Source organism: Streptomyces sp. CB01580, assembly GCF_001905795.1.
Classification (GTDB): Bacteria; Actinomycetota; Actinomycetes; order Streptomycetales; family Streptomycetaceae; genus Streptomyces.
The window spans coordinates 229,623-286,313 of sequence record NZ_LIXJ01000016.1 but is presented as its reverse complement, the minus strand read 5'-3'; the positions used below and the strand labels follow the sequence as shown (position 1 = coordinate 286,313).

Sequence of the window (56,691 nt, the reverse complement as noted above, 5' to 3'; positions counted from 1 at the left end):
TCCCCCGGGCGGGATACACGAGTGTCCTCGCGGGGGGTTAGGGTTAGCCTGCCCGGGCCGGGTGCCCTCGTACGGGTGGGGAGTGACATGGAACAGATATCGGTCCGCAGCAGGCCACGTGTGCCTGCCATCACATGCGGGAGCAGTGCGACCAGTTCGCGCCTCGACCGCCATCTCGCGGTGCTCGGCGGTCCTGCCGTGCCCCGGCGGGAGGTCGCCGAGGCCACGCTGCTGATGCGCGAGCTGACTTCGCGCGAGGTCGGACACAGCCGTCGGAGCAGGAGCGCGCGGGTCTCGCTCTTCGCACCGCTGAGCCGGCTGCGCCGCTCGCTTTTCGGCAGCCGCCACTGACCCGACGGCCCGTCACCACCGCTCATCGGCCGTGCCCGGGCCGGTCGGGCGATCGTTCGTACCGGCCGTGCGCCGCCGCCGACCCTCCCGTCATCCCCGGGGTCCGCGGCGGCGCTTCGGCGTACTCACCAGCCGTCGGTCCCGACGGCGCGGTGCGCGGGTGTCATTCGCCGCCGCGCGCGTGGCGTCGTACGGTCAGCGGCACGAAGACCACGAGGAGCGCCAGCGACCAGGCGAGCGTCCCCGCCACCGGGTGGGCGACCGGCCAGGCGGCATCGGCGGCCGGTGACGCGTTGCCGAACAGATCACGGGCGGCGGCGGCCAGGGCGCTGATCGGATTCCACTCCGCGACCGTGCGCAGCCACCCCGGCAGGTTGTCGGTCGGGATGTACGCGCTCGACAGCAGCGGCAGGACGAACGTGGCGCTGCCCAGTTGACCGGCCGCCTCCTCGTTGCGGATCAGCAGGCCCAGCCAGCAGCCCAGCCAGGACGTGGCGAACCGGAGGAGCAGCAGCAGCCCGAAGGCCCCCAGGGCGCCGAACGGGCCGTCCTCGATCCGCCAGCCGACCGCCAGCCCGACCAGGATCAGCGGGACCATGCCGACGGCCGTGGTCAGCAGGTCGGCCGCGGTCTGTCCGAACGGTACGGCGAACCGGCTCATCGGCAGCGTGCGGAACCGGTCCATCACCCCGCGGTGGCAGTCCTGCGAGGCCTGGAACATCCCGGTCATGACGCCGTTCGCGGCCGTCGCGGCGAGCAGGCCCGGCACCAGGAACGCGCGGTACTCCTGCCCGGGCACGGCCAGGGCGCTGCCGAAGACGTATCCGAAGAACAGCAGCATCGTGATCGGCATGGTCTGCGTCAGGATCACGACGCCGGGGGCGGCCTTGATCTTCTGGAGGTGGCGGACCAGAACGGCCAGGGCGTCGGCCGCCAGGGCGAAAGAGGCGGCCGGAAGGTCGTGGTCGCGGACGGGTGCGGTGGTGCCGCTCATGCTGCCGTCTCCTTCGGTGGCGGGGCGGTGCGGACGTCGCCGCGGGAGGTCAGGCGGAGGAAGACCTCGTCGAGCGTCGGCGGGCGCAGACTCGCGTCGATCACGGGTACGCCCGCGGCGTCGAGTTCGCGTACGACGCGGGGGAGGGTGAGCGTGCTGTCGGTCGCGACGGCACCGGCGGTGCGGCGCTCGCGGTCGATCACCGGTTCGGCGCCGGTGAGCTGGTCGAGGACGCCCGCGGCCGGGGCCAGCGCCGACTCATGGGCGACGACCACCTCGGCGTAGCTGCCGATGAGCGACTTCAGTTCGGCGGGGGTGCCGCGGTGGGCGGTCCGGCCCCGGTCGATCAGCACGATGTCGTCGGCCAGCTGATCGGCCTCCTCCAGGTACTGCGTGGTGAGCAGGACGGTGGTTCCCCGTCCGGTGAGTTCCCGGACCGCGGCCCAGATCCGGTTGCGGCTGTGCGGGTCGAGGCCGGTGGTCGGCTCGTCCAGGAAGAGCACCCGGGGGCGGATCAGCAGACTGGCCGCGAGGTCCAGCCGGCGGCGCATGCCGCCCGAGTAGGTGCGGGCCGGGCGGTCCGCGGCCTCCGTCAGCCCGAAACGCTCCAGCAGTTCGTCGGCGCGGGCGCGGGCGGCCCCGCCCCGGAACCGGAGCAGCTTCGCGAACAGCCGCAGATTCTGCCGCCCCGACAGTTCGCCGTCGACCGAGGCGTTCTGACCGGTGACACCGATCGCCGCGCGCACCGCGTGCGCCTCGCGCAGCACGTCGTGGCCCGCGACCCGGGCGCTGCCGCCGTCCGGGACCGTCAGCGTGGTGAGGACCCGGACGGCGGTGGTCTTGCCCGCGCCGTTCGGCCCCAGCACCCCGCAGACGGTGCCCTCGGCGACGGCCAGATCGAGCCCGCGCAGGGCGTGGACCTCGCCGTAGCGTTTCTCCAGACCTTCACTAAGTACAGCGTACGTAGTTGTCATGCGGCCCACCGTACCGCACTACGTACGCTGTACGTAACTAGGATGGTGGGGCGAGGTGATGATCGATGGTGGGGCGTCCCGCTGTACCCGAAGTGATCTGGGCGCGCCCCGAGCGCGCGGGCCGCGGCCCCAAGCCGGCGTTCTGTCGTGCCGACATCGCGGCGGCGGCGGTCCGCGTCGCCGACGCGGAGGGCTTCGACGCGGTGTCCATGCGGAAGGTGGCGGCGGAGCTCGGCTGCGGCACGATGTCGCTCTACAACTACGTGCCGCGCAAGGAGGACCTGCACGAGCTGATGCTCGACGCGGTCAGCGGCGACTACGAGTACCCGGGGCCGTCCGGCGACTGGCGCGCCGATCTGACGGCGCTGGCCCATCAGGCGCGCGCGATGATGCACCGCCACACCTGGGTGCCCCGGCTGATGTCGCCCGTCTACGGCTTCAGCCCGAACGCCCTGCGGTACCTGGAGTACGCGCTCAGCTGCCTGGACGGGGTCGACGCGCGGTTCGGCGAGAAGATGGAGCTCCTCGCCATGGTCAACGGCGTCGTCACCACCTACGTGGCCAACGAGATCGCCACGGCGGAGCGCAGCCGGTCGTTGCCCTGGTCCGAGGAGCGGGAGCACGCCGTGCGCACCGAGTACCTGATCAGCCAGATAGCGACCGGGAAGTACCCGCGGATGGCGGCCGGGTTCGCCGAGGACCCCGGTCCGATCGACATGGACGGGGTCTTCGACCGGGCGCTCGGGCGGGTGCTGGACTCCTTCGGCCGATAGCTCCGCCCGGTGGTCCGGTCCGATCCGGCGGTGACGCCTCGTGCCCCTCTTCGGCGGGGCCGTCCTTTCGCTCGCCGGTCACAGCAGCGCGAACTGCCCGTCCGGGCCCTCCTCGCGGTGGTCGAGCACGGAGGCGGGGCGGCGGGCCGCGTCCGGGACGGGCAGCACGCCCGCGGCCCGGAGGTCCTCCGCCGTGAGGTGCGGGCCCTCGACCGGCTCCTCCCGCCGGGGGCGGAGTTCGGCGAGCAGAGCGAGCACCGTGACCAGTTCCAGCAGTTCCGAGGTCCACTCCTGGGGCCAGGCGCGCGGCCGGATCGCCTCCAGGCCGTCCGCGTCCGGCGAGCCCTCCGCGCTCGCACCTCCGGCCCCGTTCGCCCCGGTCGCCGCGCGACGACCGAACCAGAGCTCCAGCATGCGGACCTGGCCCACCCGGAACTCCCACGCCCCCGCGGGTACGGGCGAGACGCGGCCCGTGCCCAGCAGGAGCGCCTCGTCGACCGGGTCGTACTCCAGGGCCGTCGGTGCGGGCGGCATCGATGCCCGCACATAGGGCCGCCGTCCGCCCGGCAGCCTGGGGCATTCCCCGCCCCGGGCGCCGCGCAGATGCAGCCGCAGCAACTCCTGTCCCAGCTCCACCCCCGCCGACCAGCGCGCCGTGTCGGCGGGCAGCGGCACCACGCATCCGGCGGGGGAGTGGCGCGCCGCCGCGAGGATCCAGGCCAGCACGGACCGGGCGGTGACCCCGTCCCCGTGGCGGTCCTTCAGCAGGGCGAGCAGCCCGGGGGCCAGATTGGGTTCGAGGCCGCCGGGGCGCCGGTACAGCGGCCGGATCCGGCCCGGCCGGCCCGCGGGCGAATGGCCGTCCGGCAGCAGCGCCGTCACGGACAGCGCGGGGCCGGTGTCCTGCGGCACGTACCCGTGCTCGACGACGAAGAACTGCTGTCCGTCGGCCACCCGCCACAGCTCGGGGCGGGCGGCGTCGATCAGCCGGTGGTCGGGGATCAGCCACTGTTCGTCGAACGGGCCGTGGGCGATCCGCACCGGCGCGGGGCACGGTCCGTCCTCGCGGTCGAACGGGCCGGTGCCCGTGGCCTGTCCGGGCAGCGCCGCCACCCGGCTTCGGGGATCACGGGAACGGGTGACCCGGAACAATCGCTCGTGCTCGTCCCGCGGGGCCTTCGTCAGCCGGTCCCAGCGGGCTCTGAGCGAGGCGGCGTCGGGGGCGGTCACCCAGGCGCGTCCGGTGCGCAACGGCCTTACGGACCAGGGCATCAGATCGTCGAGGAGCGGGGCGTCGTCGCCCCGGGCGTCATCGGAGCCGCCCGCCGCCCGTGCTGCCACCGTGTCGTCCTCCCCGTCGCCACGTCGCCCGCGTGCCTGCCCCGGCATCGTAACCGCGCCCGCCGGGGTGCGGCCGGTGGCGCTCGCCCGGTGCGCGCGACGCGGCACGGGCGCACCCCGGCGGGCGCGTACCAGGCACGGGCGCGTCCGGCGCGGGCGGCGGCCCCGTCGTGCCGGTGCGTCAGTGCGCCTCCACGGTGACCGAGAAGGAGAACCGGTCGCCCCGGTAGCGGATCCGTGCCACGTCCACCACCCGGCCGCCCTCCTCGTACGTCACCCCCGTGTAGAACAGGATCGGACTGAGCAGCGGCACCCGGAGGAGTTCGGCGGTGACCGGGTCGGCGAGGCGCGCCTCGACGGTGTCGGTGATGCGCGCGATCCGGACGCCGACGCGATCGCGCAGCACCTTGGTCATCGGCCAGCGTTCGAGATCGGCGACGTCGAGCCGTGCCGCCACCTCGGGATGCACCGCGTTCTCCGCCCAGTTGGTGGGCTCGTCGCTGTCCTCGTCCCGGCGCAGCCTGCGATAGCTGACCACCTCGGAGCAGCCGGGGAAGTGTTCGCCGAGCTCGCACGGCACGGCCACCGGGCCGTGGTCCAGGACCGAGGTCCGTTCGCCCGACTGCTGGGCCACGATCGCGTCGATCGAGCCCAGCAGCCGGACCGGGGAGACCCGGCGGGCGCGCGGTTCGATGAACGTGCCGCGCCGCCGGTGCCTGCTGATCAGTCCCTCCGCCTCCAGCTCCTTGAGCGCCTGCCGCATCGTCAGCACGCTGACGCCGTAGTGCGCGGCGAGCTGTTCCTCCGTCGGCAGCCGCTGCGAGGCGTCCGCCGCGCGCCCCAGTATCGAGGCGCGCAGCGACTGCGAGACCTGGTACCACAGCGGCAGTTTGCGGTTCAGGACCAGCGAATCGGGGGCGAAGGCCGGCACCGGGGGCGTCTTGGGCATCTGGGGCACCTGAGTCACCTGGTCTCTCCGTACTGCGACACAGCGGACGCGACGACGCGTGGGCCGCGTGGTGGCGGTCGTCGCCTACGGCCTGAAGTTGCGGCTCAGACCCTGCCACACGTCGTCGTAGCCGTGCTGCAGATGGTCGGAACCGGCCGCCTGCGCGGTCGCCGTCACCGGCCAGCGGGTCTCGAACATGAAGGCCAGGCCGTCGTCGATCTTCTGCGGCCTCAGCTCCGCCGCGCTCGCCCGGTCGAAGGTCTCCCGGTCCGGGCCGTGCGCCGACATCATGTTGTGCAGCGAACCGCCGCCCGGCACGAATCCGCCCTTCCCGGCCGTCTTGGCGTCGTACGCGCCCTCGATCAGGCCCATGTACTCGCTCATCACGTTGCGGTGGAAGTACGGCGGCCGGAACGTGTCCTCGCCGACCAGCCAGCGCGGCGCGAAGACGACGAAGTCGACGCCCGCCAGACCGGGGGTGTCGGACGGCGAGGTCAGCACCGTGAAGATCGACGGGTCGGGGTGGTCGTAGCTGATCGACCCGATGACGTTGAAACGGTGCAGGTCGTAGACGTACGGGGTGTGGTTGCCGTGCCAGGCGACCACGTCGAGCGGCGAGTGGTCGTACGTCGCGGACCAGAGGTTCCCGCAGAACTTGTTGATCACCTCCACCGGGCGGTCGTCCTCCTCGTACGCGGCGACGGGCGCGAGGAAGTCCCGCGCGTTCGCCAGGCCGTTGGCACCGATCGGGCCGAGGTCGGGGAGGACGAACGGACGGCCGTAGTTCTCGCAGACGTAGCCGCGGGCGGTGGCGTCGAGCAGCTCCACCCGGAAGCGGACCCCGCGCGGGATCAGCGCGACATGCCCCGGTTCGGCGCGCAGCAGGCCCAGTTCGGTGCGGAGCAGCAGGCCGCCGCGTTCCGGGACGATCAGCAGCTCGCCGTCCGCGTCGCCGAACACCCGGTCGGTCATGGACGCGTTGGCGTGGTAGAGGTGCACGGCCATACCGGCGCGCTGCGTCGCGTCGCCATTGCCGCCGAGGGTCCACAGGCCGGCCAGGAAGTCCGTCCCGGCCGCGGGCTCGGGCAGCGGGTCCCAGCGCAGCCGGTTGGGATCGGGCACGGTCTCGGTGAACGGGGCGGTGCGGATCGCGCCGTTGTCGACGCGGACGAACGCGGGATGGGCGGCCGAGGGGCGGATCCGGTAGAGCCAGGAACGGCGGTTGTGCGCCCGCGGTTCGGTGAAGGCCGAGCCGCTCAGCTGTTCCGCGTAGAGCCCGAGAGGGGCGCGCTGGGGCGAGTTGCGGCCGTGCGGCAGCGCCCCGGGAACCGCCTCCGAGCTGTGTTCATTGCCGAATCCGGGGGAATACCCGAGCCCCTGTGCCGTCTTCCTCGCCTGCTCGATGCCACTCATGCGCGCTCCCGGTGCCGAAGAAATCCTATGGACAACCGTAGGAATCGGAACGTGGCTCGTCAACGCCATCCGGTGACATACCGGGGTTCCGTGGCGGTGGAGGCGCGAGACGGCGTCGCGCGGTGGCGCAGGCGCGCCGCGCGGGCAGGAATCCGGGCGGCGGAGGGCCACGGCATCATGGAGCCCGTGCCCCCAGCGAACAGCCACCTCCGCCGCGTCCCGGTCCAGCGGCGCAGCGCCGAACGTCTGGCCCGGATACTCGACGCCTGCGCCGAACTCCTCGACGAGACGGGGTACGAGCAGTTGTCCACCCGGGCCGTCGCCCTCCGGGCCGGGGTGCCCATCGGTTCCGTCTACCGGTTCTTCTCCAACAAGCGCGCGTTGACCGACGCACTCGCCCGGCGCAACCTGGACAGTTACGCCGAACGCGTCACCGCCCGGCTGGCCACCGTCCCGACGACCGACTGGCAGAGCGCCATCGACGCCGTGCTGGACGAGTACCTGGCGATGAAGCGCGCCGTGGCCGGTTTCGCCCTCGTGGACTTCGGCGCCCCCGCCCCCGCTCCCGACGAGGACCCGGCCGACGACGCCAACCACCGGGTGGCCGTCCGTCTCACCCCGCTCCTGGCCGGGTATCTCGGCCCGGTGTCCGGTCAGGACCTGCACCGGACGATCCTGGTGTGCGTCGAGGCGGCGGACGCCCTGCTCCGACTCGCCTTCCGCACCGATCCGTCGGGGGACGACGCCGTCGTCGCCGAGACCCGCGTCCTGCTCCGGGCGTATCTCGCGCAGGTCCTGGACCGGCGGACGCCGCACGGATCCCGGGCCGGCGACGGGCGGCGGACGGCCGGGCCTTGACCTCAAGTCCGCTGGAGGTCGTACGTTCCAGCCATGAGCATGGAAACCACCGCGTGGACACAACTCCACAACGTCATGAACGCGCAGGCGGACCGGCGCACCTTCGACCGCGCCACCCTGCGGCGCGTAGCCGCCTTCGCCCGCCCCCACCGCCGCCGGGTCGCCCTCTTTCTGCTCGTCAGCGTGGCGACAGCGCTGCTCGCGGTCGCCACCCCCGTACTCGCCGGCCGTGTCGTCGACGCCATCGTGACCGGCGGGGACACCGGCACCGTCACGCGCCTGTCCCTGCTCATCGCCGCGATCGCCCTCGCCGAGGCGGCACTCGGACTGGTCGGCCGCTGGCTCTCGGCGAACCTCGGCGAGGGGCTGATCCTCGACCTGCGCACCGCCGTCTTCGACCACGTGCAACGCATGCCGGTCGCGTTCTTCACCCGTACCCGCACCGGCGCGCTCGTCAGCCGGCTCAACAACGACGTCATCGGAGCCCAACGCGCCTTCAGCAACACCCTGTCCGGCGTCGTCGGCAATGTCGTGACGCTGCTCCTCACCCTCGGCGTCATGCTCTCCATCTCCTGGCGGATCACCGTCCTGGCACTGGTGCTGCTGCCGGTGTTCGTGCTGCCCGCCCGGCGCATGGGCACCCGGATGGCCAGGCTCCAGCGGGAGGCGGCGGCCCACAACGCCGCGATGGGGACGCGGATGACCGAGCGCTTCTCCGCGCCCGGCGCCACCCTGGTCAAGCTGTTCGGCCGGCCCGCCGACGAGTCCGCCGAATTCGCCGCCAGGGCGGGCCGGGTGCGCGACATCGGGATCCGGACGGCCATGGCCCAGTCCGCGTTCATCACCGCCCTCACCCTCGTGTCGGCGCTGGCGCTCGCCCTGGTCTACGGGCTCGGCGGGTACTACGCGCTGCGCGGGCAGCTGGACGCGGGCGCGGTCGTCGCGCTGGCCCTGCTGCTGACCCGCCTGTACGCGCCGCTCACCGCGCTCGCCGGGGCACGGGTGGAGGTGATGAGCGCCCTCGTCAGCTTCGAGCGGGTCTTCGAGGTTCTCGACCTCGAACCGCTCATCGCGCAGAAGTCCGACGCCCGTGCGGTCCCCGAGGGGCCGGTGTCCGTCGAGTTCGAACGGGTCCGGTTCGGCTACCCGGCCGCCGACAAGGTCTCCCTCGCCTCGCTGGAGGACGTCGCGAGCCTCGACACCCGGGGCGGCGGGGAGGTGCTGCGCGGAGTCTCGTTCCGGGCCGAACCCGGCCGGACGGTGGCGCTCGTCGGCTCCTCCGGCGCGGGCAAGTCCACCATCGCGCAACTGCTGCCGCGCCTGTACGACGTGGACGAGGGCGCGGTGCGCATCGGCGGCGTCGACGTGCGCGACCTCTCCGCCGACAGCCTGCGCGACACCCTCGGCATGGTCACCCAGGACGGCCACCTCTTCCACGAGTCGGTCCGCGCGAACCTGCTGCTCGCCCGGCCCGACGCCACCGAGGACGACCTCTGGGACGCGCTGCGCCGCTCGCGGCTGGACGGACTGGTCGCCTCGCTGCCCGACGGGCTCGACACCGTCGTCGGCGAACGCGGCTACCGGCTCTCCGGAGGCGAACGCCAGCGGCTGACCATCGCCCGGCTGCTGCTGGCCCGCCAGCGCGTCGTGATCCTCGACGAGGCCACCGCCCACCTGGACAACACCTCCGAGGCGGCCGTCCAGGAGGCCCTCACCGAGGCGCTCGCCGGACGCACCGCCGTCGTGATCGCCCACCGCCTGTCCACCGTGCGGTCGGCCGACCTCATCCTGGTGGTCGAGGACGGACGGATCGTGGAACGGGGCACCCACGACGAACTCCTCGCGGCCGGGGGCCGGTACGAGGAGCTGTACCGCACCCAGTTCCAGGATTCCGGGGCCGAGGGCCCGGGGCCCGTGAGTCCGCTGGACCGCGTCTGAATCCGTGAGTCCGTCGGACCGTGCCGGGATCCGTGAGTCCGCAGGACCGCGTCCGGACCCGTGGGTCCGTCGGACCGGCGCCGTGGGACGGGGACATCGGTGGTGCGCGCCGCCGTCGGCCGCGCGGTCATGAGCCGGTGGGCCCCCCGCCCGGGCGGCCCGCTTTCCGCCCGCTCGCGGTGGCGCGGTCCCCCGGGCGCTCTCCCGCCAGGTGGTGAAGGCCAACGCGGTCGGGAAGAGCCCCAGGTAGACCATGTTCAGGGTGGCGGTCAGGGGCGCCTGGGCAGCCTCCGAGACCAGTGAACCGCTGAACGGCGGGCCCGACCGTAGGGGCGCGACGGTTCGGGCCCTACCGAAGGATGGACGGCTCGATGCCCAGGTGCTCGTGCAGTGCCCGTTCCCCGTCGTCCGTCGCCCGCACCGCCCGGCCGGACCCGATCCGTACGCACCACCCCGCGCCCAGCGCGTGCCGGCACAGCGCCGCGCCCGCGAGCCCCGCCAGATGCGGCCTGCGTTCGGTCCAGTCCAGGCAGCTCCGTACGAGCGGACGCCGCGACTCCGACTCCAGGGCGATCCCCAGCGACGCGTACCAGGCGACGCCGTCGGCGGTGAGGGCGAAACCCGTGTCCTGCACCAGCAGTCCGCGCGCGGTCATGGCGTCCGCGATCGCGATGCCGATCCGCCCGGCGAGATGGTCGTAGCAGGTGCGCCCGCGGGCCAGCGCGCTGCCCGCGCCCGCCGCGCTCAGGGCGCGCGGGCGGTCGGCCGCCGCGTCGGGGGCGACCCGGGCCGCCAGGTCCTCGACGAGATGTGCGGCCCGCTCGTCGGCGAGCCGCACATAACGGTGGCGGCCCTGCCGTTCCTCGGCCAGCAGCCCGCCCGCGACGAGCCTGCCGAGATGCTCGCTGGCGGTGGACGGTGCCACCGAGGCGAGCCGGGCCAGTTCGCCCGCCGTCCAGGCGCGGCCGTCGAGCAGGGCCAGGCAGAAGGTCGCCCGGGTCTCGTCGGCGAGGAGCGCGGCCAGGGCGGCGAGCCGGGGCGCGGCCGGATCGGGATGTGCCATGCGTGCCATGTGTTCCAGGATGCGCCGGGGACGTTTCGACGGCTGCCGAAACGTCCCCGCGCGTGACGGATGCGACGCGTGAGCGGATGCCGACCCTCCACCCGAAGGGGCCCTAAGCGCTTGCTCAGGTTCGGGGTATGGTGTTCGTCCTGTTGACGAGAGGGGCAAGTGATCATGAGCACGGCGGAGGAGACCGACGGCGACCGCGCGCCGTGGGCCGAGGTGACGCCCGAGGCGGCCAGACGGCTCCTCGTCGCCGCCGTCGACGCCTTCGCCGAGCGCGGGTACCACGCCACCACCACGCGGGACATCGCGGGCCGGGCGGGAATGAGCCCGGCCGCGCTCTACATCCATTACAAGACGAAGGAAGAACTGCTCCACCGCATCAGCAGGATCGGTCACGACCGCGCCCTCGCCGTCCTGGAAGCCGCCGCAGACGGGGACGGCACCGCCGCCGAGCGGCTGGCCGAGGCCGTACGGTCCTTCGTCCGCTGGCACGCCGAGCAGCACACCACGGCCCGCGTGGTCCAGTACGAACTCGACGCGCTCGGCGAGGAGCACCGCGCCGAGATCGTCGGGCTGCGCCGCAGTACCGAAGCGGTGGTGCGCCGGATCATCGACGAGGGCGTGGAGGCGGGGGAGTTCGACGTCCCCGACGTCCCGGGCACCGCCCTCGCGGTGCTCTCGCTCTGCATCGACGTGGCGCGCTGGTTCAACGCGCGGGGCAGCCGGACGCCCGACGAGGTCGGCGAGTTCTACGCCGGTCTCGTGCTGCGCATGGTGGGCGCCGAGCGGTAGCGGCGGCGGGGCCCCGGCCGGAGCCCGCCCCGCACCCGGCCGGGACGCGACGGTTCCGGCCGCACCGGCCCGTTCGGGTGGTGTCCGGCCGGGCGCGGGGATTCGGGCCGCGACCGGTTCGGGACGCGTCCGGTCAGAAGTAGTAGCGCGACACCGATTCGGCCACGCACACCGGCTTGTCGCCGCCCTCGCGCTCGACCGTGACGAGGGCGGTGACCTGCACGCCGCCCCCGGCCTCCTCGACGTTCTTCAGCACGGCCGTCGCGCGCAGCCGGGAGCCCACGGGCACGATGGACGGGAAGCGGACCTTGTTCGTGCCGTAGTTGATCCCCATCTTCATGCCCTCGACCCGCATGACCTGCGGCACGAGGGCCGGCAGCAGCGAGAGCGTGAGGTAGCCGTGCGCGATCGTCGTGCCGAACGGGCCGGTCGCGGCCCGCTCCGGGTCCACGTGGATCCACTGATGGTCGCCGGTGGCGTCGGCGAAGAGATCGATCCTCTTCTGGTCGATCTCCAGCCACTCGCTGTGCCCGAGCTGCTCGCCCACCGCGTCGCGCAACTCCTGCGCGGACGTGAAGATCCTCGGCTCCGCCATGTCCCTGGTCCTGCCTTCCGCTCGCGGCCGTCCGGCGTCGCGCGCCCGTGGGCCGCGCGCCCGTTGCGGGAAGCCGGGCGAGGGGCGACACCCTTCGCCCCGGGCTGTCCAAGCGCTTGCTCAGCATCGTGGGCGGGTCCGTTCCTGTCAACGACGGACCGGCCCGGGGAGGGGCACGTAGGGTGGGGGAAGTGCCTCAGATTCCACATTCACTCCAGGAACTCACGGTCGGCCAGCTCTCCGCGCGCAGCGGGGCAGCCGTCTCCGCCCTGCACTTCTACGAGGCCAAGGGCCTGATCGAGAGCCGCCGGACCAGCGGTAACCAGCGCCGCTACACCAGGGACGCGCTGCGCAGGGTCGCGTTCGTGCGCGCGGCACAGCGAGTGGGCATCCCGCTGGCCACCATCAGGGACGCTCTGGCCGAACTGCCCGACGAACGCACCCCGAACCGCGACGACTGGGCGCGGCTCTCGGCGGCCTGGCGCACCGAACTGGACGAGCGCATCGCGCAGTTGGCGCGGCTGCGTGACCACCTCACCGACTGCATCGCCTGTGGCTGCCTGTCGTTGGAGACCTGTGTGCTCTCCAACCCGAACGACGTCTCCGGTCAGTGGATCAGCGGCTCGCGCCTGATGCCGGAGCGCCGCGCGGACGACGGCGAGCGGAGGGGCAGGGCCGGGGAGGACGAGGCCCGGACGGACGAGGCCCGGACGGACGAGGCCCGGAAGAACGGGAACCGGCGGGACAGGGCGTAGGAGGGCGGGAGCGGATGGGGGCCTGCGGTGGATCGCTCCGGTGGACCGGCCCGGCGGCAGGGCGCCCGCGACGCCGGGCGGAGGACCGCCCGTCGGCCCGACGGCATCGAGCCCGCGTCAGGTCCTTCGCGTGTCCCGGCCCCGTTCGTGGGCGCGGGTGGGTGTCCGGATGGCGTACCGGTGGCGTGCGGCGCGGTCACGCCGCCGACGCGAGGTCCCGCCGCCGCGCGCCCCTGGCCCTCGCCAGCGCCCCCGGTGTGAGCACCGGACGGGGCACCAGGATCCCGCACCCCGAGCAGACCGGTCCGGTCCACTGCTCGCACACCGGATCCGGCCGCCACTCGATCTCGTCGCACCCGCACACTGGGCAGGCCGTGCCCGGCCTCGTTTCCAGGGCGGCGATCAGCCGGTCGAGGACCTCGGCGAGCGGCGCCGAGGGATGAACGGCCGGATCCGCGCAGCGGGCCACCCCGTACCCGCCCCAGGCGCGTCGGTGCCAGTCGTCGAACACGACGGGTCTGCGCAGCCCGTCGTGCTTCTCGCGTCTGCGGCGCGCGGCGAAGGACGCCTCGTAGCCGAGCCAGGAGGCCCGGGCCGCCTCCAACTCCTCCAGCGCGCCCACCAGTCGCACCGGATCGGGGGAGCGGTCCTCCGGCTCGAACCCGTGCCGTGTGCACAGGTGGTCCCAGGTCGCCCGGTGTCCGTAAGGGGCGAACCGCTCCAGGCACTTGCGCAGCGAATACCGCCGCAGTGCCAGGTCGCTCCCCGGGTCGCGCACCTGTCTCGCAAGACTCCGGAATCCGGCCACTGCGCCATCACCTCCGTCGCTCGTACTTCGGCGTCAAGAGATAGACGAACGGGCACCCGTTTGGGATCCCGCGACGGGCAAGAGTGTCCGGAAAGTGAGATGAGCGTCTGTCACGCGGAGCGGTGGCGGCGGCATGTGACGATTCGGAAAAGGTGATCGTCGCTCACCTTACCGGTCGGTCGTACCGCCGGTAACCTCCGGCCCAACGGCCACCAGGAGGAGTGCGCATGCCCCCACGCACCGTCATGTCCACAGCCGCCGCCACGGCGGCCGTCCTCGCCCTCGGCGTCACCCTGCTGGCCGCGGCGCCGCAGTCCGGCGCCGCGGCGGCGGAGCCCGCACCCGTCACCGACTACTGCCAGGGGCAGTGCGACGACATCCTGCCGCCCGGCCAGAACGGCAACGCCACACTCGTCGAGATCCTCGGCAACAAGGCGTTCGGCACGCACCCCGCCCACAGCGACGACCAGATCGACCGCTACGACGGCCTGGTGGCCGGTCACACCGCGCTCACCGACCAGAAGCTGACGGACTTCTTCAACGACGCCTCGTTCGGCGTCCCGAAGGACCGGGTCGAGTCCGTCGTCTCGCCCCGCGACGACGTCACCATCACCCGTGACAAGGCCACCGGCGTCCCGCACATCAAGGGCACCACCCGCTACGGCACCGAGTTCGGCGCCGGATACGCCGCCGGACAGGACCGGCTCTGGCTCATGGACCTCTTCCGGCACATCGGGCGCGGCCAGTTGACCTCGTTCGCCGGGGGCGCGCTCGCCAACCAGGGCCTGGAGCAGCAGTTCTGGCCGCAGGCCCCGTACACCGAGGCGGACCTGGAGGCCCAGGTCGCGTACATACGGACCCATGAGGGCCCGCGCGGCGAGCAGGCCATGGCGGACGCCCAGGCGTACGTCGACGGCATCAACGCGTACCGCGACAAGTCCAAGAACGGCCGGTACTTCCCCGGCGAGTACGTGCTCACCGGGAAGATCGACGCCATCACCAACGTCGGCGGGATAGAGCCGTTCGAGCTGACCGACCTGATCTCGATCGCCTCCGTGGTCGGCGGCCAGTTCGGCGGCGGTGGCGGCGGCGAGGTGCAGGCGGCGCTCTCGCTGCTCTCCGCCCAGCAGAAGTACGGGGTGGCCGAGGGGACCAAGGTCTGGGAGTCGTTCCGGCAGCGCAACGACCCCGAGGCGGTCCTCACCGTCCACGACGGCACCGCGTTCCCGTACGCGGGCAAGCCCGACAAGGCGCGCGGCACCGCACTGCCCGACGCCGGGTCCGTCACCGCCGAACCGCTCGTCTTCGACCGCACCGGCTCGGCGGGCACCGACCGCAAGGCCCCCGTCAAGGCCCCGGCGAACCTCAGGAAGGCCCAGGGCATCTACGACGACGGCGTCATCCCCGAGGGCTCGCTGCCCGGTTCCGGATCCGGCGCGCAGAAGCGCGGCATGTCCAACGCCCTGCTGGTGTCCGGCAAGCACACCGCGAGCGGGAATCCGATCGCCGTGTTCGGCCCGCAGACCGGCTACTTCGCCCCGCAGCTGATGATGCTCCAGGAGCTCCAGGGGCCGGGCATCAGCGCCCGGGGCGTCTCCTTCGCGGGCGTCGGCATGTACGTCCAGATGGGCCGCGGCCAGGACTACGCCTGGAGCGCCACCTCGGCGGGCCAGGACATCACCGACACCTACGCCGTCGAGCTGTGCGAGCCCGACGGCTCCGCGCCCACCAAGGACTCCACGCACTACCGCTACCGGGGCACCTGCACCGCCATGGAGACGCTGGAGCGCACCAACTCCTGGAAGCCGACCGTCGCCGACTCCACGGCCGAGGGCTCCTACCGCATGCAGGTCCGGCGCACGCACTACGGCGTCGTCACCCACCGGGCCACCGTCGGCGGCAAGCCCGTCGCGTACACCTCACTGCGCAGCACCTACGGCCACGAGGCCGACTCGATCATCGGCTTCCAGATGTTCAACGACCCGGACCTGGTCAAGGACGCCGCCTCGTTCCAGCGCGCGGCGAGCAACATCGACTACGCCTTCAACTGGTTCTACGCGGACTCCCGCACCGCCGCCTACTACAACAGCGGCATGAACCCGGTGCGCGCGGCGGGCGTCGACCCGGCGCTCCCGGTGAAGGCCGAGCGGGCCTATGAGTGGAAGGACTTCGACCCGGCCGCCAACACCGCCGCGTACACCTCGTTCGCCGAGCACCCGAACTCCAGCGGCCAGGACTACTACGTCTCCTGGAACAACAAGCAGGCCGAGGGGTACTCCGCCGCGGGCTTCGGGCTCGGCGCGGTGCACCGGGGCGATCTGCTCGACGACCGGGTGGCGAAGCTGGTCGCGGAGGGCGGCGTGACCCGGGCCTCCCTCACCCGGGTCATGGCCGAGGCCGGGGTCACCGACCTGCGCGGTGAGCAACTGCTGCCCGAGCTGCTGAAGGTGATCCGGTCCCGTCCGGTCACCGATCCCGAACTGAACGGTGTGGTCCAGCAGTTGGAGTCCTGGCGGGCGGCCGGTTCGCAGCGCAGGGAGAACGGCTCCGGCTCGCACGCCTACGCGCACGCCGACGCGGTACGCGTCATGGACGCGTGGTGGCCCCGGCTGGTCGAGGCCGAGTTCCGGCCCGGTCTCGGCGACGACCTCTACCGGGAGCTGACCGCGGCCCTCGCCACCGACGAGTCCCCGGCGGCGAGCCACGGCGCCAGCGGCGCGCACAGCGGCTCGGCGTTCCAGTACGGCTGGTGGGGCTTCGTGGACAAGGACCTGCGCAAGGTCCTGGGGCAGCCGGTCGAGGGCCCGCTGGCCAGGACTTACTGCGGGGGCGGTGACCTCGGCGGCTGCCGCGACGCGCTGCTGGCCTCGCTGAAGGAGGCGGCGGCGCAGCCGGCCACGCAGGTCTACCCGGGCGACGACACGTGCAAGGCCGGGGACCAGTGGTGCGCGGACGCGATCGTGCACCGGGCGCTCGGCGGGATCTCCCAGAAGACCATCCACTGGCAGAACCGTCCCACGTACCAGCAGGTGGCGGAGTTCCCCGCCCATCGGTGAGCACGGAACCGTGCGCCGGGTGAGCACGGAAGTCGTACGCCGGGTGGGCCGGGACCCGCGGGTCCCGGCCCACCCGGCCCGTCCGGTGCCGCCTCAGTGGTACTGGAGGTACTTCTTCCGGACGGCCCGGAACGCGGCGAGATCCGCCGCCCAGGCCCCCACCACCTCGTCCGTATCGGCCCCCGCGTCGATCATCGTGCGGACCCGGGTGTTGCCGGTGAGCTTGTCGATCCAGTTGTCGGAGCGCCACTCGAAACCGCTCCAGGTCCGCTTCGCCGTCACCAGCAGCCCGATGCCCGTGCGGACCGGATCGAAGGCGGCACGGTCGTGGACGTGCACCTGCACCCCGCCGACCGTCTTCCCCTGGAACTTGGAGAACGTCGGCGCGAAGTACGCCTCGCGGAACGCGACCCCCGGCAGGTCCAGCGCGTTCGCCGCGGCCGCCCAGCGGTGGTCGATGCCCTCCGCGCCGAGCAGCTCGAACGGCCGGGTCGTGCCGCGCCCCTCGGAGAGGTTCGTGCCCTCGAACAGGCATGTGCCCGCGTAGACCAGCGCCGTCTCGGGCGTCGGCATGTTGGGGCTCGGCGGCACCCACGGCAGGCCTGTCGTGTCGAAGAAGTCCGAGCGCCGCCACCCGGACATCTTCACGATCCGCAGGTCCACCGGCCGCTCCAGGAACTCCCGGTCGAACAGCAGCGCCAGCTCGGCGACCGTCATGCCGTGCGCCTGGGCGATCTCGCGGCGGCCGACGAACGTCGCGAACGCCGGGTCGAGGACCGGTCCGAGCGCCGCCCGTCCGGTCACCGGGTTCGGCCGGTCCAGCACCACGAACCGCTTGCCCGCGAGGGCCGCCGCCTCCATGCAGTCGTACAGGGTCCAGATGTAGGTGTAGAAGCGGGCGCCCGCGTCCTGGATGTCGAAGACGACCGTGTCCACGCCGGACGCGGTGAAGACGTCCGCGAGCGGCTGCCCGCTCTTGAGGTACGTGTCGTAGACCGGGAGTCCGGTCGCCGGGTCGTCGTACCGTCCTTCCGAACCGCCCGCCTGCGCGGTGCCGCGGAAGCCGTGCTCGGGGCCGAAGACGGCGGTCAGGTCCACCCGGCCGTCCGGGTGCATCACGTCGACGATGTGGCGCACGTCGGAGGTGATCCCGGTCGGGTTGGTGACGACCCCGACCTTCTGGCCCTTCAGCAGCGCGTAGCCGTCCGCCGCCAGCCGGTCGAAACCGGTGCGGACCCGCCCGCGGCCGTTGCCGCCGCCGTGTCCTCGGCCGGCCGCGGGGGCCGCGGTCGCCGCCCCGCCGCTGCCTGCGGCCGTCGCCGCGAGGGCGCCCACCGCGCCGCCGGCGGCCAGCAAACCACGTCTGGACAGGCTCATTCGGCTACCTCCGTGATCGCGACGTCTGTCATGGTCACGCACGCTAGCGCGTGATCAGGCCATACGGAACGAGCCGGACGTGACCAGTGCGACGGGGGTGACGCCGGTGCCTCCCCGGGCGGGGCCGCCTCGGCAGGGGCGGAACGACCCGCGCGACCGGCCGCTCGGGCACCTCCCGCGCGTGGACCTCCCGGCCGGGCGGCGACCTCTTCCGTTCCCGCATACCGACTGGTTAGTCTGCCGGGTGCAGTCGGCGGAGAGAGGCGGTACCGATGAGTGGCACGGTGCGGGGCGCGGGCGTGGTGGTCACCGGGGCCGGAGGCGGCATCGGGGCCGCGCTGGCCCGTCGCTTCGCGGCGGAGGGCGCGCGGGTCGTGGTGAACGACCTGGACGAGGCGCGAATCGGCGGTCTGGCCGAGGAGATCGGTGCCGTCGCGATCGCCGGCGACGCCTCGCGGACCCTGGACGCCGTCCGCGACGCGCTGGACGGCACCGTCGACGTCTACTGCGCCAACGCCGGTCTGGCCTCGCCCGGTGACGTCCTCGCCGAGGAGGAGGTCTGGGCCGCCGCCTGGGACGTCAACGTCATGGCCCATGTCCGGGCGGCCAGGGCGCTGCTGCCCGGCTGGCTGGAGCGCGGCGCCGGCCGGTTCGTCTCGACGGCCTCCGCCGCCGGGCTGCTGACGATGATCGGCGCAGCGCCGTACAGCGTGACCAAGCACGGTGTCGTCGCCTTCGCCGAATGGCTGTCACTGACCTACCGCCACCGCGGCGTCAAGGTGCACGCCATCTGTCCGCAGGGTGTGCGTACCGACATGCTGACCGCCGCCGGATCGGCCGGTGAACTCGTCCTCGCGCCCACCGCCATCGAGCCGGAGGCGGTCGCCGACGCGCTCTTCGACGCCATGGCCGAGGACCGCTTCCTCGTGCTGCCGCACCCCGAGGTCGCCGGGTTCTACCGCGCCCGGGCCGATGACACCGACCACTGGCTCGGCGGCATGAACCACCTTCAGCGGAAGTGGGAGGAGAGCGGCGGCGCCTGACCGGATTCCTCCGCACGGACCCGCAGGGGCCCGATTCGTCCGCACGGACCCGCGGGGCCCGCGCGGACGGGAGTCCCGCCACGAGGCGCGCCGACACATATCACGGGCCCGCGCGGCCGAGACGCCGACCGGACACCCGGGGACCGCGAGTGGGAAGATCCTCGGGCGCCGACCGCGTTCCCCTCGGTGGACCGCATCGCACGCGGCACGCACGGCACACGGCGCGGACCCGCGCACAGGACGGAAGGAAGGAGACGGCCATGACCAAGGTGACGGACGGGGAACCGGAGGAACCGGCCCCCGTACCCCAACGGCTGCTGGCCGCCGCCACCCGGCTCTTCGCCGAGCAGGGCTACGACCGCACGTCCGTCCAGGAGATCGTCGAGGCGGCGGGCGTCACCAAGGGCGCGCTCTACCACTACTTCGGCTCCAAGGAGGACCTGCTCCAGGAGGTGTACGCCCGGGTGCTGCGCCTGCAGCAGGAGCGCCTGGACGCCTTCGCGGGCGCCGATGCCCCGGTGGAGAAGCGTCTTCGCGACGCCGCGGCGGACGTGGTCGTCACCACCATCGAGAACCTCGACGACGCCGCGATCTTCTTCCGCTCCATGCACCATCTGAGCCCGGAGAAGAACAAGCAGGTGCGGGCGGAGCGGCGCCGCTACCACGAGCGCTTCCGGGCCCTGGTCGAAGAGGGGCAGCGCAGCGGCGTGTTCTCCACCGCCACCCCCGCCGATCTGATCGTGGACTACCACTTCGGCTCGGTCCACCACCTGTCCACCTGGTACCGGCCCGACGGTCCGCTCAGTCAGCAGGAGGTCGCCGACCACCTCGCCGACCTGTTGCTGCGAGCCCTGCGCCCGTAGCCACCCGTCGGTCTCCGGCGGCCGGGGCACGCTCCACGCACGCGTACGAGCATGAGCACGGACGCAGCACGGACCCATGGGCACGAGCACGAGCCGCGCCCGGGAAGCCGGAATCCCGTTGACGGCGGCCGGAGCACCGTCGTTAGCATCCGACGGTGAGGCCACCGACCGACGCGCAGACCGACGAACAGTTCCACGGACGGATACGGGAAGAGATCGACGACGCCGTACGCCGGGCCGACGCCGCCCGGTTGTCCGCGCTCCTCGACGCCCGGGACTGCCCGCCCGTCCTGCTCGGACGCCTGATCCGGCACGAGGATCCCGGCCTGTGCGATCTGGGCCTCGTCCTGCTCACCGAGCGCGTCACGCCCGACGGCCCGTCCGACGGGGCGGAGGGGGCCGAACTGGCCGGACTGCTGCCCGGCACGCCCACGGGACGGCCGGAGGCGGACCTCCTCCTCGCCGGACTCCATGAGCGGCTCGCCCCGTATCTGCGGGGCCGTCCCCGCCCGGCGTGGCGCACGGCGGGGCTCCCGGCCCGGGTGCGGATCGCGTGGCTGTGCGCCGACATCCTCGACGAGCCGAGGCTGATCCGCGAGGAGACCCGCGGCGAACTCCTCTACCAGGCGGTACGGGCGCTGGACATGGCCCGCGCGCCCCGGCCGGCCCGGCTGGTGGACGAACTCGCCGGCAGCGGGGACCCGGTGCTCCGCGCCGAGGCGCTGCGGCTCGCCCGGCAGGGCCTGCACGCCGGACTCCTGGCACCCGCACGGGTCCGCACGACCCTGACCGCTCTGATCGCCGCCGACACCGCGTCAGTGGCTCCTTCCGCCGACACCGCCCCGGCTCCCGCTCACACCGCCGACGGTCCGCCGTTCCTCGACGGCGGCGCCCCCGTCGTCGCCGACGCGCTGCGCGAACTCGGGGAGCCCTGGGCCGCCACCGAACCGCTGCCGCCGGGACACCTGTCCCCGTTCCTCACCGCCGCGTCGGCCCGCATCGGGCCGCAGACGCTCGACGCGGCGCTCACCGCCGCCGCCCGCCACGGCCACGGGGCGCTCCTGCGGCGGGCCGTCGCGGATCCAGACCTTCCACCGGGCGCGCGCCGACGGGCGATGGAACTGCTGGGCGGCCGGGCGGACCGCGACGACATCGGCGATCTCCTGGCGGTCGCCGCGGGGGATCCGCTGCTGTTCGGACGGCCCGCGATCGCCTGTCTGCGGGGCCTCCACCGGCGCGGCCACTTCGTGACCGATCCGTACGTACGGGCCGCCGTCGGCCTGGCCCTGGCCGATCACTCGATTCCGCCCGAGGAGGTCGCGACCATCCTGTTCACCTGCCGGGCCGAGACGCTTCGGACCCTGACCGACGCGGACCCGGCCGATCCCGGATGGCCGCGACGGCTCGCCCTGCTGGTGGCTCTGGCCGGACAGGGAACGGACGAGCTGCCGGTCGGGGAGGAGATCACCCGCGTACTCCCGTCGGCTCCCGACCCCGGCCCGTTCCTCCGAGCGATCCGCGAACTGCGCCACCGGCAGGCCGAGGACGCCGTGATCGCGCTGCTGCCCGCGGCGCCCGCCGCCGCTCTCGACACGCTGGAGGCCATCGGCGGGCGGCGGACGGTACGGGCGCTGCGCGACGGCCTGGGCCTGACCGGGGCGCCGCCCGCAACCCACCTGTACGCCGTGCGGCACCGCGCGCTCGAACTGCTGTGGCAGCTGACCCGCGACCCGGAGCAACGGCAGGCCCTGCTGGTACGGCTCGACCCGCTCGATCTTCCGGCACGTGTGGCGGCGGACCTCGGCGGACCCGACGAGCGGGAACTGGCCCTGCTGCGCTCCCGCCCGGACCCGGACGGGCCGGTGGCGGCGCTGCGGCGGACAGCGGCGTACGGCGGCGCGGGCACCCTTGCGGCCATCGCCGACCTGCTGCTGCGCATCGTGTCCGACCTGGCGGCCGGCCGGTCGACCGCTCCCGTCACCGGGCCGTACGACCGGTTCCGGGCGGGCGCCGAACCGGTGGTGCCCCAGGAGGTTCTGGACGCCGTGCACGGTCTGGGCCGTCGGCTGTACGAGCGGGGCGCGATCCGGCCGGTGTGCCTGCTCGACGCGGTGGACGCGCCGGAGGCCGGTCACGCACTTGTCGCGACCACGGCCCTGGACCTGCTGGAACGTCCCGGCCTCGGCGACCGCGAGCGGACGATCCTGCTGGAGCTGCTGGGCAGGGCACCCTGGTCCGGCACCCGGGCCCGGGTCCACCGGCTGCTGCGTCATCGCGACCGGCATGTGCGCAAGCACGTCATCGCCCTGCTCGCCCGCGACACCGGTGGCGGGGACGCGCCCGACGGCAGGGGCACGCCCTCCGGCGCGGACACGTCCGCCGACGGTGACACGGCCGGCGGCGAGGACGCGCGGGCGCTGTCGGCGACCCTGATCGCGCTGACCCGCGCCCCGGACATCCAGACCGTCCGGCAGGCGCTGCTCGCCCTGGGCCGGGCACGCGCCCACTGGGCGTCCGAGGCGATCGCCGCCTGCCTCGACCATCCGAACATGAACATCAGGAAGACTGCCGCCGAGGCGCTGGCCCGCGCGGGCACCCCGGCAGCCGTGCCCCGGCTGCTGCACGGGCTCGGGCACCACGACAACCCCGGGCTGCGTGACGCGCTCGTCGAGGCCCTGCGCACCGTCCTCGGCGACGCGTACGCGGCGACGCTCCTCGCCGCCGCCGAACACAGCGGCGACACGCGGAGCCGGGACCGGCTCCTGGAAGCACTCCACGGCACCCTCACGGCGCGTTCGGTCCTCGCCCTGGACGACCAGGGGTCACCGGTGGCGGCCCCCCTGCTCGCCCTGGTCGCGGCCCGGCGCGTCGGCCTGGCATCCGGGACGGTGCCGGACCTCGCCGCGGCCATGGCCCGGCACGGGGTCGCCGCGCCGGACGAGCCACGGCGACCGCCGACGGACGACGGGACCGACCACGACATCACGATGCTGGTCACCGGGGGCTGGGACCCCGCGGTCGCGCTCCGCCTCGCCGGGCACGCCGACCGCCCCCGCCCCGAACGGGCGGCGGAACTGCGGCCGATGCTCGGCGACCTGCTCCGGCTGGCCTCCGCGCGCCCCGCGGCCCGGAAGGATGTCGTGCGACTGGCGCTGCGGGCCTGCCCCGGGCCCCGGACGGCCGACGAACTGACGGCGTACGCCCGCTCCGTCCCGGTCCTGCTCGACACGCTCACCGAGGTCCGGGACGAGGACCGGCACGACCTGATCGCGGTGCTCGAAGAGGTCGCGCCCGAACTGCCGGCGGCCGGCAGACCGGCCGTCGTCGCCTCGGTACGGGCCCTGCGCCCCGCGCCCGCGACCCCGCACAGGTCCACGCTGACGCTGCTGCGCCGGCTCGACGCGGTGCTGGTCCGGGCCGACCTCGACCGGGCGCTCGACGCGGCCCGGCTCGGCGCCGACCCCTGGAAGACGGTGACCGCCGTACTGCGCGAGGCGTTCGCGGTCCCGGAAGCGGGGTCCGCCCCGGCGGACGGTGGCCGGGCGGAGGACGGCCCGGCCGGTCCGTCCCCGGCGCCCGGCTCGTCGCGGCCCGGGCGAAGCCCCGTCCGCGGAACCCCCGCCCCTGGATCCGTCACCGGCGCGACCTCGCCCGCCGGGCTCGGAACCGACGGGATCCGGGCCGCGGGCGTCGAGGCCGACAGGGCCCGGACCTGGCGGGCGGCGCTGCACGAGGCGACGCGTACCCCGGCCGCGCTGGAGGAGTTCCGTCGACGGGACGACGGCACGGTCGGCTCCCGGGACCGGCTGGCCGCGCTGATCGAGGCCCACCACGGGGCCGACCCGGGGGTCCGGGCCGCCCTGCTCGACTGGATGACGCTGCTCCAGCCGCTCGACGCGCCGCCCTGGACCATCGCCGAGACCGCCCGCACACCGTTCTCCGCACCCCGGCGCGTACGGGGCGACGATCTCGACGGGCCCCGCTCGACCCCGCTGCGCGCACGCCTGCTCGCCATGCTGGAGTCCGCCTCCGCCGACCACAGGGCGACCGCCGCCCGCGCGCTGGTGACATGGCCCGAGCCCGACACCCGGCGGGCCGTGCTGCTCGCGTTCCTCCGGGCGCGCGTGGACCTGCCCGTCGACGACGGCCTCGCCCGTGCGCTGACCGCGCTCGACCCGGCGGACCTGCGCGGCGACGGCATCCTGCGCGACCGGGTGGCCCTCGTGGCCGCGAAGCTCGGCCCGGGGGAACGGGAACCGCTGGTGCCGCTGCTGCTGGAATGGTGGGAGAAGGCCCCGCCGGCCCTGCGACCGGCGCTCGTGGGCGCCCTGCGCGCCCACCCCGCCGACGCGCTCGCCCGCGCCCTCGAAGACCGCCTCGACGCCGGAGCCCGGGGCTTCCTCGACCTGCTCGTCGGTCGTCGACTGCTGCGCACCCCCGCGCTGACGCGCGTTCATGAGCGGCTGCGCGCCGAAGGATGCGATGCGCTCGCGGACCGGCTCGTCCTCGTCGAGGGACCCCTGCGCGACCCGGGTGCGGGACGGCGGGACGCGGCGGCGCGGGCGGAGCTCCGCGCCCGCACACCGGCCGTGCCCGCCGGGGCGCCGCGCCGCCCCTCCCGGCGGGAACTGCTGGAGCTGGCCCGCACCGGCACCCCGGACCAGGCGTGCCGGGCCCTGACGGAACTCGCCGACGCGCACCCCGGACCGGAGCCGGACCAGGACCCCGAACTGCGTGAGCTGCTCGATGAGTTGCTGCTGCGCTCCCGGGGCAGGGTCCGGCTGCGCGCCCACCGCGCCTCACGGGTGATGCTCGATCGCGACACCCATCTGCGCCACACCGAGCTCCTGCTCGACGACCCCCGGAGCGACGTGGTGCGTTCGGCGGTGCGTACGCTCTGCCGCACCCGCTGGCGGCCCGCGATCCCCGCCCTGACGGCCCTGCTCACGCACCCGCGTCCGGCCGTGTGCGAGGCGGCGGCCGACGGTCTCGCCGGGATGGGCGAGGCGGCGGTCCCCGCCCTCCGTCACGCCGCCGACCACGCCCGCCCCGACAGACGCGCCCGCTACACGTCCGTGCTCGACCGGATCAGGGCGGCGCGGCCCACGGGGCGGCGGCCGGGCCCGCTCGACGACTGAGGAGGCGGTGGCCCCCGGCGGGCCCCGGCCGCGCGCCCGCCGGGCGCAGGTACGCCCTGTGGCCCCCGGCCGCGCGCCCGCCGGGTGCAGGTACCCCCTGCGGGCCCGCCGGAGCGCCGCCTGGTGCTGTGGCCGGAAAGGTTTGCCGGGCGTCGCGAGCCGGTGAACCTTTCCGGTCGCAGCACTACAGGTACTTCTTGATCTCCCGCCGCGCCAACGACCGCTGGTGCACCTCGTCCGGCCCGTCCGCCAGTTGCAGGGTCCGCGCCGCCGCCCACAGCTCGGCGAGCGGGAAGTCCTGGCCGACCCCTCCGGCGCCGTGCAGCTGCACCGCCCGGTCGAGGATGTCGACCACCGCGCGCGGGGTGGCGATCTTGATGGCCTGGATCTCCGTGTGCGCGCCCCGGTTGCCCACCGTGTCCATCAGCCAGGCCGTCTTCAGCACCAGCAGCCGCAGCTGCTCCACCGTCACCCGCGCGTCCGCGATCCAGTTCTGCACCACGCCCTGCGCGGCGAGCGGCTTGCCGAAGGCCGTACGGGACACCGCGCGCCGGCACATCAGCTCGATCGCCCGCTCGGCCATGCCGATCAGCCGCATGCAGTGGTGGATGCGGCCCGGACCCAGCCGCGCCTGGGCGATGGCGAAGCCGCCGCCCTCCTCGCCGATCAGGTTCGCCGCGGGCACCCGCACATTCTCGAACACGACCTCGGCGTGCCCGCCGTGGTAGTGGTCCTCGTAGCCGTACACCCGCATGGCGCGTCGTACGTCGACGCCCGGGGTGTCGCGGGGGACCAGGATCATGGACTGCTGGCGACGGATGTCGGCCCCGTCGGGATCGGTCTTGCCCATCACGATGAAGATCGCGCAGTCCGGGTTCATCGCCCCGGAGATGTACCACTTGCGGCCGTCGACGACGTAGTGGTCGCCGTCCCGCGCGATCCGGGTCTCGACGTTCGTCGCGTCCGACGAGGCGACCTCGGGCTCGGTCATCGCGAACGCCGAGCGGATCTCCCCGGCGAGCAGCGGCTCCAGCCACCGCTTCTTCTGCTCGTCGTCGCCGAACTGGTGCAGCACCTCCATGTTCCCGGTGTCCGGGGCCGCGCAGTTGAGCGCGGTCGGCGCCAACTGCGGTGACCGGCCGGTGATCTCGGCGAGCGGGGCGTACTGGAGATTGGTCAGCCCGGCCCCGTACTCGGCATCGGGCAGGAAGAGGTTCCACAGCCCCCGCCTGCGCGCCTCGGCCTTGAGGTCCTCGACGACCTGCGGGGTCCGCCACGGGGACGGCAGGAGCGCGCGCTGTTCGTCGGCGGTCCGCTCGGCCGGGTACACGTGCTCGTCCATGAAGGCGAGGAGCCTGCCGCGGAGCTCCTCGGTGCGCGCGTCGAATGCGAAGTCCATGGGGTGGTCAGCCTTCCTGGAGAGTGGTGAGGCCGTGCTCGATGAAGACGGGGACGAGGTCGCCGATGCGGTCGAAGCCGGCACCGACCGTCCGGCCCAGGGTGTAGCGGTAGTGGATGCCCTCCAGGATCACGGCGAGCTTGAACCAGGCGAACGCGGTGTACCAGGCGAGGGCGGAGGTGTCCCGGCCGGACCGGGCGGCGTAGCGCTCGATCAGCTCGGCGGGGGAGGGATGCCCCGGCGCGCCGCTGGTGGTGGACACCGGGGAGTCCGCCAGCCCGAGGTCGGAGCTGTACATCACCAGCAGACCGAGGTCGGTCAGCGGGTCGCCGAGCGTCGACATCTCCCAGTCGAGCACGGCCCTGATCCGGTCGTCGTCGCCGATCAGCACGTTGTCCAGGCGGTAGTCGCCGTGCACGACCGCGGGCGTGGGGGAGTCGGGCAGTGCGCGGCCGAGTGCGGAGTGCAGCTCGTCGACACCGGGCAGCTCGCGGTTGCGGGAGGCGTCCAACTGTTTGCCCCAGCGGCGCAGTTGACGATCGAGGAAGCCCTCGGGCCGCCCGAAGTCGCCGAGCCCGACGGACGCCGGGTCCACCGCGTGGAGTTCGACCAGGGTGTCCACGAGGCCGAGCACGGCCGCCCGGGTGCGTTCGGCGCCCAGCGGGGCGAGCTGCTCGGCGGTGCGGTACGGGGTGCCCTCGACGTACTCCATCACGTAGAAGGGCGCCCCGAGCACCGAGTCGTCCTCGCAGAGCAGCACCGGTTCCGGCACCGGCACGGCGGTGGGATGCAGGGCGCTGATGACGCGGTGCTCGCGCTTCATGTCGTGCGCGGTCGCCAGTACGTGCCCCAGCGGGGGTCTGCGCACGACCCACCGGCCGGGGCCGTCGGTCACGAGATAGGTCAGATTCGACCGGCCGCCCTCGACAAGCCGGGCTTCGAGCGGTCCGTTCACCAGCCCCGGCCGCTCGCGGTCGAGATGCCCGCGCAGCCGGTCGAGGTCGAGACCTGGCGGATGGACTGGGCTCATGGTGCGCACCTCCGGGATGAGAGACGGTCGGAGTTCATGATGCCGACCAGTCGGTATGTCGTCCAGCGTCCCCCGGGAATTCGGGACGCGGAGGTGCCGGGGGACGCTGACGGGGGGCGACGGGCGAGGTACGGGACAGGCGGCGAGGGCAGCACGGGGACGGAGGGAGACGGCGGTACGGGGCGGTGGGAAGGCGGCCACCACCCGGTGGCACGCACGCGCGCCGGGCCTCAGAACACCAGGCCCGCGGCGAGCACCGCCAGCGCGATCACGCACGCCGCCGCGGCCAGCGCGCCCCGCGCCGGCAGCGGCCGGGGCCGCCCGGTCGCCATCCGGACCATCCGCCGGTGCGCCACCAGCAGCAGGCCCAGCCAGGCGAGCAGGCTCAGCGCGACGGCGACGAGGGCCGCGGGGCCCGCCCCGGCGTGCAGCGCCTGCCGGACCGCCAGCAGCGCCACCACCGTGCAGGACAGCGTCGTGCGCCGCCACGCCAGCCTGGTCCGCTCGGGCTGCAGCCCGGGGTCGCGCGCACCGTCCGTCACCGGCTCTCCCAGCCGAAGAGGACCACCAGCACCATCGCCACGGCGACCACGGCGACGGCCAGCCCCAGCAGCGTCGGGAACCGGGAGAGCGGCAGGTCCTCGCCGCGCCGCATGGCCCGTTCGCAGCGCACCCAGTGGTTGATCGCCCGCAGCGCGCACAGCACACCGGACGCCAGCAGCGCCAGCGCCAGACCCGCCCGGACGCCCCACGACAGCTCCGGAAGGAACTGGTCGACCGCGAAGCCGCCGCCGATCAGCGCGAGGGCCGTGCGGAGCCAGGCCAGGAACGTCCGCTCGTTGGCGAGCGAGAACCGGTAGTCGGGGGTCTCGCCCTCCTCGCGGACGCGCTGAGGCGCGAACCACAGCCGCAGTCCTCGTACGAATTCGTTCATGCCCCAACCCGTCCGTCGTCGTACCGATGGCCGCCGACCCGGCTCAGGACGCCGCTCCGCCCGCCCGGAAGGCACGCAGCCGGTGGTACGCGTCCAGGCCGTCCGGCACCCACTCCCGGTCGTCGAGCCGGCGCTCCAGCTCGGCGTCGGTGAGGAAGGCGTGCCAGGCGACCTCCTCGGCCTGCGGGTTCACCGGCAGCTCGCACCGTACCTGGTACACCCGGCTCCACCAGGAGTGTTCGGCGCTCGTGTAGAGGAACGAGAACAGCGGCTCGGGTCGGGGCAGGCCGTGCACGCCCAGCTCCTCCTCGGCCTCCCGCAGGGCCGCGTCGTCGTACGATTCGCCCGCCCCGACGACCCCGCCGACGAACATGTCGTAGTGGGACGGGAAGACCAGCTTGGTGGGGGTCCTGCGGTGCACGAAGAGCCGGCCCGCGGCGTCCCTGGCCTCGATGAACACGCAGCGATGGCGCAGGCCCCGCGCGGTCGCCTCACCGCGCGGAGCCTGCCCCACGACCTCGTCGTTCTCGTCGACGATGTCCAGGATCTCGTCGGAAGGGGTCCGGGGAGGGGTTCCGGTGGAAGCGATCGCGCCGGAACCGGGAGGGATCTTGTCGGAAGGAGCCATACCCCTCATCCAACAGCAGATCCTCCTTCGTGATCACTGCCCCATGACGTACTCGACGGTCGGCCCGGTCGTCCAGCCGCCGTCGACGGCCGGCTCGGCGCCGGTGACGTACGAGGCGGCGTCCGAGCGCCGTAGCTGGAGGTCAGGGCCAGTCCCATCAGCCCGGCGGCCGAGTGATGCTGGCCATTGTCAATAGCCAGGGGTCAGGGGATTCCGTGACCGGGCGCGTCGTTCAGTTCGGCTGGAGGCTCTTGTGCCGGTGCCTGCCCACCCGCCCCTCCGGCATGGCCGGATGCAGTCCCAGCAGCACGATCCCGACGACGATCGCCGCGAGCCCCGACGCCTGCCAGGCCAGCGCGACCGCGTCGGTGCGCAGGCGGTCGCCGAGGAACCCGACCCCGCAGGCGATCCCGGCCAGCGGCTGGGAGGCGGTCAGCGGCGGGAGGGAGACCCGCAGCGGGCCCGTCTCGAACGCGCTCTGGACCAGGAGCAGGCCTGTCACCCCCAGAACCACCACCCCGTACGGCTGCCACGCCGTCAGCGCGGCCGCGAACCCCCCTTCGGTGATCCGCTGGCCGGTCAGCCGGGTGAGCGCGTCCTGCAAGCCGTACAGCAGCCCGGCCGCCACCGCGAGCAGTGCCGGGGCGCCCCCGGAACGGTGGCGCTTGGCGATGGCGGTGAGCAGCAGGGCGGTGCCCACGACCACGCCGATGACCAGCCAGTGCCGCAGCGGGTCGGTCACCGCCGCGCCGCCGCGCGGCTCGCCCGCCACCAGGAACGCGGTGACCCCGCCCGCCAGCAGCCAGAGCCCGGACCAGCCCTGCCGGCCGAGGCGCTGCCCGGTGCGGTGGCGCGACAGGGCCATCGCGAAGAGCAGATTGGTGGCGAGCAGCGGTTCCACGACGGACACCTGGCCCTTGCCCAGGGCCAGCGCGCCCAGCACCATGCCGCAGACCATCAGTCCGATCCCGGCCAGCCAGCTCGGCACCCGCATCAGATCCAGCAGCAGGCGGGGGGAGAGGTAGTCGCTCCTCGGCGCGTGCGAGGCGGCGTCCTGCTGGAGGACGAAGCCGAAGCCCAGGCAGCAGGCGCCACTCACGGCGAGCACGAAAACCAGCACCGACACGCTTCTACCCCAAGGCAGGCCGGAAATGAGTGATTTGTTTCGACGATAGCGCCTGTGGCCGCCGAGCGCGGTCGGAGTGCCGCCGACCGGGCGGTTGACGTCGCGGCGGCCGGTGCCGAAGATCTGACGCACGAGTAACTTCCGCTGAATCCCGGCGTTCGGGCCGGGCGCCGACGTGGCCCGGCGGTTCCCGCCGACGAAGCCACCGAGGCCCGGCCGAACCTCCCCGACAAGGATGGAACCCATGGCGTACGACGCTGATGTGATCGTGATCGGGGCAGGGCTCGCGGGTCTGGTGGCCACCGCCGAGCTGGTCGACGCGGGCCGGTCGGTGATCCTGCTCGACCAGGAGCCCGAGCAGTCGATCGGCGGCCAGGCGCACTGGTCGCTGGGCGGACTGTTCCTCGTCGACTCGCCCGAACAGCGTCGGCTGCGGATCAGGGACAGCCATGAGCTGGCCCTCCAGGACTGGCTCGGCACGGCCGGTTTCGACCGCGAGGAGGACCACTGGCCGCGGAAGTGGGCCGAGGCGTACGTCGACTTCGCGGCCGGTGAGAAGCGGTCCTGGCTGCACGCCCAGGGGCTGCGGATCTTCCCGGTCGTCGGCTGGGCGGAGCGCGGTGGCTACGAGGCGACCGGCCACGGGAACTCCGTACCCCGCTTCCACATCACCTGGGGCACCGGCCCCGGCGTCGTCGCCCCCTTCGAGCGCCGGGTCCGCGCCGGTGCGGCCAAGGGCCTCGTCCGCTTCCGGTTCCGCCACCGGGTCACCGGCCTCGGCCGTACCGCGGGCGCCGTCGACACGGTGACCGGCGAGATCCTGGAACCGAGCGCGGCGGCCCGGGGCACCGCCAGCAGCCGGGTGGTGACCGGCGCCTTCGAGCTGAGGGCCCAGGCGGTGATCGTCACCTCCGGCGGCATCGGCGGCAACCACGACCTGGTGCGCGAGCAGTGGCCCCGGCGGCTCGGCACCCCGCCCGCGAAGCTGCTCTCCGGCGTGCCCGCCCATGTCGACGGGCTGATGCTGGGCGTCGCGGAGAAGGCGGGCGCACGGCACATCAACCGGGACCGGATGTGGCACTACACCGAGGGCATCGAGAACTGGAACCCGATCTGGGACAAGCACGCCATCCGGATCCTGCCCGGCCCGTCCTCGCTCTGGCTGGACGCCCGAGGCAGGCGGCTGCCCGTCCCGCTCTTCCCGGGCTTCGACACCCTCGGCACCCTCGAACACATCATGAGGTCCGGCTACGAGTACACCTGGTTCGTCCTCGACCGGAAGATCATCGGCAAGGAGTTCGCGCTCTCCGGCTCCGAGCAGAATCCCGACCTGACCGGGAAGTCGGTCCGCGACGTGATCGGGCGGGCCCGCGCCGACGTCCCGGCACCGGTGAAGGCGTTCATGGACCACGGGGCGGACTTCGTCGTCGAGAAGGACCTGTCCGCCCTGGTGCGCGGGATGAACGCGCTGACCGGCGAGGCGCTGATCGACGAGGCCGAGCTGCGCCGCGAGATCGTCGCCCGCGACCGGGAGATCACCAACCCGTTCACCAAGGACCTCCAGATCACCGCGATGCGCGGGGCCCGTGCCTATCTCGGCGACCGGCTGATCCGCACGGCCGCACCGCACCGCCTCCTCGACCCCGCGGCCGGTCCGCTGATCGCCGTACGGCTCAATATCCTGACCCGCAAGTCGCTCGGCGGGCTGGAGACGGATCTGTCCTCCCGGGTGCTCACCGAGGGCGGCGGTCCGCTGCCCGGTGTGTACGCGGCGGGGGAGGCGGCCGGATTCGGCGGCGGCGGGGTGCACGGCTACCGCTCGCTGGAGGGGACCTTCCTCGGCGGCTGCGTGTTCTCCGGCCGCGCGGCGGGACGGGCGGCGGCGAAGGCCGTCGGCTGAGGACCGTCCCACGCAGGCCCGGCCCTCGTGGGATGTCCGGGACCGGTCCGTCCGGTGCGAGGGCGCGGATCGCGGATAGAGTCGGGGAGTGAAGATCCCGCGCCTCCTCGACGGGCGGCTGAAATTCCGCCACCTGGTCCTCGTCGACGCGCTCTCCCGGCAGGGAAGCGTCGTCGGCGCCGCCGCGGAGCTGCACGTCACCCAGCCGGCCGCCACCCGCAGCCTGCACGAGCTGGAGGAGATCCTCGGCGTCCCACTGTACGAACGCGGTCCCCGGGGCATCACCGCCACCGTGTTCGGCGAGGCGTTCACCGAGCACGCGCGGGCGGTGCTGGCCCAGCTGGCCCAGGCCGGCCGTCATGTCGTGGAGCTGGCCGACGCCGACCGCGGCACCGTGATCGTCGGCACCCACCTGGCCGGATCCAACGTGCTCCTCCCGAGGGCCATCGCGGAGATCAAGAAGGAGCGTCCCTATCTGACGGTGGTCGTGCGGGAGGCGTCTCCGGAAGCGCTGCTCCTGGACCTGGAGGCCGGCCGCATCGACTTCGTCGTCGGCCGGCTCACCGTCCCCTCCGACGAGCGGATCGTGCGCCGCAAGCTCTACGACGAGTCGGTCGAACTCGTCGTCGGGGCCGGGCACCCACTCGCCGGGCGGGACCCGGTGGACCTCGCCGGGCTGGCGGACTACCCGTGGATCCTGCCGGGGGCCGAGACCGCGCTGCGGCGGGAGATCGAGGAGTTCTTCGCCCGCCACGGAATGCAGCTGCCGATGAACCGGGTGGAGACCACCTCGTTTCTGACGGTCCGACAACTCCTGTTGGAGACGGATGTCGTCGCGGCACTTCCCAGCCTGATCGTCCAGGACGACCCGCGGCTCGTCCGGCTGGCGCTGCCGCTGGACCCGATCAGTCACAGCGTCGGGCTGACCCTGTCGGCCGCCCGCGCGCTGGGTCCCTCGGCGCAGGCGGTGATCCGGAGCCTGGAGGACATCGCCGCCCACATGTCCCCGCAGGCCGTGGACGGCGACTGACCCGTTCCGGGCCCGGAGGGGCCTTTGGCGGTGGCGGACGGGCGGTGCGCCGGGTCCGTCACCGGGAGGCCGCCCGGCGCACCGGTCCCGCGCACCGGCCCTCCGCACCGGCCGGGGTCCTCACCGGGGCGGCAGGATGCCCTCGAACGCGTCCGGACGGTTGATGGGGTGGTCGAGGAGGACCTCGTCCACGGCGGCGAATCCGTCCGTGAGGGTCGTGGCGTGGGGTGCGAGTTCCTCGATCACGCACTCGGCCGCGTCCGGGAGCCGCCGTACCTGTTCGTGGGTGAGGTGTCCCTCGGCGAGCAGGTCCCCGCTGTGGGCCGCGACCCGGCGCAGCGCGAACAGGCGGTGCAGCAGACGCAGTTGACGTTGTGCCTCGGGGTGGGAGGCCTGGTCGGCGGCGTCCTGGAGAGCCTGGGCCGCCTGGCGGTGCGCGTGGGCGTCGACCAGTTCCAGAGCCGGTGTGACGGTGGCGTTCCACCGGTTGAGGGGGTTGCCGGCCGCTCCGCCGCGCAGCCGGGTCCGTGCGCGCCGGTGCCATATGCGCTCGATGTCGGCCAGCAGGTCCTGGAGGAAGAGCGGGTCGCCGAGCTCGCGGGCCTCGGGCGGCGTGCCCTGGGGTTCCTTCGGGGTGAAGTGCCCGAGGAGCATCTCGCCGGCGGCCTTGACCCAGACGACGAGGTTGTCGCCCTCCGCCGTGATGGTCCCCTCGTTGGCGGCGAGCTGCCCCGCGATCCCGTTGGCGAGGAACAGCCCCTGCGCGCCGCAGCGTTCGCGGCACTCGGTCATGACGTCGCGGGCCCGCCAGGTGATCCACCCCTTGGCGACGGCCGCGAACCGCTCCGCGTCCTCCCGCTCGGCCCCGGTGGCCGCCGCCCATCGCCGCACCGCGGCGCGGTGCAGGAACGTCGCCGCGTAGGTGGTGGCGATCGCGTCGAGGAGCGGGGTGTGGTGGCTGCGGTGGGCGAACAGTGGAACGCTGCCTCCCGCCGTCACCCCGGACGTCCGCCTCGTGTGGGCATGCCGCACCGCCACGGCGAGCGCGTGGCGGGTGACCCCGAGGCTGTAGGCGCTCATGCAGAGCTTGCCCGCGGTGACGCGGCCGATGGACTGGAGGAAACGCTTGCGGGGGCTGCCGATCGAGCTGGTGAAGACGCCTTCCGGCGTGAGGCGCCCGTGTTCGGCCTGCAGCAGCGCTTCGTACGGCAGTCGGACCTGGTCGAAGGAGGTGACGCAGTGGTCGACGGGGGCGGTGGCGGTCTGCGGCAGCCTGCGTATGTCGACGCCCGGCGTCGGCAGCCCGTTCTCGTCGCCGAGCGGGGTGAGGAACAGGAAGACGCCCCGGTCCTGCCCGTCCGTCATGAGACGGGCGGCGACGGCGGCGGTCTTGGGGCCGCCGGTGGGGCTCGTGTTCGGCATGAACTTGCGGGCGCCCGGGTGGGGCGTGTGCAGCACGAACTCGCGCGAGGCCGGTTCGTACGTGGCGGTGGTCTCCAGCTGTGCGGCGCTGTTGCCGTGGCCGGCCTCCGTGCACAGGAAGGTTCCCGTACGCCTTAAGTCGACGAACTCGCCGATCTCGCGGTCCGGGCCCGCGGGGTGGTCGAGGAGGCTGCCGAGGAAGAGGTTGTAGTGGATGCTCGCGACCGTCCCCAGCCCCGCGTCCACCGGCCCGACCCATTCGTGCAGCGCCGTGAGGCGTTCCACGTCGGCCACGAACTCCTCGGGGCTGTCGAGCGCGTCGTTGATCAGACGCAGACGCTCGTAGGAGAGCGCGGCGCGTTCGTCGGGCAAAAGCCCTTCCCGGAAGCGGAACGGTTCGGTGCCGAACAGCTTGCGCCAGGGCTCGTGGAGGCTCTCCCGTTGTTCGCCGAACAGCGCCCGCGTCAGCGCGGCGACGGTCGGAGCGACCTGGTCGGAAGGGGGCGAGGTGTTGATCATGAAGGGGAACGCTAGCTCATACGTTCGGTGAACACAGTGTGATGATCATGACGATTGGAAACCTTCGAATGACGGTAGGTAGTCGTATTGCGGTGCCGCCGGTCCCGCCCGGGACCGCGGGACGTGAGGGCGCCTCCTCCCGCGACGACCACGGGCCCGATGCCGTACGCCCGGGGCCGCGACAACGGAAACCGGCCGGTCCAGGGGCTGTTCGCCCCGGACCGGCCGGTTTGCGTGATCATTCAGCCCTGCGGACCATCCAGCCCCAGGAACCGCTCCGCGTTGCCGTACGTGATCAGCTCCCGGCTGTGGTCGTCCAGGAAGGCGCTCTTGCGGACCACCTCGCCGACCGGCCGTTCCCCGAGCGGGTACGGGTAGTCGCTGCCCACCATCACCCGCTCCGCGCCGACCGTGTCGACCAGGAGCCGCAGCGCGCGGTCGTCGAAGACCACCGAGTCGACGTAGAACCGGCCCAGGTAGTGCGAGGGCGGGCGCTCCGAGGTGCCGATCACGTCGTTCCTGCCGTACCAGGCGTTCTCCATCCGGCCGAGCCAGAAGGCGAAGGACCCGCCGCCGTGCGCGAAGCAGATCTTCAGCCGCTCGTCGATCCGGTCGAAGACGCCGCCCAGGATCAGGGCGAGGATCGACAGATGGGTCTCGGCGGGCATGGCCGTGAGCCACTGCGCCATCCACCGGTCCAGACGCGGCGAACTCGCCATGTCCCAGGGGTGCACGAACACCGGTACGTCGAGCGCGGCGCAGTGCTGGAGGAAGGTCACGACGCCTTCGCTGTCCAGGTCCTGGTCACCGACGTGGTTGCCGATCTCCACGCCCCGGTGGCCGCCCGCGATGCTGCGTTCCAGCTCGCGGCAGGCCGCGTCCGGGTCCTGCAACGGCACCTGGCAGAACGGGATCAGCCGGTCCGGTGCCGGGGCGACGATCTCCAGCGCGAGATCGTTGAAGATGCGCGCTATCTTCGCCGCCTCGGCGCCGTCGCGCCCGTAGGTGAAGAACGCCGGGGTGGGGGAGACCACCTGACGGTGTATCCCGTCCGCGTCCATGTCCCGCAGACGCGTCCCGGCGTCCCAGGCGTCGGACCGGATCCGCCGGAACTCCTTGGAGCCCATCATGATCACGGCGTCCGACTCGGACTCGATCCGGAGCCAGGGCGCGTCCGGTCCGGCCTCGGCCGTCAGATCCGGCCAGCCGCGCGGGACGTAATGGGTGTGGATGTCGATCGTGCGGTCCACGCTCAGCCCTTCCCGGGGTGCAGGGCACCGCACTCCGGGCACGTACGCGCCTTCTCGTCACCGTAGAACTCGGTGAAGACCGGCGGCAGATCGGCCACGATGTCCCGAACCTGGAGCTCGACCTCGTGGATCCGCGCGGAGCAGCCGGGGCAGTACCACTGGAACTTCTCCAGGGTCCCCTCCTCCCGCACCCGCTCGATGACCAGCCCGATCGAACCGGCGTCGGGCCGCTGCGGGGAGTGCGGCACGTTGCCGGGCAGCAGCCAGGCCTCGCCCTCCCGGATGTGCACGGTCCGCGGCCCCTGATCGGTCATCAGGTCGACGTGCATGTCGCCCTTGACCTGGTAGAACCACTCCTCGTACGGGTCGACGTGGAAGTCGGTCCGCTGGTTGGGGCCGCCGACGACCTGGACGATGAAGTCCTGGCCCAGGGACATGGTGCGGTTGTTCACCGGTGGCTTGAGCAGGTGCTCGTGCTCGGTGATCCAGCCCTGGAAATCGATGACCGGGGGAATGGCGGTCATGAGGACACCTCCGTGCTGTGCGCCGTGGCGGTCGTGCGGGGCCGCGGCAGATGCGCGACGGCCTGGATCTCGATCAGCAGATGGGGATGCGGCAGCTGGTGCACCGCGACGGTCGTACGGGTCGGGCCCCGCTCGTCGAAGAACTCGCCGTAGACCTCGTTGTATCCGCCGAAGTCGTTCATGGACACCAGATAGGTGGTGATCTGTGCGATGTCCGAGAGCTCCGCGCCCACCTCGGCGAGGATGTCGCGGATGTTCTCGATCACCGCCCGGGTCTGCGCCCGGATGTCCAGGTTCGTGGTGCCGAACTCGTCGGCCTCCACCCCCACGAACGTGTTGTCGGGCCGGCGCGAACTGGTGCCGGAGACGAACACCAGGTCCCCGACGACCTTCACGTGCGGGAACCGCCCGCGCGGGGCGGCCTTGCCCTCGATCACCCGTGAGCCGTTCATCAGCACCCCTTCATCGTGACGGAACCGACGCCCGCCACCTCGCACTCGGTGATTCCGGCCGTCAGCGGCAGTGCCGCCGTGGCCGCGCCCGCCAGCACCACCTGGCCCGCCTCCAGCGGGATGCGGCGGCGCCGGGCCATGTCCAGCAGCGCGTGGAGCGCGTTCACCGGGTCGCCGAGGATCGCGGCGGTCGAGCCCGTCGCCTCCTGCCCGCCGGTGCGCAGCCGCACCGCGCGGTCGGCGACGTTCTCCACCGGCCGCCACGGGCCGATCGCGAAGCCGGACGCGGAGGTGTTGTCCGCGACGACATCGGTGTACGTGAACCGGAAGTCCCGGTACCGCGAGTCGATGATCTCGATGGCCGGAGCCATCGCGTCCACGCAGGACACGATGTCCACCGACGGGTCGTCCAGGTCCACGTCCCGGGAGATCCGGTACGCCACCTCAGGCTCGGCCTTCGGGTGGATGAAGCGCGACAGATCCACCTCGCCGCCGTCCGCGATCCGCATCGCGTCGGTGAGCCGTCCCACGATCACGTCGGAGACGCCCATCTGCGCCATCTTCGCCTTGCTGGTGAAGCCCAGCTTCGCGCCCACGATCCGCTCGCCGCGCGCCTCGCGCAGCGCCAGCAGACCGGCCTGCACCGCGTACGCGTCGTCGATGTCCAGCTCATGGCCGTCGGCGAGACTGGGGGTGTCCCTGCGGGACGTCTGCGCCGTGTCCAGCCGTTGCGCCAGGATGCCGGTCAGTTCCGCCGATATCACTGGTCGTTCCTTTCCTTCGGGGCCCGTGCCGTATCCGCGCGGCGCGGGCCGGGGTCGTGACGACCGGTCGCGGGGGCCCGGTCACCGGTGACCGGACCACGTCGATCGCTCACGGGCGATCGGCCACGTCGACCGGTCACAGCTGCACGCACACGTTCGTCGGTTCGGTGTAGAAGTGCAGGGAGGACTCGCCGCCCTCGCGGCCGATGCCCGAGAGCCCCATGCCGCCGAACGGGGAGCGCAGATCGCGCAGGAACCAGGTGTTGACCCAGGCCATGCCGACGTTCATCGCCTGCGCCACCCGGTGCCCCCGGCGCAGGTCGTTGGTCCACACCGAGGCCGCGAGGCCGTAGTCCGTGTCGTTGGCCAGGGCGATCGCCTCCTCCTCCGTGTCGAAGGGGATCAGGGCGGCCACCGGGCCGAAGATCTCCTCGCGCACCGCCCGGTGCGCGTTGGTCAGGCCCGTCCACAGCGTCGGCTCGATCCAGGAACCGCCCGCCAGACCGGGGCCCAGCTGCGGCACGCCGCCACCGGCGAGCACCTTCGCCCCGTCCCGCTCGGCCAGCTCGAAGTAGCCCAGCACCTTCTCGCGATGGGCCTGCGAGATCAGCGGGCCGGTGGTCGTCGACTCGTCCAGCGGGTCGCCCAGCCGCAGGCCCCGGGCCCGCTCGGCGAGCCCCTGGGCGATGTCGTCGAAGATCCCGCGCTGGACGTAGACCCGCTCGGTGCACAGGCAGACCTGGCCGGTGTTGGTGAAGACCGACCTGGTCAGTCCGTTCAGCGCCTCGTCGATGTCGACGTCGTCGAAGACGACCGCGGCGTTCTTCCCGCCGAGCTCGAACGACACCGGGCGGACCCGGGGCGCGACGGTCCGCATGACGTGCGACCCGGTCGCGGACGAACCGGTGAAGGTCACGCCGTCGATCCCGGGGTGCGAGGTCAGGTACTCCCCGGCGGAGCCGCCCCCGAACCCGTGCACCACGTTGTACACCCCGGCCGGCAGCCCGACCTCCGCGAGCACCTCGGCCAGCAGTGCGGCGGTGGCCGGGGTCTCCTCACTGGGCTTGACGACCACGGCGTTGCCGCAGGCCAGAGCCGGGGCGACCTTCCAGGTCAGCAACAGGAGGGGCAGGTTCCACGGGACGACGACCGCGACGACGCCGAGCGGCTTGCGGACCGCGTAGTTGAGCGCCTGACGGCCGTCCGCGAGATCGGTGACGAAGGACTCCTGCCCGGCGGCGGCCACCACGTCGGCGAACGTGCGGAAGTTCGTCAGGGCGCGGGCGACGTCCAGCTCCCGCGCCTGCACGACCGGCTTGCCGGTGTCCGCGACCTCCGCGGCGACGAACTCCTCGAACCGCTCCTCGATCCGGTCCGCCGCCCGCCGCAGCAGCGCCGTGCGCTCCCGCACAGGTGTCGACGCCCACCCGTCGTGCAGGGCCCGGCGGGCCGCCGTCACGGCACGGTCCACCAGCTCCCGGTCCGCCTCGTGCACCCGGGCGAACGCCCGGCCGGTGGCGGGGTCGGTCTTCTCGAAGCTGCGGTTCTCGTCGGGCTCCACGAACTGCCCGGCGACGAAGTTGCGGATCCACCGCCCAGTCTCTGCCGTCATGGGTCCCACTGTGATCCCCGCCGTCATGCCGTACAAATGCGATTTCTGTGGAGAGGTATAGCAGATTCGGCATACCGGCCGGACGGTGCCGGTGGACGGCCGAGTCGACGTGCCGATGTCGGAGCGGTCACCTCCGCTATACCCGAACAGGTATGGCGAGTCCCCAATTGGTTATTTGTGCGTCATGTCTCAGGGCATCAGGATCCACCGTTAACGACGGGTGAAGCCAGGCCGTCGTAGCGGCTGTCCGGAGCGAACCGCCCCAGCCCGCCATCCAAGTGATAGGTCACCCCGTGAACACTTCACCTCGCGAAGAAAACCCGGGCGAAGCCCGAGCCACCGCCGGCAGAACCGCGCTCGCCACGCTCGCGGGCACGACGCTGGAGTGGTACGACTTCTTTCTCTACGGCACGGCCGCGGCACTCATCTTCAACCAGCAGTTCTTCCCGTCGCTGAGCCCCGCCGCCGGCACCCTCGCCGCGTTCAGCACCTTCGCCGTCGGATTCATCGCCCGCCCCCTCGGCGGACTGGTCTTCGGCCACTACGGGGACCGCATCGGCCGCAAGGCGACGCTGGTCGTCTCCCTCGTGCTGATGGGCATCGGTTCCACCCTCATCGGAGCCATCCCGAACTACGACACCATCGGCTTCTGGGCCCCGGTCCTCCTGGTCGCCCTGCGCATCGTCCAGGGCATCGGCCTCGGCGGCGAGGGCGCCGGAGCGACACTGATGTCGATGGAACACGCACCGCGCGGCAAGAAGAACCTGTACGCCGGCTTCCCGCAGATGGGCACGCCCGGCGGACTGGTCCTGGCCAACATCGTCTTCCTCACCACCAACGCACTCGTCGGCGACGCCGCCTTCACCTCATGGGGCTGGCGCATCCCGTTCCTGCTCAGCTTCGTGCTCGTCGCCGTGGGGCTGCTGATCCGGCTGCGGGTGACCGAGTCCCCGTCGTTCGACCGTGCGCGTGCCCGCGACGAGGTGGTCAGGTTCCCGCTGGCGGAGTCCTTCAAGGTCGGCCTGCCCCGGCTGGCGCTCACCCTGTTCGCCGTCGTGGCGAACTCGGCCGTCGCCTACGTGTTCATGGTCTTCACCCTGTCGTACGGCTCCCAGCACCTCGACTACGACAAGCAGTTCCTCATCGTGAGCGTCACCGTCGCCGCCGCCCTGTGGTTCGCGACCATCCCGGTGTGGACGAAGATCGCCGACCGGCACGGACGGCGCACCATGTTCATCGGCGGATCCGTCGCCATCCTTGTCTGGTGCGTCGCCTTCTTCCCGTTGCTGAACACCGGAAACTCCGCGCTCGCGGTGGTGGCGCTGCTCGGCATGGGCCTGATCATCCCGGTCACCCACTGCGTGCAGGGCAGCATCATCGTCGACACCTTCCCCGTCAACGTCCGCTACTCCGGCACCTCGCTCATCCTCCAGGCCGGCGCGATCCTCGGCGGCGGTCTCGCCCCCATGATCTCGACGGCGCTCCTCAACTCGGGCGGCTCCTCGACCGGGGTGACCTGGTACCTGGTCGCGATCTGCTCGGTGAGCCTGGCGGGCGCCGTCGCCCTGTTCCGGCTGGTGCCGGAAGGGGCGCCGGAACCGGCGCGGGTCCCGGCCGAGTCGGTGCCCGGGAGCGCCGCGTGAGCGGCGCGCCGAGGTCCGGTCCGGGCGAGGGCGCGGACCGGACCGGTGCCCGGGTCCACCGGTCGGGCCCGATCCGCTACGCCGTGGCCGAGCGGTTCGGCCGGCCGCGGCCGGTGGCCGGGCACGACACCCGCCCGGCGAGCGGCGAGATCTGTCCGCAGCCGCCGTCCCGGCTCGACGCGGTCATGGGCCCCCCGCTCGACCGGCGCCCGCAGGGCGAGGACTGCCTCGGCCTCACGGTCACCACGCCCGCCCGCGACGGCCGGGGGCGGCCGGTGATGGTCTGGTTCCACGGCGGCGGCTTCAGCAGTGGCGGCGGCCTCATGGACTGGTACGACGGCGGAGCGCTCGCCGCCGAGGGCGACGTCGTGGTGGTGTCCGTCAACTACCGCCTCGGTGCGCTCGGTTATCTCTGCCTCGACGGGCTCTGCGAGGGCGACCTGGGCCTCTACGACCAGCTCGAAGCGCTCCGGTGGGTGCACCGGCACATCGCCGAGTACGGCGGCGACCCCGCGGACGTCACCGTCTTCGGGCAGTCCGCCGGGGCTCTCTCCATCCGGCTGCTGATGGAACTGCCCGAGGCCCGCGGGCTGTTCCACCGCGCGATCCTGCAGAGCGCCCCGCTGGCGATCGCGACCCGCCCGCGCGAGGAGGCGACCGCCCTCGGACGCCTCTTCGTCGAACGGCTCGCGGTCCACGCCCCCGGCGCCGACCCGCGCACCGTCGCCCCCGCCGCCCTGCTCGCCGCGCAACGGGACACCGCCCTCGCCCACCGCGCCCGTTCCGGCTCCACCCTGGAACCGCCGTTCGGACCGGTCCGGACGCCCGGCGCGGAACTCGACGCGGGGGTGCGCGGCATGGACGTCCTGTACGGCTGGAACGCGGACGACATGACGGCCTTCCCCGACGAGCCGGACGAGGACGGCGACCCGGCCGGACCGACCCGCCGGATGTACGAGGAACCGCTGACCGCCCTCGGGCAGCGGCTGGTGCGCGCCGGGGCCCGGGTCCACGCCTACCGGCTGGACTGGCGCCCGGAGGGCTCGCCGTTCGGTGCCACCCACTGCCTGGAACTGCCCCTGCTCCTGGGCACCCGCGCCGCCTGGCGGAGGTCCCCGATGCTGGGGGACACCGGATGGGACGAGGTGGACGAGCTCGGCCGGGCGATGAGGGCCGCCTGGGCCGGCTTCGCCCGCACCGGCCGCCCGGGCGCCGTCCCGCCGCCCCTGACCTGCCGGAAGGTCTCCTGACCCGCCGCGAGCCCGGTCCGGTTCCGGCCCCGGTCCGGTCCGGCTCCGGGGGGCCCGCAATCACGGGCCACGGGCGCGGCCGGGGGCGGGGCGTGGATCGCGTTCCCGGAAGGCGGGTGAGGCCCGGCCGCCCTACCGTTCCGCCGCGCCCGCCACGGGGGCCGGCAGCTCGACGACCCGGAACCGTTCGGCGACGACCAAGGTGTCGTCGTCCACGGTGAAGCCCGGGTCGCCGAGCGCCTCCCGCATCTCCGCGCCGTGCCAGAACCTCTCGTGGTCCGCGCGCCACTCGGCCACCGAGGCATGCCCCTCGCCCTCGTCGATCACATGCGGCAGATCGATGTCGCCGAGGCGCAGCACCCGTACCTCCGTCACCTCCAGCACCGCGATCTCACGGCCCTCCGAGTCGATCAGCGCGGACCGCTCACCCACCGGGGGCAGCTCCTCCTTCTCCGCCTCGTACTCGGCGAGCAGCCCGGTCGTCGACACCTTCACGCCGTCGAGCACCGCCCGGACGAGCCGGTCGCGCAGCGGGCCGGGGAAGGCGAGCAGAAAGGGCTTGAGGGGTTCACTGTTCGGCATGGCGCTCAGTCTGGCACGCACTCACGAACCCGGCGCCGGACGGCACGCCCTCCGTTCCCGCTGGTCAACCGCGCACATGGTGACGGCGCCCGCCGCACCGGACGCACGCCTCGGCATGCGCACCGGACCGTCGGGCGCCATCGGGCACGGCCCCGGCAGCCGCCGAGGGGGAGGCCGCTCGCTACAGAATCAGCGACAGCGGCAGGATGAAGGCCAGCGCGACCACGGAGATGATGGTCTCCATCACCGACCAGGTCTTGATCGTCTGACCGACGTCCATTCCGAAGTACTCCTTCACCAGCCAGAACCCGGCGTCGTTGACGTGGCTGAAGAAGAGCGAGCCCGCGCCCACGGCGAGGACCAGCAGCGCGATGTGAGCGGTCGACATGTCGGCGGCCAGCGGGGCGACGAGACCGGCGGCCGAGATGGTGGCCACGGTCGCCGAACCGGTCGCGAGCCGGATCGCGACGGCGATCAGCCAGCCCAGCAGCAGGGCCGGGATCGACCAGTCCTTCGAGAAGTCCAGGATCATCTGGCCCACGCCGACGTCGATGAGGGTCTGCTTGAAACCGCCACCCGCGCCCACGATCAGCAGCACCCCGGCGATCGGGGCGAGGGACTTCTCGACGGTGCCGGAGAGCCGGCCCTTGGTGAACCCGGCCGCCCGGCCCAGTGTGAACATGCCGACGAAGACGGCCGTCAGAAGCGCGATCAACGGGGAGCCGATCACGTCGGTGACCCGCTGGAGGTGGTTCTCCGGGTCGTCCACGACGATGTCGACCAGAGCCTTGACCAGCATCAGCACGACCGGCAGCAGAATCGTGGCCAGTGTGGCGCCGAAGCCCGGACGGCGGTCCAGCTCCTCCGAAGGGCGCTGCGGGATCATCTTCTCCGGCGCCGCGACGTCCACCCAGCGCGCGGCGTAGCGGGAGAAGACCGGACCCGCGACGATCACGGTCGGGATCGCCACCAGCACACCCAGCGCGAGCGTGACACCGAGATTGGCGCCGAGGGCGTCGATCGCCACCAGCGGGCCGGGGTGCGGCGGGATCAGGCCGTGCATCACGGAGAGACCGGCCAGCGCCGGAATGCCGATCCGCATCAGCGAGTAGTTCCCGCGCTTGGCGACGAGCAGCACCACCGGGATCAGCAGCACGATCCCGACCTCGAAGAACAGCGGCAGGCCGATGACCGAGGCGATCAGCACCATCGCCCACGGCATGGCCCGCCCGCTCGCCCTCGCGAGGATGGTGTCGACGACCTGGTCCGCGCCGCCGGAGTCGGCGAGCAGCTTGCCGAGGATGGCGCCGAGCGCGATGAGGACACCGACACCCGACACGGTGGAGCCGAGTCCGGTGGTGAAGCTGGCGATCGTCTTGTCCGCCGCGGCCCCGGCGAACGAACCGAGCGCCAGCGACCCGATGGTCAACGCGAGGAACGCGTGCACCTTGAACTTGGTGATGAGCAGGACGATGACGGCGATGCCCGCCAGTACGGCGATGCCCAACTGCGCGTTGCCCGCCGAAGTGATCGGTTCGACGGCGTCCGCTGCCAGCGTCTCGACACGGAGACTGGTCACGGTGGTGGTCCTTAGTCGTCGAGCCGCCGCAGCGCGGCGACGGCTCGCTGGGTGATTTCTTCAGGGCTGCCGGACACGTCGACCGGGACACCGGCCTCGTCCGCCTGGAGCGGCTCCAGGGTGGCGAACTGCGAGTCCAGCAGCGTGGTGGGCATGAAGTGGCCCTTGCGCTGCGCCATGCGGGCCTCGATCAGGGCGCGGTCCCCGGTCAGATGCAGGAAGACCGCGCCGGGCGCCTCGGCCCGCAGCCGGTCCCGGTAGACCCGCTTGAGCGCCGAGCTGCTCACCACCCCGCCGAGCCCCGCCCGGCCGTGGGCCCACCGGCCGATCGCATCGAGCCAGGGCCACCGGTCCGCGTCGTCCAGCGGGATGCCCGCCGACATCTTGGCGATGTTCGCCGCGGGGTGGAAGTCGTCGCCCTCGGCGTACGGAACGCCCAGTTCGGCGGCGAGCAGGGGGCCGATCGTGGTCTTGCCGGTCCCTGCGACGCCCATCACCACGACGACGTGGGGGGTGCTCATTGGCGGTGCCTCGCTGTCCTCTTCGACGTCTTCCTCGACATCGGTCCGTCGCGCTACTGAAACGTATACGTACGACTTATTCAAGATGTTGTGACGTAAACGTCTTACTTTTTGTTCGCCGGAGGCAGCCCGTAGTCTGTGGCCATGACCACACAGGGCAACGGGCTGCACACCCGTGTGCTGGACATCCTGGGCCTGGAGATCGCCGCGGGGGAGCACCAGCCGGGGCAGGTGCTGCGCACCGACGAACTGGCCCGGCGCTTCGACGTCTCCCGGACGGTCGTGCGCGAGGTGGTCCGCGTCCTGGAGTCCATGCACCTGGTCGAGTCGCGGCGCCGCGTCGGCGTCACCGTGCGGCCGACCGAGGCGTGGAACGTGTACGACCCGCAGGTCATCCGGTGGCGGCTGGCCGGCGCCGACCGCCCGCGCCAGCTGCGCTCCCTGACCGTGCTGCGGTCGGCGATCGAGCCGGTGGCGGCGGGACTCGCCGCCCGCAACGCGACCCCTGAGCAGTGCGCGGCCCTCACGGAGTGCGCGCTGGGCATGGTCGCCACCTCGCGCGGCCGGCAGTTGGAGGGCTATCTGGAGCACGACATCACGTTCCACCGGATCGTGCTCGACGCCTCCGGCAACGAGATGTTCGCGCGGCTCGGCGACGTCGTCGCCGAGATCCTGGCCGGCCGTACCCACCACCACGTGATGTTCGAGGACCCCGACCCGGCGGCGGTCACCCTCCACGTCCGGGTCGCCGAGGCGGTGCGCGAGGGGGACGCGGATGCGGCGGAGCGGCTGACGAAGGAGATCGCGATGGGCGCCCTCCACGAGTTGGACGTGCTCGCGCCCTGACCCCGACCGGACACCGGGACGGCGTCGGCGCTCCCGCGGGGGCCGCCGTTCGCGACCGGGTCAGCCGCCGTGCCCCGGGCCGTGGCCGCCGTGCCCGGCGCCGTGGTCGAACTTGAGCGCCTCCGGCGGCATCACGACGAACGGCCGCATCATGCCCATGTCCTCGTGCTCCAGCAGATGGCAGTGGTACATGAACCGCCCGTACCCGCCGTCGAAGTTGCCGAGCACCTTCACCAACTGCCCCTGCGGCACCCGGAAGACGTCCTTCCAGCCCTGCTCGTTCGGCGGCACCGGGATCTTGGTGCCGTGGTCGAACGCCACGGGGGAGCGGGTGCCGCCGATCGCGGTGTCGAAGCCGTCCACCGTGTACGCCTCCCGGCCGAGGACCTGGAAGTCCGCCAGGTGGATGTGCATGGGATGGGTCGGGGCGCCCAGGTTGAGGAACGACCACTGCTCGTACGTGTTCTCGCCGATCGTGAACCCGAGCCCGTCGTTGAAGGTCCGGGCGATCCTGCGGTACGTGCGCACCGTGCCGTCCTCGCCCCGCACCTGGACGATGCCGTCCGACGGCACCGGCACCCCGGACGCACCCTCGACCTCCGCCATCTCCCAGATCTCCGGGTGGCCGCCGCCACCGACCGTGCCGGGCGGGGTCAGCACGACGAGCCGGTGCCCGTGCTCCACCAGGCCGTGCTCGTACCGGCGGAAGGAACCCGACAGCACCTCCGGCGGCACGAAGGCGTCCCGCCGCCCCGTCTCCCGTACCCGGAACTCCATCACCTGCGGGAACGGCACGCTGGACGCGAGGTCCGGCACCCCCGGCCCGAGCCTGCCCCGGTTGACCAGGCGGACCCGTCGCCCGGCCAGCGCCGAGAAGTCGATCAGCAGGTCCATCCGCTCGGCCGGCGCGATCGTCAGCGACGGCATCGACTCGTCGAAGTCGACCGGCACCGGGCGCGGCAGCAGCCCGCCGTCGCTGCCGATCTGCCGGATCACGCCCGGCACCGGCTCGTTCGCGTCGTCCAGCAGCACCAGATCGTAGATCCGGGCGTTGGAGGCGTTGACCAGCCGGAACCGGTACCAGGCGTCGTCCACGTCGAAGTGCGGCCAGATACGGCCGTTGACCGTCGTGTACGGGCCCAGGAACGGCAGCGACACCGGCTTTCCGGTCTCCGGGTCGGCCGCGACGACCACGGTGGTCTTGTGCAGCAGCCGCCCGTTCGGCCGTCCGTCCTCGTCGGTGTCCAGGTTGCGGTCGGCGAGGATCAGCGGCACCTCCCGGTCGCCGGACGGCAGACCGAGCGTGTCCTCCTCGTCGTCCCGGACCAGGTACGTGCCGACGAGCCCGGCGTACACGTTCCACCGGGTGATGTTCATGGCGTGGTCGTGGTACCACCAGTGGGCGGCGTGGTGGTCGTTCGGGTACTCCGACAGCTGGGCGTCGCCGGAGCCGACGGCGTTGTCCGCCCAGCCGTCGTTCCCGCCGCCGGTCTGCGCGCCGTGCAGGTGGGTCACCGTCCAGGCGGGCAGCGCGGCGACGTCCGCGTCCGGCTCGACGCCGTCGCGTCCCGGCCGGTTGTGCGGGGCCGTCTCGCCCGGTCCCACCGGACCGACCTCCACGGCGGTCACCGGGTACTCGCTCCCCTCGGGCACCCGGTTCGTCCAGGCGATCCTGATCCGCTCCCCGCGCCGTACCTCGATGGTCGGCCCCGGCACCATCCCGGCGTACCCCCACATCAGGGTCGGCGGCAGCTGCGAGTGCATCCTCACCCAGGTGGGCGACACGGCGATCTCGGTCTCGTGGAGCGGGTCGTCGCTCCGCGGGCGCAGCACCGGCGGTACGGGCAACGGGTCGGCGTACGGCACGAGCCCGCCCACCCGCGCCGCCGGCACGGCCGCCCCGGCCTCCGGCGCCACCGTGTCGGTCCGGGCCGCGCCGGCCGGTGCCGCGGCCGTCACCGCGTCGGTTCCCGCCGTGCCGGTCCGCCGGCCGCTCTTCTCCGTGAACTCGGCGATCTCGGTCAAGGTACTTCCCCCCGTGATCCATAGATCATTTGTTGGTGGGCCATGGGACCCCTGCCCCCGCAGGTATCGGCCCCCTGGTCCCTCTGCATCGAAGGACCGCGGAGAGCGGCGCCGCAGTTCACCGCAACGCCCCATCTGACCGAAACCGGTACATCCCACCGGGTGGGCAGCGGCCGTTTCGCGCCAACGCGGCGCGCCGCCGTGACACCCTTTCGGGGCGTACGGTTGTTCGCGTTCGAACTTCACGAAATGACGGAAACAGGAGACCGCGGTATGTCGCAGCAGGTGCAAGGGGTCATCGCACCGGGGAAGAACGAGCCGGTACGGGTCGAGACCATCGTGATCCCGGACCCGGGCCCCGGCGAGGCCGTGGTGACGATTCAGGCGTGCGGCGTCTGCCACACCGATCTGCACTACAAGCAGGGCGGTATCAACGACGAGTTCCCGTTCCTCCTCGGACACGAGGCGTCCGGCGTGGTCGAGTCCGTCGGCGAGGGCGTCACGGACGTCGCGCCCGGCGACTTCGTCATCCTCAACTGGCGTGCGGTGTGCGGCCAGTGCCGGGCGTGTCTGCGTGGCCGGCCCTGGTACTGCTTCGACACCCACAACGCGAAGCAGAAGATGACGCTGCTCGACGGCACGGAACTCTCCCCGGCCCTCGGCATCGGCGCGTTCGCCGAGAAGACCCTGGTCGCCGCCGGCCAGTGCACCAAGGTCGACCCCGAGGTCTCCCCGGCCGTCGCCGGACTCCTCGGCTGCGGCGTCATGGCGGGCATCGGCGCCGCCCTCAACACCGGCCAGGTCGGCCGCGGCGACTCGGTCGCCGTGATCGGCTGCGGCGGTGTCGGCGACGCGGCGATCGTCGGCGCCCGGCTGGCCGGAGCGGCGCGGATCATCGCGGTGGACGTCGACGACCGCAAGCTGGAGACGGCGAAGTCGATGGGCGCCACCCACACCGTCAACTCCCGTTCCACCGACCCGGTCGAGGCGATCCGCTCGCTGACCGGCGGCAACGGCGCGGACGTCGTCATCGAGGCGGTCGGCCGCCCCGAGACCTACCAGCAGGCGTTCTACGCCCGCGACCTCGCGGGCACCGTCGTCCTGGTCGGCGTCCCCACCCCGGAGATGCGGCTGGAGCTGCCGCTGCTCGACGTCTTCGGCCGCGGCGGCTCGCTCAAGTCCTCCTGGTACGGCGACTGCCTGCCCTCGCGCGACTTCCCGATGCTCATCGATCTGCACCAGCAGGGCCGCATCGACCTCGGCGCGTTCGTCACCGAGACCATCGGACTCGGCGACGTCGAGAAGGCGTTCGCCCGGATGCACGAGGGCGACGTGCTGCGCTCGGTGGTGGTCCTCTGATGGCCGCGCGCATCGACCACCTCGTCACCTCCGGCACCTTCGCCCTCGACGGCGGGGAGTGGGACGTCGACAACAACGTCTGGATCGTCGGCGACGACACCGAGGCGATCGTCATCGACGCCGCCCACGACGCCGACGCCATCGAGACCGCGCTGAACGGCCGTGCCCTGCGCGCCATCGTGTGCACGCACGCGCACAACGACCACATCGACGCGGCCCCGGCCCTCGCCGCCGCCACCGGCGCACCGATCCTGCTGCACCCCGACGACCTGCCGCTGTGGAAGCGCACCCACCCGGACCGCGCCCCGGACGGCGAACTGACCGACGGTCAGGAGCTGCGGATCGCCGGCACGACGCTCACGGTCCTGCACACCCCGGGCCACGCGCCCGGCGCCGTCTGCCTGTACGCCCCCGGGCTGACCACCGTCTTCACCGGCGACACGCTCTTCCGGGGCGGCCCGGGAGCCACCGGACGCTCCTTCTCCCACTTCCCCACGATCATCGACTCGATCAGGGAACGGCTGCTCACGCTGCCCCCGGAGACTAGCGTCCGCACCGGACACGGCGACTCCACCACCGTCGGCGCGGAGGCCCCGCACCTCGACGAATGGATCGCCCGCGGCCACTGAGAGCCTGTCGGGTGGCCTCTGACCGGGCGGCCACGCCCTGGCGCGCACACTTCCGGCGTTGCCGAAATGCCCTCGTAGCTCCACTACGAGGGCATCCCGGCGCCTTGGAATCGCACGCACCATGCCGCGTCCGCTTTCCGGTCGAAGGTCACCCGACAGGCTCTGAGGCCGGGCGGCGCACACCGGTCCGGGCCCGCGGAGGTCACCCGGTCCCGGACCGGTGGGGCCCGCCGGTCACCGCTCCGGCCACGCGGAGAGCCGCAGCCCGCTCTCGAAGCGGCGCGGCTCGCCCGTGACCGGATCGGTGAACTTCAGCAGGCGCGCGAGCAGTTGGAGCGGACGCGACCAGTCGTCCGCATCGCCCTCCGCCTCGACCACCGGATAGACCGGGTCGTCGACCAACGGCAGCCCCAGCCCGTTCATATGGACCCGCAGCTGGTGGGTGCGTCCGGTGGCGGGCAGCAGCCGGTAACGGCCGAGGCCCGCCCGGTGCTCCAGCAGCTCGATCCGGGTCTCGCTGTTCGGCTCGCCCGGCTCCTCACGCGCGGCGACGACCCCGCGTTCCTTCACGATCCGGCTGCGCACGGTCCGGGGCAGGACCAGCCCGGGATCGTACGGCGCCACCGCCTCGTACTCCTTGCGCACCAGCCGGTCCCGGAACAGCGTCTGGTACGCGCCCCGCTCCTCGGGCCGCACCACGAACAGGACCAGTCCCGCGGTCAGCCGGTCCAGCCGGTGCGCGGGCTGCAGCGCGGGCATGTCCAGCTCGCGGCGCAACCGGGCCACCGCCGTCTCGGTGACATGACGTCCGCGCGGCGTCGTCGCCAGGAAGTGCGGCTTGTCGGCGACGACGAGATGCGCGTCGCGATGGACGATCCCGACCTGGAACGGCACCGGCTCCTCCGGCGCGAAGTCCCGGTGGAACCAGAGGTACCGCCCCGCGGCGTACGGTTCGTCGGCGGACACGGGACCGCGCACGGACACGAACCGCCCCTCGGCGAACATGGCGTCCACCCGCTCCGCCCCGACCGCGCCCGCGAACCGTGCCCGCAGATGATCCCCGACCGTCGCCCACCGCCCCTCCGGGTCCTCCGGAAGCCGCACCCGCACCGGATCGATCCCGTCCCGCTGGGGCAGCGGCGCGGGCGGAGGCTTCGCGCGCCCCCTCATCGGGGCGCGCCGTCCGGTACGGCGGTGGGCATGGCACGGACTCCTCGTGTCCTCGTCCGGGGGGCTCGCCCAGTATCCCCGGTCGTCCCGGCCCACCGGAGCACCGCCCCCGCCCCGCGGGACGAAGAGCGGGCCCGCTCCGCCTGGGAAGCCGACGCGGTCGATCGGACCGTCGCGCACGCGGTACGCGGTACGCGGAGCGCGGCCCGCGCCCACTGCACCGCATCCGACCGGACGGAACCGTTCCGCGGCCGACTGCGTGTCGGGGTATTCGGGGTATGTCGTGAGCACCGCAGAAGGGAACGCCTTGCACACCACAGGACCACGCCCGTCCCGCCGCACCGCCCTCGTCATCGGCGCCGGCGCGGCGCTCGCCGCCGCGCTGCCCCCGGCACTCGGCGGCACCGCGTACGCCTCGACCGGCGGCTCCGTCGCCTCGCGCCTGGCGCAACTGGAGCGGGAGCACACGGCCCGGCTCGGCGTGTACGCCCACCACACACGCACGCGGAGAACGGTGGCCTACCGGGCGGACGAGCGCTTCCCGATGTGCTCGTTGTTCAAGACGATCGCCGCCGCGGCCGTGCTGCGCGACCTCGACCACGACGGCGAGTTCCTGGCCGAGCGCATCCACTACACCCGCCGGTACGCGGAGGACTCGGGGTACTGCCCGATCACCGGCGAGGACGAGAACATCGCCCGCGGCATGACCGTCGGGGCACTGTGCGACGCGGCCATCCGCCACAGCGACAACGCCGCGGGCAACCTGCTCCTGCGCGAGCTGGGCGGACCGACCGCCGTCACCCGCTTCTGCCGTTCGACCGGGGACGGCCGCACCCGGCTCGACCGCTGGGAGCCCGAACTGAACTCGGCGGAACCGTGGCGCACCACCGACACCACCACCCCGCGTGCCATCGGCCGCACCTACGCGAATCTCACGCTCGGCGACGCGCTCTCGCCCCGGGACCGGCGCCGCCTCACCGGCTGGCTGCTGGGCAACACCACCAGCGACGAGCGGTTCCGCGCCGGCCTGCCCGCCGACTGGACCGTCGCCGACAAGACCGGCGGCGGGCGGTACGGCGGCAGCAACGACGTGGGCATCACCTGGCCTCCGGGCGGCGCTCCGATCGTGATGGCCGTCCTGACGACCAGGTACGAGGAGGACGCGCAGGCCGACAACGCACTGGTGGCCAGGACCGCATCCCTGCTGGCCGAGGTGCTCGCCTGACGGGGAGGCCGGGGCCCGGGACGTCGGTGGACGGCGTGCCGGGCCCATGGGCCGTGCGCTCGCACGACCCCGCCCGAAACAGCAGAAAACCCCAGCTGAGCTGGGGTTTTCAGTGGTGTCCGAGGGGGGACTTGAACCCCCACGCCCGATAAAGGGCACTAGCACCTCAAGCTAGCGCGTCTGCCATTCCGCCACCCGGACCAGGTGTCTGTCTCGCGGGACTCGCCCGTTCCGACGTGGAAAACAATAGCAAACATCCGGGGGTGCTCGATCACGCCGGGGGAGTGTGAAGGGCACATGACGAGAGATGGAGGGCCTTGGGCGGGCGGACGGAGCGGGAGAGGATGAGGGGGAGGGACACAGCGACAGTGGAAGGAAGCAGTGTGAGCGAGACCAACACGGCCCGGACCGTCCCGGGCGAGGACGAGGTCGTGGACCTCTGTCGTGACCTGATCCGCATCGACACCAGCAACTACGGGGACCACTCGGGACCGGGGGAGCGCGGCGCCGCCGAGTACGTCGCGGAGAAGCTGGCCGAGGTCGGGCTGGAGCCGCAGATCATCGAGTCCCACAAGGGCCGGGCCTCGACCGTGGCCCGGATCGAGGGCGAGGACCCGTCCCGTCCCGCGCTGCTCATCCACGGGCACACGGACGTGGTGCCGGCCAACGCCCACGACTGGACCCACCACCCGTTCTCCGGTGAGGTGGCGGACGGCTGCGTGTGGGGCCGGGGCGCGGTCGACATGAAGGACATGGACGCGATGACCCTCGCGGTCGTCCGCGACCGGCTGCGCAGCGGCCGCAAGCCCCCGCGTGACATCGTGCTGGCGTTCCTCGCCGACGAGGAGGCGGGCGGCACGTACGGGGCGCGGTATCTCGTGGACAAGCACCCCGGTCTCTTCGAGGGCGTCACCGAGGCGATCGGCGAGGTCGGCGGCTTCTCCTTCACGGTGAACGAGAAGCTGCGGCTCTACCTCGTCGAGACGGCCGAGAAGGGCATGCACTGGATGCGGCTCACCGTGGACGGCACCGCCGGTCACGGCTCGATGACCAACGACGACAACGCGATCACCGAGCTGTGCGAGGCGGTCGGACGGCTCGGGCGGCACAACTGGCCGGTCCGGGTCACCAAGACCGTGCGGTCCTTCCTCGACGAGCTGTCCGACGCGCTCGGTGTCCCGCTCGACCCGGAGAACATGGAGGCCACGCTTCCCAAGCTCAACGGCATCGCCAAGATGGTCGGCGCCACGCTCCGCAACTCCGCGGCCCCCACCATGCTCGGCGCCGGCTACAAGGTGAACGTCATCCCCGGACAGGCCGTGGCCCACGTCGACGGCCGCTTCCTGCCCGGCTTCGAGGAGGAGTTCCTGGCCGACCTGGACCGCATCCTCGGCCCCCGGGTGAAGCGGGAGGACGTGCACACGGACAAGGCGCTGGAGACCAGCTTCGACGGCTCGCTCGTCGAGGCGATGCAGGCGGCCCTCAAGGCCGAGGACCCGATCGCGCGTGCGGTCCCCTACATGCTCTCGGGCGGTACCGACGCCAAGTCCTTCGACGACCTCGGCATCCGGTGCTTCGGCTTCGCCCCGCTGAAGCTGCCCCCGGAGCTCGACTTCGCGGGCATGTTCCACGGCGTGGACGAGCGGGTGCCGGTGGACGGTCTCAAGTTCGGCGTGCGGGTGCTCGACCGTTTCATCGACAACTGCTGAGCCTGCGCGGCCTCCGAGCAGGGACGAGCGACGCCGGTCCGCTCCTGTGTCACGCAAATATTCGCCAATGTGTGCGCATTCGACCGGAACGAGTGAAAGGAACCATACGCTCGTAGCCCGATTAGCTCGTCCTCGTTACAGGTGATGCGGTCCGCGGCTGGGACCGCATTGCCAACTAGGAGGAAACAATGATCAAGAAGGTCGTCGCTGCTGCGGCCGTGACCGGTGGTCTGGTGCTCTCGGGTGCGGGCATGGCCGTCGCGGACTCCGGTGCCCAGGGCGCCGCCATGGGCAACCCGGGTGTCGTCTCGGGCAACGTCGTCCACGTGCCCGTGCACGTCCCGGCCAACGTGTGCGGCAACACGGTCGACATCGTCGGGCTGCTGAACCCCACCTTCGGCAACCCCTGCGTCAACGCCTGACGTTGATGGGTCAACCCGTGAGGGTTTGAATCCGGTCGGCCCCGGAGTGCACGCCATGCGCTCCGGGGCTGCTGGGTAGTCCGCCCCCCGCTCGATCGAGCCCGGGGGTATTCCGGAAGGCAGAAGGCAGGAAAGAAGTTATGCGACAGGTCACGCGCAAGGGCCTGATCACCATGGCGGCGGCGGGCGGTGCGCTCGCGCTGAGCGGTGGGTACGCGCACGCGGACGCCGGAGCGTCCGGCGGCGCGGTGAATTCCCCGGGGGTACTTTCGGGGAACTCCGTCCAGATCCCGGTCCACGTCCCGGTCAACGTCTGCGGAAACTCCGTGGACGTCGTGGCGCTGATCAACCCCGCGTTCGGGAACACCTGTGGAAACGGTTCGCAGGGGGCCTCCGCGGGCAAGCACGCCTCCGGCAGCCAGGTGTCCGGCGACCTCACCGAGGCGAGCCGGCCGGGAACGGGCAAGCACCGGGCCCCGATCGACGGCGGGGCAACGGCCCAGGGCGTCGCGAAGGGTTCGCCGGGCGTGCTGTCCGGGAACAGCATCTCGGCGCCGATCGACATCCCCGTGAACGCCTGCGGGAACAGCGTCACCATCGGCGGACTGCTCAATCCCACCTTCGGCAACGAATGCGGGAACGGCACGGACGTCGTCACACCGCCGGTCAAGCCGGTGAAGCCGGTCACCCCGGTCACCCCGGTCACCCCGGTCACCCCGGTCACCCCGGTCACGCCGGTCACCGAGCACAAGCCGCCGGTGCCGGGCCCGCGGGAGGTGCCGAACGTGCCCGAGGCGCAGAACGCGCCCCAGCTCGCCCACACCGGGGCGGGCGGTGCCGAACTGCTGATCCCGGCGAGTGCGGGCCTGCTGCTGGCGGGCGTGGGGACGGTGTTCTACCGCCGCGCCCGTCTGTCCGCGTAGCGGGCCGGGGCGGCGAAGCGAGAGGGGCGGGACCCGCGGCAGCGGGGCCCGCCCCTCTCACCAGGTGGCGCGTAGCTGGCGGATGATCCGCCGCCGCAGTCGCACCCTGCGGCTGCCGTCGTGGCGCAGCGTCAGTCGGTCCAGTTCCCAGTGCCCGTACTCGGCATGATCGGTCAGCAGGCGTGCGGTCTCCTTCCGGGACACCCCGCGCGGTACGTACACATCGACAAATTCGTATTCCGGCATCGGATCCATTGTGCGGGCAGAGGCCCGGTACGGATAGCGTCTGCACCATGTCTGATGCTGCGCAGCCCACCGCTGCCGAGGTACGCGCCGCCGCCGAAGCCATCAAAGCCGCGCTCGACCGTCACCTCGACGCGGTCGAGCGCCGGACGGGGGACGACGATCCCGCCGTCTACGACGCGTTCAACGCACTGGCCGCCGCCGCCGAGGTCTACGACGAACTGCTCTACGACCGCTACGACGAGGTCACCCCCTTCGAGATCCCGGGTGCGGACGGCTCCCTGCCCCCGTACACCGGCCCCGAGGAACCGAACGCGCTCAGCGTTCTGATCCGGCGGGACTACGCCGTGGTGGAGCCACCGCGGCTGTTCGCACAGGCACAGCGGATCGCCGACCTCGATCCCGACGACCGGGCCACCGGGAGCGCCGCGGTCGTCGGCTCCAGCGTCCACGCGGCGCTCGGAGTGCTGTTCGGGGAGTACGAACCGGACGAGATCGCCTCCCGGCACGCCGAGTTCGGGCTGGAGGAAGGGGACTCCACGCTCTGGGTCACGGCCGTGGAAGAGCCGCCGGAGGCGGGGGAGTGGCTCGACGCACCGTTCGAGGACGCGGATCCGCAACTCGTGGTGTGCCGTTTCGACGTCAGCTCCGTCTTCGACGAGGACGACGCCGACGAGGAACCGGCGGGATTGGTGGCGGACGGCTCCTGACCCGTGCCGTCGGCCGGGTCCGTACCCCCGTGCGCCCGGCCCGTCCCGTACCCGACGCCGGAATCGGCCGGGGGTACGGGACGACGGGTGGCCCGGTCAGCGGGCCGTCGCCTCCAGGAGGCCGCGCAGCCGCGTCGTGCGGTCCTGGGCCGGGGGTTCGGCGACCGCGCGCGGGAGA

The 56,691-nt window shown here is 72.7% G+C and carries 50 protein-coding genes, 1 tRNA gene and 1 pseudogene (1 of these 52 cut by a window edge); 22 read left to right on the top strand and 30 right to left on the bottom strand.

Features of this window, described 5'->3' with window-relative positions; translation table 11 throughout:
- Nucleotides 1–87: 87 nt before the first annotated feature.
- Nucleotides 88–351, top strand: coding sequence for a hypothetical protein (locus AMK22_RS23330; protein WP_073787927.1), 264 nt, complete (start codon nt 88–90; stop codon nt 349–351).
- A gap of 163 nt (nt 352–514) precedes the next feature.
- Here AMK22_RS23330 and AMK22_RS23325 read toward each other — a convergent pair whose 3' ends face one another.
- Nucleotides 515–1,345, bottom strand: a complete 831-nt coding sequence (locus AMK22_RS23325) for an ABC transporter permease (RefSeq protein ID WP_073787926.1) — start codon at nt 1,343–1,345, stop codon at nt 515–517.
- Nucleotides 1,342–2,319, bottom strand: a complete 978-nt coding sequence (locus tag AMK22_RS23320; RefSeq protein WP_073787925.1) for an ATP-binding cassette domain-containing protein — start codon at nt 2,317–2,319, stop codon at nt 1,342–1,344. Before AMK22_RS23320 ends, AMK22_RS23325 begins: the two co-directional genes overlap by 4 nt.
- A 65-nt stretch (nt 2,320–2,384) precedes the next feature.
- Here AMK22_RS23320 and AMK22_RS23315 point away from each other — a divergent pair, with 65 nt between their 5' ends.
- A complete protein-coding gene (locus tag AMK22_RS23315; RefSeq protein WP_073787924.1) occupies nt 2,385–3,092 on the top strand; it encodes a TetR/AcrR family transcriptional regulator in 708 nt (235 codons plus the stop codon).
- A gap of 78 nt (nt 3,093–3,170) precedes the next feature.
- On the opposite strand, the gene AMK22_RS23310 is transcribed toward AMK22_RS23315, so the two are convergent.
- From AMK22_RS23310 to hmgA, 3 genes are all read right to left on the bottom strand, one after another.
- Nucleotides 3,171–4,433, bottom strand: a complete 1,263-nt coding sequence (locus AMK22_RS23310; RefSeq protein ID WP_073787923.1) for a type ISP restriction/modification enzyme — start codon at nt 4,431–4,433, stop codon at nt 3,171–3,173.
- 181 nt (nt 4,434–4,614) lie between these two features.
- The gene (locus tag AMK22_RS23305) at nt 4,615–5,382 is read right to left on the bottom strand and encodes a GntR family transcriptional regulator (protein WP_073787986.1); all 768 of its coding nucleotides are present in this window, start codon (nt 5,380–5,382) and stop codon (nt 4,615–4,617) included.
- 84 nt (nt 5,383–5,466) lie between these two features.
- Nucleotides 5,467–6,795 (bottom strand): homogentisate 1,2-dioxygenase, encoded by a 1,329-nt coding sequence (hmgA, locus tag AMK22_RS23300; RefSeq protein ID WP_073787922.1) that lies wholly within the window; start codon nt 6,793–6,795, stop codon nt 5,467–5,469.
- A gap of 177 nt (nt 6,796–6,972) precedes the next feature.
- Here hmgA and AMK22_RS23295 point away from each other — a divergent pair, with 177 nt between their 5' ends.
- Nucleotides 6,973–7,653: a TetR/AcrR family transcriptional regulator gene (locus AMK22_RS23295; RefSeq protein WP_073787921.1), complete on the top strand. Its 681-nt coding sequence runs from the start codon at nt 6,973–6,975 to the stop codon at nt 7,651–7,653.
- A 33-nt stretch (nt 7,654–7,686) separates the two neighbouring features.
- Entirely contained in the window at nt 7,687–9,591 is a 1,905-nt protein-coding gene (locus AMK22_RS23290) for an ABC transporter ATP-binding protein (RefSeq protein ID WP_073787920.1), read from the top strand.
- Between the two features lie 349 nt (nt 9,592–9,940).
- Here AMK22_RS23290 and AMK22_RS23285 read toward each other — a convergent pair whose 3' ends face one another.
- Nucleotides 9,941–10,663: an ArsR/SmtB family transcription factor gene (locus tag AMK22_RS23285; RefSeq protein WP_443333312.1), complete on the bottom strand. Its 723-nt coding sequence runs from the start codon at nt 10,661–10,663 to the stop codon at nt 9,941–9,943.
- Nucleotides 10,664–10,828: 165 nt separating this feature from the next.
- Between AMK22_RS23285 and AMK22_RS23280 the strand changes: the two genes are divergently transcribed.
- Nucleotides 10,829–11,452, top strand: coding sequence for a TetR/AcrR family transcriptional regulator (locus tag AMK22_RS23280; RefSeq protein WP_073787984.1), 624 nt, complete (start codon nt 10,829–10,831; stop codon nt 11,450–11,452).
- 133 nt (nt 11,453–11,585) lie between these two features.
- On the opposite strand, the gene AMK22_RS23275 is transcribed toward AMK22_RS23280, so the two are convergent.
- The gene (locus AMK22_RS23275; protein ID WP_073787916.1) at nt 11,586–12,047 is read right to left on the bottom strand and encodes a MaoC family dehydratase; all 462 of its coding nucleotides are present in this window, start codon (nt 12,045–12,047) and stop codon (nt 11,586–11,588) included.
- 191 nt (nt 12,048–12,238) lie between these two features.
- On the opposite strand from AMK22_RS23275, the gene soxR reads away from it, so the two are divergent.
- Nucleotides 12,239–12,802: a redox-sensitive transcriptional activator SoxR gene (gene soxR / locus AMK22_RS23270; protein ID WP_079186340.1), complete on the top strand. Its 564-nt coding sequence runs from the start codon at nt 12,239–12,241 to the stop codon at nt 12,800–12,802.
- Between the two features lie 196 nt (nt 12,803–12,998).
- Here soxR and AMK22_RS23265 read toward each other — a convergent pair whose 3' ends face one another.
- The gene (locus tag AMK22_RS23265; protein WP_073787914.1) at nt 12,999–13,610 is read right to left on the bottom strand and encodes a hypothetical protein; all 612 of its coding nucleotides are present in this window, start codon (nt 13,608–13,610) and stop codon (nt 12,999–13,001) included.
- A gap of 227 nt (nt 13,611–13,837) precedes the next feature.
- Between AMK22_RS23265 and AMK22_RS23260 the strand changes: the two genes are divergently transcribed.
- Nucleotides 13,838–16,666, top strand: a complete 2,829-nt coding sequence (locus tag AMK22_RS23260) for a penicillin acylase family protein (protein ID WP_073787912.1) — start codon at nt 13,838–13,840, stop codon at nt 16,664–16,666.
- A 93-nt stretch (nt 16,667–16,759) separates the two neighbouring features.
- Here the strand turns inward: AMK22_RS23260 and AMK22_RS23255 are convergent, their stop codons facing one another.
- On the bottom strand, nt 16,760–18,043 hold the full coding sequence (locus tag AMK22_RS23255; RefSeq protein ID WP_073787910.1) for an exo-beta-N-acetylmuramidase NamZ family protein: 1,284 nt from the start codon (nt 18,041–18,043) through the stop codon (nt 16,760–16,762).
- A 272-nt stretch (nt 18,044–18,315) separates the two neighbouring features.
- On the opposite strand from AMK22_RS23255, the gene AMK22_RS23250 reads away from it, so the two are divergent.
- The 3 genes from AMK22_RS23250 to AMK22_RS23240 all read left to right on the top strand — a co-directional run bounded on the left by AMK22_RS23250 (nt 18,316) and on the right by AMK22_RS23240 (nt 25,087).
- Nucleotides 18,316–19,086 (top strand): SDR family oxidoreductase, encoded by a 771-nt coding sequence (locus AMK22_RS23250; protein ID WP_073787908.1) that lies wholly within the window; start codon nt 18,316–18,318, stop codon nt 19,084–19,086.
- Nucleotides 19,087–19,346: 260 nt separating this feature from the next.
- A complete protein-coding gene (locus AMK22_RS23245) occupies nt 19,347–19,949 on the top strand; it encodes a TetR/AcrR family transcriptional regulator (protein WP_073787907.1) in 603 nt (200 codons plus the stop codon).
- A gap of 155 nt (nt 19,950–20,104) precedes the next feature.
- Complete coding sequence (locus AMK22_RS23240; RefSeq protein WP_242434095.1) at nt 20,105–25,087, top strand: HEAT repeat domain-containing protein; 4,983 nt, start codon at nt 20,105–20,107, stop codon at nt 25,085–25,087.
- 184 nt (nt 25,088–25,271) lie between these two features.
- Here the strand turns inward: AMK22_RS23240 and AMK22_RS23235 are convergent, their stop codons facing one another.
- The 7 genes and pseudogenes from AMK22_RS23235 to AMK22_RS23210 all read right to left on the bottom strand — a co-directional run bounded on the left by AMK22_RS23235 (nt 25,272) and on the right by AMK22_RS23210 (nt 30,204).
- Nucleotides 25,272–26,486 carry an acyl-CoA dehydrogenase family protein gene (locus AMK22_RS23235; RefSeq protein ID WP_073787906.1) on the bottom strand — a complete coding sequence of 405 codons (1,215 nt, stop codon included), beginning with the start codon at nt 26,484–26,486 and terminating at the stop codon, nt 25,272–25,274.
- Between the two features lie 7 nt (nt 26,487–26,493).
- Nucleotides 26,494–27,516: a phosphotransferase family protein gene (locus AMK22_RS23230; protein ID WP_073787980.1), complete on the bottom strand. Its 1,023-nt coding sequence runs from the start codon at nt 27,514–27,516 to the stop codon at nt 26,494–26,496.
- A 230-nt stretch (nt 27,517–27,746) separates the two neighbouring features.
- Nucleotides 27,747–28,058 (bottom strand): DUF202 domain-containing protein, encoded by a 312-nt coding sequence (locus AMK22_RS23225; protein ID WP_073787905.1) that lies wholly within the window; start codon nt 28,056–28,058, stop codon nt 27,747–27,749.
- The gene (locus tag AMK22_RS23220) at nt 28,055–28,450 is read right to left on the bottom strand and encodes a YidH family protein (RefSeq protein WP_073787904.1); all 396 of its coding nucleotides are present in this window, start codon (nt 28,448–28,450) and stop codon (nt 28,055–28,057) included. The genes AMK22_RS23225 and AMK22_RS23220 overlap by 4 nt, the downstream gene beginning before the upstream one ends.
- A gap of 43 nt (nt 28,451–28,493) precedes the next feature.
- Nucleotides 28,494–29,078, bottom strand: coding sequence for an NUDIX hydrolase (locus tag AMK22_RS23215; protein ID WP_079186339.1), 585 nt, complete (start codon nt 29,076–29,078; stop codon nt 28,494–28,496).
- A gap of 33 nt (nt 29,079–29,111) precedes the next feature.
- Nucleotides 29,112–29,204, bottom strand: a pseudogene (locus AMK22_RS41130) (3-alpha-hydroxysteroid dehydrogenase); the annotation flags it as partial.
- A gap of 106 nt (nt 29,205–29,310) precedes the next feature.
- The gene (locus AMK22_RS23210; protein WP_073787976.1) at nt 29,311–30,204 is read right to left on the bottom strand and encodes a DMT family transporter; all 894 of its coding nucleotides are present in this window, start codon (nt 30,202–30,204) and stop codon (nt 29,311–29,313) included.
- Between the two features lie 244 nt (nt 30,205–30,448).
- Between AMK22_RS23210 and AMK22_RS23205 the strand changes: the two genes are divergently transcribed.
- Nucleotides 30,449–32,104: an FAD-binding dehydrogenase gene (locus tag AMK22_RS23205; RefSeq protein WP_073787903.1), complete on the top strand. Its 1,656-nt coding sequence runs from the start codon at nt 30,449–30,451 to the stop codon at nt 32,102–32,104.
- 88 nt (nt 32,105–32,192) lie between these two features.
- Nucleotides 32,193–33,134, top strand: coding sequence for a LysR substrate-binding domain-containing protein (locus tag AMK22_RS23200; RefSeq protein WP_073787902.1), 942 nt, complete (start codon nt 32,193–32,195; stop codon nt 33,132–33,134).
- A 120-nt stretch (nt 33,135–33,254) separates the two neighbouring features.
- On the opposite strand, the gene AMK22_RS23195 is transcribed toward AMK22_RS23200, so the two are convergent.
- From AMK22_RS23195 to AMK22_RS23170, 6 genes are all read right to left on the bottom strand, one after another.
- Nucleotides 33,255–35,075: an acyl-CoA dehydrogenase family protein gene (locus AMK22_RS23195; RefSeq protein WP_073787901.1), complete on the bottom strand. Its 1,821-nt coding sequence runs from the start codon at nt 35,073–35,075 to the stop codon at nt 33,255–33,257.
- Between the two features lie 242 nt (nt 35,076–35,317).
- Nucleotides 35,318–36,325: an amidohydrolase family protein gene (locus AMK22_RS23190; RefSeq protein ID WP_073787900.1), complete on the bottom strand. Its 1,008-nt coding sequence runs from the start codon at nt 36,323–36,325 to the stop codon at nt 35,318–35,320.
- Between the two features lie 2 nt (nt 36,326–36,327).
- A complete protein-coding gene (locus AMK22_RS23185; protein ID WP_073787899.1) occupies nt 36,328–36,849 on the bottom strand; it encodes a 3-hydroxyanthranilate 3,4-dioxygenase in 522 nt (173 codons plus the stop codon).
- A complete protein-coding gene (locus tag AMK22_RS23180; RefSeq protein WP_073787974.1) occupies nt 36,846–37,301 on the bottom strand; it encodes a RidA family protein in 456 nt (151 codons plus the stop codon). The genes AMK22_RS23185 and AMK22_RS23180 overlap by 4 nt, the downstream gene beginning before the upstream one ends.
- A complete protein-coding gene (locus tag AMK22_RS23175) occupies nt 37,301–38,065 on the bottom strand; it encodes a 2-keto-4-pentenoate hydratase (RefSeq protein WP_073787898.1) in 765 nt (254 codons plus the stop codon). The genes AMK22_RS23180 and AMK22_RS23175 overlap by 1 nt, the downstream gene beginning before the upstream one ends.
- Nucleotides 38,066–38,201: 136 nt before the next feature.
- On the bottom strand, nt 38,202–39,677 hold the full coding sequence (locus AMK22_RS23170; RefSeq protein ID WP_073787897.1) for a 2-hydroxymuconic semialdehyde dehydrogenase: 1,476 nt from the start codon (nt 39,675–39,677) through the stop codon (nt 38,202–38,204).
- Between the two features lie 293 nt (nt 39,678–39,970).
- On the opposite strand from AMK22_RS23170, the gene AMK22_RS23165 reads away from it, so the two are divergent.
- A complete protein-coding gene (locus AMK22_RS23165; RefSeq protein ID WP_073787896.1) occupies nt 39,971–41,320 on the top strand; it encodes an MFS transporter in 1,350 nt (449 codons plus the stop codon).
- Nucleotides 41,317–42,570, top strand: a complete 1,254-nt coding sequence (locus AMK22_RS23160) for a carboxylesterase family protein (RefSeq protein WP_079186338.1) — start codon at nt 41,317–41,319, stop codon at nt 42,568–42,570. Before AMK22_RS23165 ends, AMK22_RS23160 begins: the two co-directional genes overlap by 4 nt.
- Nucleotides 42,571–42,702: 132 nt before the next feature.
- On the opposite strand, the gene AMK22_RS23155 is transcribed toward AMK22_RS23160, so the two are convergent.
- From AMK22_RS23155 to AMK22_RS23145, 3 genes are all read right to left on the bottom strand, one after another.
- Nucleotides 42,703–43,152 carry an ASCH domain-containing protein gene (locus AMK22_RS23155; protein ID WP_073787895.1) on the bottom strand — a complete coding sequence of 150 codons (450 nt, stop codon included), beginning with the start codon at nt 43,150–43,152 and terminating at the stop codon, nt 42,703–42,705.
- 181 nt (nt 43,153–43,333) lie between these two features.
- Nucleotides 43,334–44,731, bottom strand: a complete 1,398-nt coding sequence (locus tag AMK22_RS23150) for a GntP family permease (protein WP_073787893.1) — start codon at nt 44,729–44,731, stop codon at nt 43,334–43,336.
- 11 nt (nt 44,732–44,742) lie between these two features.
- Complete coding sequence (locus AMK22_RS23145; protein WP_073787891.1) at nt 44,743–45,252, bottom strand: gluconokinase; 510 nt, start codon at nt 45,250–45,252, stop codon at nt 44,743–44,745.
- A 144-nt stretch (nt 45,253–45,396) separates the two neighbouring features.
- Between AMK22_RS23145 and AMK22_RS23140 the strand changes: the two genes are divergently transcribed.
- Nucleotides 45,397–46,098, top strand: a complete 702-nt coding sequence (locus tag AMK22_RS23140; protein ID WP_073787889.1) for a FadR/GntR family transcriptional regulator — start codon at nt 45,397–45,399, stop codon at nt 46,096–46,098.
- 60 nt (nt 46,099–46,158) lie between these two features.
- Here AMK22_RS23140 and phsA read toward each other — a convergent pair whose 3' ends face one another.
- Nucleotides 46,159–48,015 carry an O-aminophenol oxidase PhsA gene (gene phsA, locus AMK22_RS23135; RefSeq protein WP_073787970.1) on the bottom strand — a complete coding sequence of 619 codons (1,857 nt, stop codon included), beginning with the start codon at nt 48,013–48,015 and terminating at the stop codon, nt 46,159–46,161.
- Nucleotides 48,016–48,396: 381 nt separating this feature from the next.
- Between phsA and AMK22_RS23130 the strand changes: the two genes are divergently transcribed.
- Entirely contained in the window at nt 48,397–49,482 is a 1,086-nt protein-coding gene (locus tag AMK22_RS23130; RefSeq protein ID WP_073787887.1) for an S-(hydroxymethyl)mycothiol dehydrogenase, read from the top strand.
- On the top strand, nt 49,482–50,111 hold the full coding sequence (locus tag AMK22_RS23125; protein ID WP_073787885.1) for an MBL fold metallo-hydrolase: 630 nt from the start codon (nt 49,482–49,484) through the stop codon (nt 50,109–50,111). Before AMK22_RS23130 ends, AMK22_RS23125 begins: the two co-directional genes overlap by 1 nt.
- Nucleotides 50,112–50,345: 234 nt before the next feature.
- Here the strand turns inward: AMK22_RS23125 and AMK22_RS23120 are convergent, their stop codons facing one another.
- The gene (locus AMK22_RS23120) at nt 50,346–51,281 is read right to left on the bottom strand and encodes a pseudouridine synthase (RefSeq protein ID WP_073787968.1); all 936 of its coding nucleotides are present in this window, start codon (nt 51,279–51,281) and stop codon (nt 50,346–50,348) included.
- 283 nt (nt 51,282–51,564) lie between these two features.
- Here AMK22_RS23120 and bla point away from each other — a divergent pair, with 283 nt between their 5' ends.
- Complete coding sequence (bla, locus tag AMK22_RS23115; protein ID WP_242434094.1) at nt 51,565–52,506, top strand: class A beta-lactamase; 942 nt, start codon at nt 51,565–51,567, stop codon at nt 52,504–52,506.
- 113 nt (nt 52,507–52,619) lie between these two features.
- On the opposite strand, the gene AMK22_RS23110 is transcribed toward bla, so the two are convergent.
- Nucleotides 52,620–52,707: transfer RNA gene (locus AMK22_RS23110), tRNA-Leu, on the bottom strand.
- Nucleotides 52,708–52,889: 182 nt separating this feature from the next.
- Between AMK22_RS23110 and AMK22_RS23105 the strand changes: the two genes are divergently transcribed.
- The 3 genes from AMK22_RS23105 to AMK22_RS23095 all read left to right on the top strand — a co-directional run bounded on the left by AMK22_RS23105 (nt 52,890) and on the right by AMK22_RS23095 (nt 55,560).
- The gene (locus tag AMK22_RS23105) at nt 52,890–54,215 is read left to right on the top strand and encodes a M20/M25/M40 family metallo-hydrolase (protein ID WP_073787883.1); all 1,326 of its coding nucleotides are present in this window, start codon (nt 52,890–52,892) and stop codon (nt 54,213–54,215) included.
- Between the two features lie 188 nt (nt 54,216–54,403).
- Nucleotides 54,404–54,637, top strand: coding sequence for a chaplin (locus AMK22_RS23100; protein ID WP_073787881.1), 234 nt, complete (start codon nt 54,404–54,406; stop codon nt 54,635–54,637).
- Between the two features lie 140 nt (nt 54,638–54,777).
- A complete protein-coding gene (locus AMK22_RS23095) occupies nt 54,778–55,560 on the top strand; it encodes a chaplin (RefSeq protein ID WP_073787879.1) in 783 nt (260 codons plus the stop codon).
- A gap of 57 nt (nt 55,561–55,617) precedes the next feature.
- On the opposite strand, the gene AMK22_RS23090 is transcribed toward AMK22_RS23095, so the two are convergent.
- Nucleotides 55,618–55,806, bottom strand: a complete 189-nt coding sequence (locus AMK22_RS23090; RefSeq protein ID WP_072484370.1) for a DUF5703 family protein — start codon at nt 55,804–55,806, stop codon at nt 55,618–55,620.
- Nucleotides 55,807–55,853: 47 nt separating this feature from the next.
- On the opposite strand from AMK22_RS23090, the gene AMK22_RS23085 reads away from it, so the two are divergent.
- Nucleotides 55,854–56,513 (top strand): hypothetical protein, encoded by a 660-nt coding sequence (locus tag AMK22_RS23085; protein ID WP_073787878.1) that lies wholly within the window; start codon nt 55,854–55,856, stop codon nt 56,511–56,513.
- A 96-nt stretch (nt 56,514–56,609) separates the two neighbouring features.
- On the opposite strand, the gene AMK22_RS23080 is transcribed toward AMK22_RS23085, so the two are convergent.
- On the bottom strand, nt 56,610–56,691 hold the 3' portion of the coding sequence (locus AMK22_RS23080) for an ATP-dependent DNA helicase (RefSeq protein WP_073787877.1). 2,225 nt of this gene lie beyond the right edge of the window; the window shows 82 of its 2,307 coding nt (coding positions 2,226–2,307); its start codon lies beyond the right edge, outside the window; it ends in the stop codon at nt 56,610–56,612.

Coding starts and splice junctions, on each gene's coding strand:
- AMK22_RS23245 (WP_073787907.1), top strand. CDS start 19,347: ATGACCAAGGTGACGGACGGGGAACCGGAGGAACCGGCCCCCGTACCC.
- AMK22_RS23230 (WP_073787980.1), bottom strand. CDS start 27,516: ATGAGCCCAGTCCATCCGCCAGGTCTCGACCTCGACCGGCTGCGCGGG.
- AMK22_RS23180 (WP_073787974.1), bottom strand. CDS start 37,301: ATGAACGGCTCACGGGTGATCGAGGGCAAGGCCGCCCCGCGCGGGCGG.
- AMK22_RS23130 (WP_073787887.1), top strand. CDS start 48,397: ATGTCGCAGCAGGTGCAAGGGGTCATCGCACCGGGGAAGAACGAGCCG.
- AMK22_RS23170 (WP_073787897.1), bottom strand. CDS start 39,677: ATGACGGCAGAGACTGGGCGGTGGATCCGCAACTTCGTCGCCGGGCAG.
- AMK22_RS23125 (WP_073787885.1), top strand. CDS start 49,482: ATGGCCGCGCGCATCGACCACCTCGTCACCTCCGGCACCTTCGCCCTC.
- AMK22_RS23155 (WP_073787895.1), bottom strand. CDS start 43,152: ATGCCGAACAGTGAACCCCTCAAGCCCTTTCTGCTCGCCTTCCCCGGC.
- AMK22_RS23285 (WP_443333312.1), bottom strand. CDS start 10,663: ATGGCACGCATGGCACATCCCGATCCGGCCGCGCCCCGGCTCGCCGCC.
- AMK22_RS23255 (WP_073787910.1), bottom strand. CDS start 18,043: ATGAGCCTGTCCAGACGTGGTTTGCTGGCCGCCGGCGGCGCGGTGGGC.
- AMK22_RS23090 (WP_072484370.1), bottom strand. CDS start 55,806: ATGCCGGAATACGAATTTGTCGATGTGTACGTACCGCGCGGGGTGTCC.
- AMK22_RS23325 (WP_073787926.1), bottom strand. CDS start 1,345: ATGAGCGGCACCACCGCACCCGTCCGCGACCACGACCTTCCGGCCGCC.
- AMK22_RS23145 (WP_073787891.1), bottom strand. CDS start 45,252: ATGAGCACCCCCCACGTCGTCGTGGTGATGGGCGTCGCAGGGACCGGC.
- AMK22_RS23260 (WP_073787912.1), top strand. CDS start 13,838: ATGCCCCCACGCACCGTCATGTCCACAGCCGCCGCCACGGCGGCCGTC.
- AMK22_RS23100 (WP_073787881.1), top strand. CDS start 54,404: ATGATCAAGAAGGTCGTCGCTGCTGCGGCCGTGACCGGTGGTCTGGTG.
- AMK22_RS23220 (WP_073787904.1), bottom strand. CDS start 28,450: ATGAACGAATTCGTACGAGGACTGCGGCTGTGGTTCGCGCCTCAGCGC.
- AMK22_RS23330 (WP_073787927.1), top strand. CDS start 88: ATGGAACAGATATCGGTCCGCAGCAGGCCACGTGTGCCTGCCATCACA.
- AMK22_RS23275 (WP_073787916.1), bottom strand. CDS start 12,047: ATGGCGGAGCCGAGGATCTTCACGTCCGCGCAGGAGTTGCGCGACGCG.
- AMK22_RS23095 (WP_073787879.1), top strand. CDS start 54,778: ATGCGACAGGTCACGCGCAAGGGCCTGATCACCATGGCGGCGGCGGGC.
- AMK22_RS23250 (WP_073787908.1), top strand. CDS start 18,316: ATGAGTGGCACGGTGCGGGGCGCGGGCGTGGTGGTCACCGGGGCCGGA.
- AMK22_RS23235 (WP_073787906.1), bottom strand. CDS start 26,486: ATGGACTTCGCATTCGACGCGCGCACCGAGGAGCTCCGCGGCAGGCTC.
- AMK22_RS23305 (WP_073787986.1), bottom strand. CDS start 5,382: ATGCCCAAGACGCCCCCGGTGCCGGCCTTCGCCCCCGATTCGCTGGTC.
- AMK22_RS23140 (WP_073787889.1), top strand. CDS start 45,397: ATGACCACACAGGGCAACGGGCTGCACACCCGTGTGCTGGACATCCTG.
- AMK22_RS23205 (WP_073787903.1), top strand. CDS start 30,449: ATGGCGTACGACGCTGATGTGATCGTGATCGGGGCAGGGCTCGCGGGT.
- AMK22_RS23280 (WP_073787984.1), top strand. CDS start 10,829: ATGAGCACGGCGGAGGAGACCGACGGCGACCGCGCGCCGTGGGCCGAG.
- AMK22_RS23315 (WP_073787924.1), top strand. CDS start 2,385: ATGGTGGGGCGTCCCGCTGTACCCGAAGTGATCTGGGCGCGCCCCGAG.
- AMK22_RS23295 (WP_073787921.1), top strand. CDS start 6,973: ATGGAGCCCGTGCCCCCAGCGAACAGCCACCTCCGCCGCGTCCCGGTC.
- AMK22_RS23185 (WP_073787899.1), bottom strand. CDS start 36,849: ATGACCGCCATTCCCCCGGTCATCGATTTCCAGGGCTGGATCACCGAG.
- AMK22_RS23195 (WP_073787901.1), bottom strand. CDS start 35,075: ATGATCAACACCTCGCCCCCTTCCGACCAGGTCGCTCCGACCGTCGCC.
- AMK22_RS23120 (WP_073787968.1), bottom strand. CDS start 51,281: ATGAGGGGGCGCGCGAAGCCTCCGCCCGCGCCGCTGCCCCAGCGGGAC.
- AMK22_RS23290 (WP_073787920.1), top strand. CDS start 7,687: ATGAGCATGGAAACCACCGCGTGGACACAACTCCACAACGTCATGAAC.
- hmgA (WP_073787922.1), bottom strand. CDS start 6,795: ATGAGTGGCATCGAGCAGGCGAGGAAGACGGCACAGGGGCTCGGGTAT.
- AMK22_RS23085 (WP_073787878.1), top strand. CDS start 55,854: ATGTCTGATGCTGCGCAGCCCACCGCTGCCGAGGTACGCGCCGCCGCC.
- AMK22_RS23215 (WP_079186339.1), bottom strand. CDS start 29,078: ATGGCTCCTTCCGACAAGATCCCTCCCGGTTCCGGCGCGATCGCTTCC.
- AMK22_RS23320 (WP_073787925.1), bottom strand. CDS start 2,319: ATGACAACTACGTACGCTGTACTTAGTGAAGGTCTGGAGAAACGCTAC.